The sequence below is a fragment of the Ureibacillus galli genome, from assembly GCF_014836845.1.
Lineage (GTDB): Bacteria > Bacillota > Bacilli > Bacillales_A > Planococcaceae > Ureibacillus > Ureibacillus galli.
The window spans coordinates 1-55,322 of record NZ_JACSQA010000023.1 but is presented as its reverse complement, the minus strand read 5'-3'; the positions used below and the strand labels follow the sequence as shown (position 1 = coordinate 55,322).

At 35.1% G+C, this 55,322-nt stretch carries 57 protein-coding genes, 1 riboswitch and 1 other annotated feature; of the genes, 10 read left to right on the top strand and 47 right to left on the bottom strand.

The genetic code is table 11. The features are described from left to right. Window positions 1-108: 108 nt before the first annotated feature. From H9636_RS13930 to H9636_RS13830, 21 genes are all read right to left on the bottom strand, one after another. Window positions 109-465: a DUF5071 domain-containing protein gene (locus H9636_RS13930; protein ID WP_191708180.1), complete on the bottom strand. Its 357-nt coding sequence runs from the start codon at window positions 463-465 to the stop codon at window positions 109-111. A 36-nt stretch (window positions 466-501) separates the two neighbouring features. Beyond that, entirely contained in the window at window positions 502-1,074 is a 573-nt protein-coding gene (locus tag H9636_RS13925; RefSeq protein WP_191708179.1) for an anthranilate synthase component II, read from the bottom strand. Beyond that, window positions 1,071-2,459 carry an anthranilate synthase component I gene (gene trpE, locus H9636_RS13920; RefSeq protein ID WP_191708178.1) on the bottom strand — a complete coding sequence of 463 codons (1,389 nt, stop codon included), beginning with the start codon at window positions 2,457-2,459 and terminating at the stop codon, window positions 1,071-1,073. Before trpE ends, H9636_RS13925 begins: the two co-directional genes overlap by 4 nt. 98 nt (window positions 2,460-2,557) lie before the next feature. Continuing rightward, window positions 2,558-2,783: a binding site (T-box leader), on the bottom strand. A 96-nt stretch (window positions 2,784-2,879) separates the two neighbouring features. Beyond that, window positions 2,880-3,539, bottom strand: a complete 660-nt coding sequence (phoU, locus tag H9636_RS13915) for a phosphate signaling complex protein PhoU (protein WP_191708177.1) — start codon at window positions 3,537-3,539, stop codon at window positions 2,880-2,882. A 17-nt stretch (window positions 3,540-3,556) separates the two neighbouring features. Continuing rightward, window positions 3,557-4,342, bottom strand: a complete 786-nt coding sequence (pstB, locus tag H9636_RS13910; RefSeq protein ID WP_225230235.1) for a phosphate ABC transporter ATP-binding protein PstB — start codon at window positions 4,340-4,342, stop codon at window positions 3,557-3,559. Between the two features lie 72 nt (window positions 4,343-4,414). Then, window positions 4,415-5,293, bottom strand: coding sequence for a phosphate ABC transporter permease PstA (pstA, locus tag H9636_RS13905; RefSeq protein WP_191708176.1), 879 nt, complete (start codon window positions 5,291-5,293; stop codon window positions 4,415-4,417). Window position 5,294: 1 nt separating this feature from the next. Next, entirely contained in the window at window positions 5,295-6,242 is a 948-nt protein-coding gene (gene pstC / locus H9636_RS13900; RefSeq protein ID WP_191708175.1) for a phosphate ABC transporter permease subunit PstC, read from the bottom strand. Between the two features lie 207 nt (window positions 6,243-6,449). Then, window positions 6,450-7,415 carry a PstS family phosphate ABC transporter substrate-binding protein gene (locus H9636_RS13895; protein ID WP_191708174.1) on the bottom strand — a complete coding sequence of 322 codons (966 nt, stop codon included), beginning with the start codon at window positions 7,413-7,415 and terminating at the stop codon, window positions 6,450-6,452. Between the two features lie 231 nt (window positions 7,416-7,646). After that, window positions 7,647-9,860, bottom strand: coding sequence for a penicillin-binding transpeptidase domain-containing protein (locus H9636_RS13890; RefSeq protein ID WP_404817759.1), 2,214 nt, complete (start codon window positions 9,858-9,860; stop codon window positions 7,647-7,649). A gap of 298 nt (window positions 9,861-10,158) precedes the next feature. Beyond that, window positions 10,159-11,262 carry an ABC transporter permease gene (locus H9636_RS13885; RefSeq protein WP_191708173.1) on the bottom strand — a complete coding sequence of 368 codons (1,104 nt, stop codon included), beginning with the start codon at window positions 11,260-11,262 and terminating at the stop codon, window positions 10,159-10,161. Further along, entirely contained in the window at window positions 11,259-12,515 is a 1,257-nt protein-coding gene (locus H9636_RS13880) for an ABC transporter permease (RefSeq protein WP_191708172.1), read from the bottom strand. Before H9636_RS13880 ends, H9636_RS13885 begins: the two co-directional genes overlap by 4 nt. Window positions 12,516-12,525: 10 nt before the next feature. Next, complete coding sequence (locus H9636_RS13875; RefSeq protein ID WP_191708171.1) at window positions 12,526-13,458, bottom strand: ABC transporter ATP-binding protein; 933 nt, start codon at window positions 13,456-13,458, stop codon at window positions 12,526-12,528. 127 nt (window positions 13,459-13,585) lie between these two features. Further along, window positions 13,586-14,230, bottom strand: coding sequence for a response regulator transcription factor (locus H9636_RS13870; protein ID WP_191708170.1), 645 nt, complete (start codon window positions 14,228-14,230; stop codon window positions 13,586-13,588). 4 nt (window positions 14,231-14,234) lie between these two features. Continuing rightward, window positions 14,235-15,353, bottom strand: coding sequence for a sensor histidine kinase (locus tag H9636_RS13865; protein ID WP_191708169.1), 1,119 nt, complete (start codon window positions 15,351-15,353; stop codon window positions 14,235-14,237). A 113-nt stretch (window positions 15,354-15,466) separates the two neighbouring features. Beyond that, on the bottom strand, window positions 15,467-16,510 hold the full coding sequence (locus tag H9636_RS13860; protein WP_191708168.1) for a beta-carotene 15,15'-monooxygenase: 1,044 nt from the start codon (window positions 16,508-16,510) through the stop codon (window positions 15,467-15,469). Between the two features lie 162 nt (window positions 16,511-16,672). Continuing rightward, window positions 16,673-17,776: a 5-methyltetrahydropteroyltriglutamate--homocysteine S-methyltransferase gene (locus tag H9636_RS13855; protein WP_191708167.1), complete on the bottom strand. Its 1,104-nt coding sequence runs from the start codon at window positions 17,774-17,776 to the stop codon at window positions 16,673-16,675. A 326-nt stretch (window positions 17,777-18,102) separates the two neighbouring features. Further along, window positions 18,103-19,371 (bottom strand): M48 family metallopeptidase, encoded by a 1,269-nt coding sequence (locus H9636_RS13850; RefSeq protein ID WP_191708166.1) that lies wholly within the window; start codon window positions 19,369-19,371, stop codon window positions 18,103-18,105. 156 nt (window positions 19,372-19,527) lie between these two features. Then, window positions 19,528-20,535 carry a FecCD family ABC transporter permease gene (locus H9636_RS13845; protein ID WP_191708165.1) on the bottom strand — a complete coding sequence of 336 codons (1,008 nt, stop codon included), beginning with the start codon at window positions 20,533-20,535 and terminating at the stop codon, window positions 19,528-19,530. After that, window positions 20,528-21,529: a FecCD family ABC transporter permease gene (locus tag H9636_RS13840; protein ID WP_191708164.1), complete on the bottom strand. Its 1,002-nt coding sequence runs from the start codon at window positions 21,527-21,529 to the stop codon at window positions 20,528-20,530. The genes H9636_RS13845 and H9636_RS13840 overlap by 8 nt, the downstream gene beginning before the upstream one ends. A gap of 20 nt (window positions 21,530-21,549) precedes the next feature. Continuing rightward, a complete protein-coding gene (locus tag H9636_RS13835; protein WP_191708163.1) occupies window positions 21,550-22,494 on the bottom strand; it encodes an iron-hydroxamate ABC transporter substrate-binding protein in 945 nt (314 codons plus the stop codon). 3 nt (window positions 22,495-22,497) lie between these two features. Continuing rightward, complete coding sequence (locus tag H9636_RS13830) at window positions 22,498-23,286, bottom strand: ABC transporter ATP-binding protein (RefSeq protein ID WP_191708162.1); 789 nt, start codon at window positions 23,284-23,286, stop codon at window positions 22,498-22,500. A gap of 130 nt (window positions 23,287-23,416) precedes the next feature. Between H9636_RS13830 and H9636_RS13825 the strand changes: the two genes are divergently transcribed. Then, on the top strand, window positions 23,417-24,469 hold the full coding sequence (locus tag H9636_RS13825; protein WP_191708161.1) for an NAD(P)/FAD-dependent oxidoreductase: 1,053 nt from the start codon (window positions 23,417-23,419) through the stop codon (window positions 24,467-24,469). Window positions 24,470-24,545: 76 nt separating this feature from the next. On the opposite strand, the gene H9636_RS13820 is transcribed toward H9636_RS13825, so the two are convergent. The 6 genes from H9636_RS13820 to H9636_RS13795 all read right to left on the bottom strand — a co-directional run bounded on the left by H9636_RS13820 (window position 24,546) and on the right by H9636_RS13795 (window position 28,339). After that, entirely contained in the window at window positions 24,546-24,965 is a 420-nt protein-coding gene (locus H9636_RS13820; protein WP_191708160.1) for a pyridoxamine 5'-phosphate oxidase family protein, read from the bottom strand. A 43-nt stretch (window positions 24,966-25,008) separates the two neighbouring features. Continuing rightward, window positions 25,009-25,920, bottom strand: coding sequence for a patatin-like phospholipase family protein (locus H9636_RS13815; protein WP_191708159.1), 912 nt, complete (start codon window positions 25,918-25,920; stop codon window positions 25,009-25,011). A 161-nt stretch (window positions 25,921-26,081) separates the two neighbouring features. Further along, entirely contained in the window at window positions 26,082-26,267 is a 186-nt protein-coding gene (locus H9636_RS13810; protein WP_318241028.1) for a hypothetical protein, read from the bottom strand. 89 nt (window positions 26,268-26,356) lie between these two features. After that, window positions 26,357-26,911 (bottom strand): hypothetical protein, encoded by a 555-nt coding sequence (locus tag H9636_RS13805; protein WP_191708157.1) that lies wholly within the window; start codon window positions 26,909-26,911, stop codon window positions 26,357-26,359. Window positions 26,912-27,105: 194 nt separating this feature from the next. After that, complete coding sequence (locus H9636_RS13800; RefSeq protein ID WP_191708156.1) at window positions 27,106-27,711, bottom strand: superoxide dismutase; 606 nt, start codon at window positions 27,709-27,711, stop codon at window positions 27,106-27,108. Window positions 27,712-27,856: 145 nt separating this feature from the next. Next, window positions 27,857-28,339 (bottom strand): DUF456 domain-containing protein, encoded by a 483-nt coding sequence (locus H9636_RS13795; protein WP_191708155.1) that lies wholly within the window; start codon window positions 28,337-28,339, stop codon window positions 27,857-27,859. A gap of 152 nt (window positions 28,340-28,491) precedes the next feature. Between H9636_RS13795 and H9636_RS13790 the strand changes: the two genes are divergently transcribed. The 4 genes from H9636_RS13790 to H9636_RS13775 all read left to right on the top strand — a co-directional run bounded on the left by H9636_RS13790 (window position 28,492) and on the right by H9636_RS13775 (window position 31,196). Continuing rightward, window positions 28,492-29,001 (top strand): DUF1189 family protein, encoded by a 510-nt coding sequence (locus tag H9636_RS13790; protein WP_191708154.1) that lies wholly within the window; start codon window positions 28,492-28,494, stop codon window positions 28,999-29,001. Window positions 29,002-29,052: 51 nt separating this feature from the next. Beyond that, window positions 29,053-29,391 (top strand): hypothetical protein, encoded by a 339-nt coding sequence (locus H9636_RS13785; protein ID WP_191708153.1) that lies wholly within the window; start codon window positions 29,053-29,055, stop codon window positions 29,389-29,391. A gap of 104 nt (window positions 29,392-29,495) precedes the next feature. Continuing rightward, entirely contained in the window at window positions 29,496-30,608 is a 1,113-nt protein-coding gene (gene ispG / locus H9636_RS13780) for a flavodoxin-dependent (E)-4-hydroxy-3-methylbut-2-enyl-diphosphate synthase (protein ID WP_191708152.1), read from the top strand. Between the two features lie 9 nt (window positions 30,609-30,617). Beyond that, a complete protein-coding gene (locus tag H9636_RS13775) occupies window positions 30,618-31,196 on the top strand; it encodes a hypothetical protein (protein ID WP_191708151.1) in 579 nt (192 codons plus the stop codon). 74 nt (window positions 31,197-31,270) lie between these two features. Here H9636_RS13775 and H9636_RS19290 read toward each other — a convergent pair whose 3' ends face one another. Then, a complete protein-coding gene (locus tag H9636_RS19290; protein WP_263604292.1) occupies window positions 31,271-31,399 on the bottom strand; it encodes a hypothetical protein in 129 nt (42 codons plus the stop codon). A 542-nt stretch (window positions 31,400-31,941) separates the two neighbouring features. Here H9636_RS19290 and H9636_RS13770 point away from each other — a divergent pair. Further along, complete coding sequence (locus H9636_RS13770) at window positions 31,942-34,092, top strand: EAL domain-containing protein (protein WP_191708150.1); 2,151 nt, start codon at window positions 31,942-31,944, stop codon at window positions 34,090-34,092. A gap of 86 nt (window positions 34,093-34,178) precedes the next feature. Here H9636_RS13770 and H9636_RS13765 read toward each other — a convergent pair whose 3' ends face one another. Beyond that, window positions 34,179-34,832: an alpha/beta hydrolase gene (locus tag H9636_RS13765; protein WP_191708149.1), complete on the bottom strand. Its 654-nt coding sequence runs from the start codon at window positions 34,830-34,832 to the stop codon at window positions 34,179-34,181. A 159-nt stretch (window positions 34,833-34,991) separates the two neighbouring features. On the opposite strand from H9636_RS13765, the gene H9636_RS13760 reads away from it, so the two are divergent. Continuing rightward, window positions 34,992-36,374 carry an L-cystine transporter gene (locus H9636_RS13760; RefSeq protein ID WP_191708148.1) on the top strand — a complete coding sequence of 461 codons (1,383 nt, stop codon included), beginning with the start codon at window positions 34,992-34,994 and terminating at the stop codon, window positions 36,372-36,374. Window positions 36,375-36,424: 50 nt separating this feature from the next. On the opposite strand, the gene H9636_RS13755 is transcribed toward H9636_RS13760, so the two are convergent. The 11 genes from H9636_RS13755 to H9636_RS13705 all read right to left on the bottom strand — a co-directional run bounded on the left by H9636_RS13755 (window position 36,425) and on the right by H9636_RS13705 (window position 43,971). Continuing rightward, on the bottom strand, window positions 36,425-37,105 hold the full coding sequence (locus H9636_RS13755) for a hypothetical protein (protein ID WP_191708147.1): 681 nt from the start codon (window positions 37,103-37,105) through the stop codon (window positions 36,425-36,427). Then, entirely contained in the window at window positions 37,089-37,598 is a 510-nt protein-coding gene (locus H9636_RS13750; RefSeq protein WP_191708146.1) for an ECF transporter S component, read from the bottom strand. Before H9636_RS13750 ends, H9636_RS13755 begins: the two co-directional genes overlap by 17 nt. After that, on the bottom strand, window positions 37,598-38,017 hold the full coding sequence (locus tag H9636_RS13745) for a bifunctional adenosylcobinamide kinase/adenosylcobinamide-phosphate guanylyltransferase (RefSeq protein WP_191708145.1): 420 nt from the start codon (window positions 38,015-38,017) through the stop codon (window positions 37,598-37,600). Before H9636_RS13745 ends, H9636_RS13750 begins: the two co-directional genes overlap by 1 nt. After that, window positions 37,957-38,568: a histidine phosphatase family protein gene (locus H9636_RS13740; RefSeq protein ID WP_191708144.1), complete on the bottom strand. Its 612-nt coding sequence runs from the start codon at window positions 38,566-38,568 to the stop codon at window positions 37,957-37,959. Before H9636_RS13740 ends, H9636_RS13745 begins: the two co-directional genes overlap by 61 nt. Further along, window positions 38,541-39,314, bottom strand: a complete 774-nt coding sequence (cobS, locus tag H9636_RS13735) for an adenosylcobinamide-GDP ribazoletransferase (RefSeq protein WP_191708143.1) — start codon at window positions 39,312-39,314, stop codon at window positions 38,541-38,543. Before cobS ends, H9636_RS13740 begins: the two co-directional genes overlap by 28 nt. Window positions 39,315-39,327: 13 nt before the next feature. Further along, window positions 39,328-39,897 carry a bifunctional adenosylcobinamide kinase/adenosylcobinamide-phosphate guanylyltransferase gene (locus H9636_RS13730; RefSeq protein ID WP_225230232.1) on the bottom strand — a complete coding sequence of 190 codons (570 nt, stop codon included), beginning with the start codon at window positions 39,895-39,897 and terminating at the stop codon, window positions 39,328-39,330. Window positions 39,898-40,038: 141 nt separating this feature from the next. Continuing rightward, the gene (locus H9636_RS13725) at window positions 40,039-40,992 is read right to left on the bottom strand and encodes an ABC transporter substrate-binding protein (protein ID WP_191708142.1); all 954 of its coding nucleotides are present in this window, start codon (window positions 40,990-40,992) and stop codon (window positions 40,039-40,041) included. A 2-nt stretch (window positions 40,993-40,994) separates the two neighbouring features. Then, a complete protein-coding gene (locus H9636_RS13720; protein WP_191708181.1) occupies window positions 40,995-41,543 on the bottom strand; it encodes a hypothetical protein in 549 nt (182 codons plus the stop codon). Window positions 41,544-41,692: 149 nt separating this feature from the next. After that, window positions 41,693-41,868, bottom strand: a riboswitch (cobalamin riboswitch). A 62-nt stretch (window positions 41,869-41,930) separates the two neighbouring features. Next, on the bottom strand, window positions 41,931-42,353 hold the full coding sequence (locus H9636_RS13715; protein WP_191708141.1) for a Fur family transcriptional regulator: 423 nt from the start codon (window positions 42,351-42,353) through the stop codon (window positions 41,931-41,933). Next, on the bottom strand, window positions 42,350-43,210 hold the full coding sequence (locus tag H9636_RS13710; RefSeq protein WP_191708140.1) for a metal ABC transporter permease: 861 nt from the start codon (window positions 43,208-43,210) through the stop codon (window positions 42,350-42,352). The genes H9636_RS13715 and H9636_RS13710 overlap by 4 nt, the downstream gene beginning before the upstream one ends. A gap of 14 nt (window positions 43,211-43,224) precedes the next feature. Beyond that, window positions 43,225-43,971: a metal ABC transporter ATP-binding protein gene (locus tag H9636_RS13705; RefSeq protein ID WP_191708139.1), complete on the bottom strand. Its 747-nt coding sequence runs from the start codon at window positions 43,969-43,971 to the stop codon at window positions 43,225-43,227. 147 nt (window positions 43,972-44,118) lie between these two features. On the opposite strand from H9636_RS13705, the gene H9636_RS13700 reads away from it, so the two are divergent. Then, window positions 44,119-44,361, top strand: a complete 243-nt coding sequence (locus H9636_RS13700; RefSeq protein WP_191708138.1) for an endonuclease IV — start codon at window positions 44,119-44,121, stop codon at window positions 44,359-44,361. Between the two features lie 31 nt (window positions 44,362-44,392). Here H9636_RS13700 and dacB read toward each other — a convergent pair whose 3' ends face one another. From dacB to H9636_RS13665, 7 genes are all read right to left on the bottom strand, one after another. After that, window positions 44,393-45,820: a D-alanyl-D-alanine carboxypeptidase/D-alanyl-D-alanine endopeptidase gene (dacB, locus tag H9636_RS13695; RefSeq protein ID WP_191708137.1), complete on the bottom strand. Its 1,428-nt coding sequence runs from the start codon at window positions 45,818-45,820 to the stop codon at window positions 44,393-44,395. A gap of 123 nt (window positions 45,821-45,943) precedes the next feature. Beyond that, window positions 45,944-46,831: a deoxyribonuclease IV gene (locus tag H9636_RS13690; RefSeq protein WP_191708136.1), complete on the bottom strand. Its 888-nt coding sequence runs from the start codon at window positions 46,829-46,831 to the stop codon at window positions 45,944-45,946. 16 nt (window positions 46,832-46,847) lie between these two features. Continuing rightward, on the bottom strand, window positions 46,848-48,146 hold the full coding sequence (locus H9636_RS13685; protein WP_191708135.1) for a DEAD/DEAH box helicase: 1,299 nt from the start codon (window positions 48,144-48,146) through the stop codon (window positions 46,848-46,850). A gap of 180 nt (window positions 48,147-48,326) precedes the next feature. After that, the gene (locus tag H9636_RS13680) at window positions 48,327-49,295 is read right to left on the bottom strand and encodes a 4-hydroxy-3-methylbut-2-enyl diphosphate reductase (protein ID WP_191708134.1); all 969 of its coding nucleotides are present in this window, start codon (window positions 49,293-49,295) and stop codon (window positions 48,327-48,329) included. 92 nt (window positions 49,296-49,387) lie between these two features. Beyond that, entirely contained in the window at window positions 49,388-49,921 is a 534-nt protein-coding gene (gene vrrA, locus H9636_RS13675; protein WP_191708133.1) for a VrrA/YqfQ family protein, read from the bottom strand. Between the two features lie 148 nt (window positions 49,922-50,069). Next, a complete protein-coding gene (locus tag H9636_RS13670; RefSeq protein ID WP_191708132.1) occupies window positions 50,070-50,768 on the bottom strand; it encodes a response regulator in 699 nt (232 codons plus the stop codon). 154 nt (window positions 50,769-50,922) lie between these two features. Then, window positions 50,923-52,524, bottom strand: coding sequence for an ATP-binding protein (locus H9636_RS13665; RefSeq protein WP_191708131.1), 1,602 nt, complete (start codon window positions 52,522-52,524; stop codon window positions 50,923-50,925). A gap of 92 nt (window positions 52,525-52,616) precedes the next feature. Here H9636_RS13665 and H9636_RS13660 point away from each other — a divergent pair, with 92 nt between their 5' ends. Together H9636_RS13660 and H9636_RS13655 are read left to right on the top strand one after the other, a co-directional pair. Next, window positions 52,617-53,669, top strand: a complete 1,053-nt coding sequence (locus H9636_RS13660; protein ID WP_191708130.1) for a DctP family TRAP transporter solute-binding subunit — start codon at window positions 52,617-52,619, stop codon at window positions 53,667-53,669. A gap of 288 nt (window positions 53,670-53,957) precedes the next feature. Beyond that, entirely contained in the window at window positions 53,958-55,214 is a 1,257-nt protein-coding gene (locus tag H9636_RS13655) for a dicarboxylate/amino acid:cation symporter (protein ID WP_191708129.1), read from the top strand. The last annotated feature ends 108 nt before the right edge of the window (window positions 55,215-55,322 follow it).

Below are 55,322 nucleotides of genomic sequence, written 5' to 3'. Positions count from 1 at the left end.
AGAAACTATTACTTTTATTTTAAAAGAAAAAAGACTGTAGGCAAACTCGAAATTTCGAGTTTGTCTACAGTCTGAAGCACACAAAATATTTTTGTGTGCAAAAAAGATTTATATAAAACCATCTAATACATTTTGAGCTACTTCATGCAATTTCCTTTTTCGCTCTTCATCTGTTGGGAACTGGGCCATTTTTTGTAATTGCTCTTCTAAAGCAATTTTTACAAAAAAGGGCAGTTTACAAATAACATTTTCCAACATCCATTTTTTCAGATCCAATTCTATTTTTTCACTTTCAAACAATTCGAAAATAAAGGGTGTGATCTCGGTAGGATATTGAAGCAATGTTTCAGCTAATCCTTCGTTTCTCTCTATCTTTCTTTCTTTTAACCATTTGAAAACGGAAGGTAATGTACTTCTTTTCTCTTCATCTGATAATGTCATCCATTGTTCTAAATTTCCTTCCAATTCTACCCCTCCATATTAACGCAGTTCGTTGTGTATTCATTGAATAAGATGTAAAAACGACTCTATTAAGTGGGTACCTTTTTCCGTACCGATTGATTCTGGGTGGAATTGAAGTCCAAACACGGGATATTGTTTATGTTGAATGGCCATAATTTCTCCATCATCCTCCGAAGTAGCGACAATTTCTAACTCTTGATGTAAAGTTGTTCGGTCAATAATAAGAGAATGGTAACGCATCACCGAAATATCCCCAACCATTTTTTCAAACAATCCTTTTTCCTCATAATTTATAGAAGAAAGTTTTCCATGCATAATATTCCTTGCCCGTACTATAGTTCCACCGAAAGCTTCCCCGATAGATTGGTGTCCTAAACAAATGCCTAGTATCGGAAACTCTTTATATAATTCCTTGACAACGGTCACAGTAATACCTGCTTCCTTTGGCGTTCCTGGACCTGGAGATAAAACGATTGCTTCCGGTTTTAATTGACGAATGGATTCAATGGAAATCGCATCATTGCGAACGACTTCCACGTTTTTTCCGAGGCTAGCGATTTGTTGGTATAGATTATAAGTAAATGAATCATAATTATCGATTAGTAAAATCATTTAGACACCTCCAAAAGTGCCTTCGCTTTATTTAACGTTTCCTCGTATTCCAATTCGGGTATCGAATCATAAACAATGCCAGCACCAGCTTGAACCATTGCTTGATTGTCTTTCACAACCATTGTACGAATCGCCAATGCTAAATCCATATTACCGTTTACTGAAATATAACCGATTGCTCCAGCATAAACACCACGCTTAAACGGTTCTAAATCATTAATAATTTGCATCGCACGAATTTTCGGTGCACCTGAAACCGTTCCGGCAGGTAAACAGGAAATTAATACGTCTAACACATGTAGATTTTCACGTAATTCACCCGTTACTTCCGAAACGATATGAATGACATGTTTATAACGTTCCGTTGCCATATACTTCATTACTTCAACAGATCCAACTTTACTTACACGACCAATATCATTTCGACCTAAATCTACAAGCATTCGATGTTCTGCTATTTCTTTCTCATCCGTCAACAGGAGTTGTTCAATCCGGCGGTCTTCTTCCTCTGTTTTCCCCCTCGGTTTTGTTCCCGCAATAGGGTTTGTCGTTACTTTACCGTCACGGACCTTTACTAAGCTTTCCGGTGATGTACCAAGAATGATATAGTCATCGAACTCCATATAAAACATATATGGTGACGGATTGGAAGTACGTAATTTTCGATATAAAGAAAACGGGTTTCCTTTAAAGTTGGAAGAAAACCGTTGGGATAATACAACTTGGAAAATATCTCCCCGTTCAATATGTTCCTTCGCTTTTTGTACCATTTGAACAAATTGTTCCTTCTCCATTGTCGGTTTAAATTGAATCGAGTAGGATGTTTCTTCATTAAAAGGAATACTTTGCTTTATATCTTGCTCAAGTTGTTGAATCACCTTTTTCATTTCTACTTCTGAACGACCTGTATGAAACAGATCAATGGCTGCGATAAACACTTTTTGTAATAAATGATCAAACACGATAAACGTATCATAAAAATAAACATGAACGTCGGGCATATTTAATTCATCTTCCAACGGCTCCCCAATGTTTTCGTAATAAAAGGCAGTGTCATACCCGAAATATCCAATCGCCCCACCAAAAAAGGAAAATGGATATTGTCGATTTTGGATTGGCATTATTTCTCTTAATTTTTCAAACACCGAGCCTTCTCCTACTTGCACGTTACTACCCTTCATTTCATAACAAAAACTTTCTTGATTTCCATTTAATTGGGCAATCGGGTTTACGGCGATAAAGGAATAACGTCCGCTTTCTTCATGTTTAGCGGATGATTCAAATAGCACTTTCCTATTTCCCGTTAAACTTTCGAAAATCGAAATGGGGGTCATCATATCCCCTTGTAATTCTTGCATCATAAACTTTTTGACATCAACAGTCATCTCAACTCGCTCCTTCTCTTCTATACTCATCTCATCTATGCACATACGTATAACTAGTCATTTAAACAGTTATACAATATAAAAAGGCCCTTCCATCACAAAAGGACGGAAGAGCCGTGGTGCCACCTTCATTGACTAACAATGTTTCAAAACATTCACTAGTCCACTTAACTGTTTTTAACGTCACATCACGCTAGTACCTACTACACGTTTCAGTACTAGAAGCTAGAAAGCCCATTCATATTATGTGATGCACTAGCTTCCACCAACCGCCAGCTCTCTTTGCCACTCCATAATATTACTATTTTTCATCATCGCTTCACTATTTAGTTAAAACTATTTTATTATAAATTTTCCATCTATTCAAACAATTTTTAGAAAAAAAGTTGGAGCTTCATTATTATGAAGCCCCAACTAATTTTAATGGTTTAAATCAAAGCGTTGACCTTTTTTCAAATAAAGCAAGTATTCCGCAATATTCGTTGCATGGTCTGCGCATCGTTCGACAAAGCGGCAAATAAACGATAAATACGTAATTTGAGAAATATTTTCTGGGACAACGGAGCTTAACTGCATCAAATGTTTGATCATATCTCCATACATCTCATCAATTTCATCGTCGTACTCAGCTATTTCTTTTGCTTTTGACATGTTTTCTTCCACGAAAGCTTCCACGACTTGTCGAAGCATTTCCGTAGATTTATAACACATGTCTTCAAGCAATTCGACCGAGGTAATAAATCGTTCGTTTCCTATGCGGATTGCTTCTTTCGCGATGTTTACCGCATGATCTCCAACACGTTCCATATCGGAAGCTGCTTTTAACAATACGATTAAACGTCGCAAGTCTGTCGCAACCGGCTGTTGTCGAGTCATTAATTTAATCACTCGATCATTAATCGCTTCTTCCATACGATTAATTTCAACATCTTGAATAATCACTTGTTGTGCTTGCTCAAGATTTTTTTGGAATAACGCTTCAAAAGAATTTTCTAACGTTTCGATACTGCGGTTACATAGCTCAATAAAATCATTTTGTATCGCTTGAATTTCATGATCAAAGCGTTCTCTAGCTGACATCCTCTATCAATCCCTTCTTATCCGAAACGACCTGAAATATAATCTTCTGTACGTTTATCACGAGGAGTAGAAAAGATTTTATCTGTTTGATCAAACTCGACAACTTCTCCGTTTAAAAAGAAAGCCGTTTTATCAGAAATACGAGCTGCTTGTTGCATGTTATGCGTAACGATAATAATTGAGTAGTTATCTTTTAATTCTTGGACAAGTTCTTCTACTTTTAAAGTTGAAATTGGGTCAAGAGCAGATGTTGGTTCATCCATTAAAATGACATCTGGTTCAATTGCTAAACAGCGTGCAATACAAATACGTTGTTGCTGACCACCGGATAGCCCGTATGCATTTTGGTTTAAACGATCTTTTACTTCATCCCAAATTGCAGCACCACGTAAAGATTTCTCAACAATTTCATCAAGAATCTTTTTATTTTTAATACCGTGAATACGTGGACCATAAGCGATATTATCATAAATCGATTTCGGGAATGGATTTGGTTTTTGGAAAACCATTCCTACCTTCGTACGTAGTTCTTCCACTTCATAGGAAGGATCTAAAATATTACGACCACGATAATTAATTTCACCGTTTGTTTTAACGATTGGAACAAGCTCTACCATTCGGTTTAATGCTTTAATATAAGTCGACTTCCCACAACCAGATGGTCCAATGATGGCAGTTACTTCGTTTTCTTTAATATCTAAATTAATATCCTTTAATGCATGGTGATCCCCATACCAAAGGTTGAACCCTTTCGTTTGAACAACAGTATTTTTTTCTACTGTTTGAATATGTTCACTAGTCATCGGCGACGGAGTTTTAATAGTAGCTTTCGCTTTTTCGTTTTTAATCATAAGCTCTACCAAGTTTACACATCCTTAATAACGTTTTTGGAATTTATTTCGAATCATAATCGCTATCGAATTCATTAAAATTAGGAATATCATTAACACAATAATCCCTGCGGCCGCAACAAACTGAAATTCTTCTTGCGGACGTTTTGCCCAATCATAAATTTGCAACGGTAATGTTGTAAATTGACTTAACAAACCATCAGGTAAGAATTGTAGAATAACCGGAATCCCTAGAACAACAAGGGGTGCCGTTTCTCCAACAGCTCGCGATAAGGCTAAAATGCTTCCTGTTAATATCCCTGGAACTGCTGCTGGCAATACGACACGGGTAATTGTTTGCCATTTTGTTGCACCCATACCATAAGAAGCTTCTCTTTGTTCTTTCGGTACCGCACGAATCGCTTCTTGAGCAGCTACAATGATGACAGGTAAAATTAATAAGCTCATTGTAAAACCTGCAGCTAAAATACTTTTTCCTAATAGAAACATTCGAACGAAGATTGTTAAACCAAGTAAACCGAATACGATCGACGGTACACCAGCTAAGTTCGAAATATTCATTTGAATAAAACTTGTAAATTTATTTTTCTTTGCATATTCTTCCAAGTAAATCGCTGTTCCTACACCTAAAATGATGGACACAGGTGCAATAACAAGCATTAAATAAACAGAACCAATTAATGCGGCTTTAATCCCCGCCTTTTCTGGGAAACGGGAACCGAAGTTATTAAAGAAATCCCAGTTTAAATAGCCAGCACCTTGCGTAATAATACGTGCAAGTAGAATGACTAATGTAAGCAATGCCAACCCAGTTGCAATGAGGAAGATGGACTTCCAAACTTTATTCATTTTCAAACGTGATTTCATCCGCTTCATTACGTCAGTATTATCGATGTATTTCATATTAATACTCCTCCCTGAAGCGTTTTGAAATAAATTGCGCGAGTAAATTCATCAGTAGTGTAAAGACGAATAACGTAAATCCAACAGCGTAAATTGAGTAATAAATTGTTGTACCGTAACCAGCATCCCCCGATGATACTTGAACGATGTAAGCTGTCATCGTTTGAATCGAACCTGTTACATTCATATCAAATGTCGGTGTGGCTCCACCAGCAAGGGAAACGATCATAGTTTCACCAATTGCACGGGATACAGCTAATACAACCGATGCAATAATACCTGATAAAGCAGCAGGTAATACAACTTTTAATGATACTTCTAGTTTCGTAGCACCTAATGCTAGTGCTCCTTCTCGAATTGAATTAGGTACCGAACTCATCGCATCTTCAGATAAAGAGGCAATCATCGGTAAGATCATAATACCTACCACAATCCCCGGGCTAAGGGCATTGAATATTTTCAGCGACGGTATCAATTCTTGAAGTATTGGTGTTACAAACGTTAATGCGAAAAATCCATAGACAATTGTAGGAACACCAGCTAAAACTTCTAAAATTGGTTTAATAATTCGACGGGTCTTATCCGATGCATATTCACTTAAATAAATGGCAACTGCAATACCTAATGGAACAGCGACACATGCTGCGATCACCGAAACTTTTAATGTTCCTAATATTAAAGGTAATACCCCATATAATGGTTCACTACCTGAGAACGGCAGCCATTCAGTACCGAATAAGTAGTCGGTAATTGATACTCTCTGAAAAAATTCAAACGTTTCAAAAATAAGTGTCATGACGATTCCAATGGTCGTTAAAACTGAAATTAATGCAGTAATGACTAATATAATCGGCATACATTTTTCGATAAACTTTTTCCCTTTTTTGTTTCGAGATTGGGCAATCATATCTTGTATTGAATGCTTTTTCTCTAATCCTTGAGAAGCCATAATGCAAACTCCCTTCAATATACGTAAAAAAGATTTTTTGGCGGTACTTTTAAAGTTCTATAATTCAATCTGAAAGTTCATTTTTAAATAGACAAACCGAAGCTACATCGAAGGGTTTACCTCATAATCTAAACATGGAAAGAGAAAAGTGTGAGATGCCATGCTTACTAGTGGTATGGCCCCCACACTTTTTTCATTCATTTTTTATTATTTTAAACCTTCTAAAGCCTTTAAACCTTCGTCATACTTTTCATCTGGTAATTTTACATAGCCTACTGCTTCAGCCATTTCACCAGCATTTTCTAAAGTATATTTCATGAAATCATAGAAAGCTTCGTTTTCTTTTAATGCACTATTTTTTGCATAGACGAATAATGGACGTGAAAGTGGAGTATATTCCCCAGATTCGATTGTTTCATTAGTTGGTGCAACACCGTCAACTGTTACTGCAGTTAATTTATCTTTGTTTTCTAAGTAGTAAGCATAACCGAAGAATCCGATTGCATTTTTGTCAGAAGCAACACCTTGAACTAATACGTTATCATCTTCTGATAATGTCGCTGCATTTTCTAAGTCAGCACCATCTAAAATCACTTCATCGAAGTAATCGTACGTACCTGAGTCCGTACCAGGTGAGTAGAATACGATTTCTTCATCTGGCCAAGATGGATCAATGTCAGACCATTTTTTTGTTGTACCATCTTCAATCCAAAGTTTCTTTAACTGATCTACTGTTAATTCAGCAGCCCAATCGTTTTCTGGGTTAACGACAACTGTTAAACCGTCAAAAGCAACTTGAAATTCTGTATAGTCAATTCCAGCTTTTTCTAATTCAGCTTTTTCTTCATCTTTAATAGGACGTGATGCGTTAGAGAAGTCAGTTTCTCCAGCGATAAATTTCTCAAAGCCACCGCCAGTACCAGATACACCTACAGATACTTGTACATCTGGTTGAACTCCAGCGTACTCTTCCACAAGGGCTTCCGTAATTGGTGAAACTGTTGATGATCCATCACCTGAAACAGTACCTGTTAATTGAGCATCACCTGATTCTGCCGTTTCAGTTGCGTCGTTTGCATTTGTTGCATCTTCATCTGTTTCCGAACCACAAGCTCCTAAAAGTAATGCTGAGCCAAGTGCGGCTGTCATCGTTAAGTACTTCCACTTTTTCATCTCTTATTTCCTCCATCAATTTCATAGTAAGTTTGTCTTACAAGTAAAACTATAATACTAGTTTGTTGATGTCATATAAATGAATTGTAAAGAGATTGTAAATCGTTATGTTAAATTGTAAATGTCACTTCTTTTTTCTATTCCTTAAAACCGCTTTAATAAAAACGATTCTATTTTTTTATGATTAAAATAAAAAACCCCGTAGAATATGTATTCTACGAGGTTGTTCGATTATTCGTTTACAGTTTGCTCTTTTGTATCTTCATCAATTTTTTCACCAGTTGTTGCCGGTAAAATTTCTTGTTTCACTGAACTTGAAGATAACCCTTCTTCTGCATATTTATCTTTCAGTTCAAAATAAACGTCTAAAATTTCTCTAGCAATTTGGCTACCCGTTGGCAATGAAATATTATAGTTCGTCGTTGCCCAAGGAATTAATACTGCATAAGCTACTTCCGGATTTTCATATGGTGCAAAGCCAACATGGGCAAGAGTAATTGCATCTGTACCGTACTTTTCACGTAAAGGTCCAAAATAAACTACCTCAGCTGTCCCTGTTTTCCCTGCTGCTGTATACGGTGTGTCAGAGAAATAAGATCGGGCAGAACCATTTTTCCCTACATAAACTTTGCGGAGACCTTCTTTCACATGATTGATTTCTTCTGGTGTATTAGAAATCCGATTTAAAATTTTCGGTGATACTTCCTCAACAACAGGTCCTAACACTTCCCCATCTGCTGAAGGTTGTCGCACCTCTTTTAACATCCGCGGTTGAATACGGTATCCACCGTTTGCAACAGTTGAAATATATTGCACCATTTGCATTGGCGTATACGTATCAAATTGTCCAATCGCCAAGTTCAAAATTTTACCATTGTCATCCAGTTCACCTTGGAAACCTGCAAATTCGTTCGGTAAGTCAATACCCGTGTTGACCCCTAAACCAAATTGGGCATAGCCGTTACGCATTGTTTGCAGTGTATCATCTTGAATTCTAAAGCCCATGTTGTAACGATATCTTGTACCAGCAATCATCATCGCCACTTGGAACATGTAGGAGTTGGAAGAACGTTCTAATGCTGTAATATCATTCAGACGGATCTTCCCATTTCTGTTGAAAATCGAACTTTTCGGCTCAGTACCTGCAATTTTAATCGGTTGGTCAATTAAATAAGTATCAGGTTCTATAACTCCTTCCGAATAACCCATTAAAAGGGTTGCGGCTTTGACTGTAGAGCCGACCTCATAAGCCGTTGTAAAAGTACCGTAGGAGTAATCAACGATATAATTTTTTCCGGTTTTGCTATCCTTTTCGATTTTCTTCCCGACAACCGATAATAATTCGCCCGTATTCGGATTCATCATGACGAAAAATGCACGGTCTAAAAGCTCTGAATGACTTTTGGCTTTTAATTCAAGCAGTTTTTCTTCCACAATGCGTTCCGCTTCTGCTTGTAGTTCAATATCAATCGTTGTGACAAGATCGTTCCCCGGTTCCCCTTCGTACGTCGTCACCGTATCGATAACTTCCCCTTGTTTATTCGTAATATTTTTCACTACTGACTTTTGACCTTGAAGTAATTCTTCATAATAGGATTCGAAATAACTTTCCCCTACACGGTCGTTTCGAGAATAGTCTCTTGCTAAATAATAATCCAGCTTCGATTTTGGAATCCCTTTACTTGGAACCGTCGTTCTCCCTAAAATCGCAAGGGATGATAATTTCACACGTTTCCAATCCGTTGTCGTATTGACACCTGGTAAATCAGATAAGCGCTCTGATACGCGGGCAAATTCTTCATCCGATACATTTTCACTTTTAATAATTTGTGGAGATAAACTATAACCTGAAGCCATTTCACGATAAATCGCTAAAACTTCTAAATCGAATTGGGTTAATTGTGCCAATTCTTCTTCAGTAATGCGTTCACGAACTAAACGATCCAGTTCAGCTTGTTTTTCAGATTTTTCCAAATCTTCATTCGCATTAATTTTATCTTGTTCTTCTTTTGTTACTTTCCCATAAGCGGCATCTTTATTTTTCATAATCCAAAAATCTTGCTTATCCCGCAAAGTAACCCGATCTATTGGCTGCTCGATTAACATCGCGAGTTGTTCGGCAATGGCTAACATCTCTTCCGTCTTTGTCGATGGCAATTTCGTATATGTAATGGCATTTTCCGGTTCGTTATCGACTAAAACTCTTCCATAACGGTCATATATTCTACCACGCGGTACACTTGTATTAACTGCCACTTCCTCAGTTCTTTCTAATGCTGTCACATAATCTTCACCTTTGACAATTTGTAAATAGCCAAGTCGGAATATTAACGCGGAAAATAATATGAAAATAGAAAAGAAAAGGACATTCATACGAAAGGACAAACTAGCACGATGTTTTGCCTTCACACTAGATCCCCGTTGCGTTTTCAGTTTTCTTCGCAATACAATCCCCCTCTCTTAATACTAATTAATAATTAATCCATACTCTCTAGTATAGCATTTGAATCTTTTATAAAAAAGCTATGAAATGAAGATTCTCCATGTTTTGTGACGGAAAAAATTGAAAATGGTTCCATTTAAAATGTTTTTTGTTAGGAGTGAATTAAAGGGTGCTCAAAAAAGAGAGATGGTCAATTTCGAATCCGAACTATATATTTCATTTCATTTATTGTTCCTCATTGTCATACTTTTCAATTCATAAAAAAAGATGAGAATATCATCATATTCCCATCCTTTCCGATTACAATTGTTCTTTTTTCTCCATCACATTGATTCCAATCCCCATGAATACGATGGTCATGAATAATAAGACACCGAGTGGTAGCACTAAATCATTCATCGAACTACTATGAATCGTCACACCATTTAATAATTCCAGCCCATAAGTAATCGGAGAAACATAAGATAACGCTAAAATTGCCTCCGACGTCACAATCTCTAATGGCCAATAAGCTCCACCTAGCATCGCTAATGGAACGGCTAAAACCGAAATGTATGCATTAAATCGTCCACTTGTACCTGCCACTGATGCGATGAAGAAGGTTAAGGCAACAATACATAATAAATAAGGAATGACGACTAGCAGTGTTTTACCAAATCCACCATAAAAATCAACACCACCGAAGTAAAAGATCGATAAAATTAAAACGACTTGCAAATACCCTATAAGAAAACAATACAGGACATTCGCCAAATAAACTTCCGTCTTTCGTATAGCTGAAATCGTTAATCGATCCCAAATGAAATTTCTTCTTTCCATCACGATATGGGATACACCATTTGCTACTGTATAAATGACCATAAATAAAGTAAATCCGAATAAACTATGCAGTTTTGGATTCCATATAAAATCCTCATCATTGGAAAAGTTTAAATATTGAATTTGAAAACTCGGTTGCTCATTAGCGTTCTGGATGATTTCCTCGACGTTAATAGTTGGATTTTCATCATATGCATCCACTATCGCCTGTTGTTGAGTTAACTCCCCATAAATCGTATTTAATTGATTTTTTAATAAGGCTGAATCTAAATAATTAGGCGAAATGATTAATTCAAATTTTTGTTCCATTAAATGAACTGCTACGTCTGCATTTCCGTCCCTTACCATATCAATTGCTTCTTGTTCATCGTAGAGGGAAAAATCTAGTTCAGGTATTTTTTTTAGCTCCAATAGAAACGTTTCGGTTTGTTCCTTATTTAAATCTGAATAAACAGCAATTGGTATTTTCGATTGTTGACCGAGACCTAAAATATAAGCAAAGGTACAAATAATTATCGTAATAATTATAAACCCTACTGGTTTCCGGAATAACAATAAAAATTTCGTTTTTAAAATGTCTATCATACAATTCCACCTCGTTTCGGGAACAGAACTACCGCTAGCACTGTAAATAAAACAGCTAAAATCGCCAAATGAATGATGTTCGGCATAATTTCCATCAACGTGGCGTTTTGGTAAATTTTCAAATACCCATTTAATGCTGCACCATTCGGGGTCCACATCCCCAGTTCCGCTAACCACGGAGATAAACTACTAATATTAAAGTAACTTCCCCCTACAAGGGCAAAAACAGAGACAAAAGCATTGGAAAATACGTTCGAAGCTTCCCCAGAATTGGTTCGATAGTTAATCGAAGATAACAATGCTGCCAATCCACCTACAACGATGGAAAGAAGTAACGTCATGACGACAAACAATTCCCATTGGGTAAAGGAAATATGAAAAACAAAATGGGCAAAGGTAAATAATAAACCGACTTGCACAATCGCGAGAATAATTGTAGCCGTCATAATACTTAATAAATAAGTAAGAGGATGGATACGGGCCAACAAAACACGATCGAAAATATGAAAATACTTTTCTACAAAAGCCTGACTTGCTAAAGTGCTCGCAATATATAAAATGAACATCACCGTCATACTAAACGTATAATACGTACTCGAAGTAATTTCTGTTTGTGAATCAACAGTCCGCGTATCAGAAGCAATCTCCATTTTAGGCAGTGCATCCATATTCATCGGTACCCCGTTTTGTGCCAACGAAGAAACTAATGAATATTGCTGTTGATAATAATCTAAAATGGACTGAACAATCGTAGAGGTAATTTTCTCACTCTCATTTAAATAGACATTGAAAGTCGGTTTTTCACCTTGTAAGTAAATCGACGATAGAAAGTTGAAAGTAAAATCCTTTGGGACTTCAAGAATAGCAGAATATTCCCCACTTTCTTTTGCATCCTCCAACTTTTCAGGCTGTAATTCAGTTAAATGGATAAATTGCTTCATCTCTTCGTTCCCTTCGATTTGTTGAAGGAGGATCGAAATAGGTAACAATTGCTGTAGGTTTTTCTCCATATCGCTCGTTATATTCATTGACCCCTTTGCTTCATGAAGAAATTGATCTAATTGTTGAATTTCATCATCTTGTTGAACGATGGCTAACTCAACTTTTGATACTTCATTTTCTCCTTCCCATAATGCCCCAAGTGCAAAACTTAAAATCGTTATTAGAACAATCGGCATGAATAGAAGGATTAACATTTCAGATGGACTTCGAAGTAAAATTGTAATTTGCTTTCGAATGAGTGATAAAAACATAAGTATCCTCCTAATTCCTTAATGCCCGACCAGTTAAATGTAAAAAAACATCCTCTAAGCTTGGCTCTTCTACTTGGAAGCTCTTTAAGCGTACCCCACTATTTTTACTAAGAGTCATTAATGTAGGTAAGAAATTTACATCTTTTGCAACGGTAAAGGATATTTCTTTTTCATTTACATTGACATTTGATAACATCGGCTCTTGTAATAAAGCGTGCACGAATTCTTTGGATGGTTGCTCCAATTTAATGAGAATCGTATTTTCGGAGGAAAGAATCGATTTAATTTCATCCTTCGTGCCAGAAGCGATAATCTTCCCTTTATCCATAATGTATATCCGCTTTGCGATATATTCGACTTCTTCCATATAGTGACTCGTGTATATAATCGCCGTATGAAATTCTTCATTTAATCGTTTAACCGTTTCTAATATATGATTTCTTGATTGGGGATCAATTCCGACGGTTGGTTCATCCATAATTAAATATTTCGGTTCATGAAGTAGCGCAACGCCAATATTTAAACGACGTTTCATCCCACCTGAATAATGTTTTACTTTTTTCTTTGATTCGTTTTGAAGACCGATTTGCTCCAAAACAATTTCAATTCGTTCCTCTAATTTTTTCTTCGGCATTTTATGAATGTTTCCGAAAAATTTTAAGTTTTCCCGTGCTGTTAACTCACCATACAGCGCAATTTCTTGCGGAACGACTCCTAAAATTTTTCGCAATGATACTGGATTTTTAATAATGCTCTTTTGATTAAGAAAAACATCCCCTTCAGTTGGCGGTATTAATGTAGATAACATGGTAATAGTCGTGGATTTGCCTGCTCCATTCGGACCTAATAATCCAACAATTTCTCCAGGCTCTATATAAAAATTCACTTGATCAACAGCATTTACTTTTTTAAACTTTTTCGTCAAATTGACAACTTCAATCATCGTTTCCCCATCCTTTCTATCCATACAATACCAATTTTCAACCATACTTATAAGTAGCGGTCGTCATAACTCCATATGACTTCAGTCACTTTTCCAAAAGAAAAAGCGGTCGAAACGATTCGCCGCTTTAAACAATTCCCTTTTTCAATGCATAGATGGCTAGTTGAGTTCGATCACGTAAATCGAGCTCTTGTAATATATGGGTGATATGATTTTTCACCGTACCTATAGATAAAAATAAACGATTAGCGATTTCTTTATTTGTCTTACCTTCTCCTATAAGTTTTACGATTTCTAACTCCCGTTCCGTTAAAGGAATGTTTTGAGTAGGTCCATTGGAAGAAACCGTTTGTTTAAGTAACTTCGGCATTAACTTTGCTGCAACATCTTCTTGTAATACTAACCCACCCTCCATCACACTTTGAATGGAAGAAAGTAATTTTGCTGGTTCGGAAGATTTTAACAAAAAGCCGTTTGCCCCATCCTTTAATGTTTCATAGGCATACTCTTCATCATCAAAAGTTGTTAAAATAATGATTTTCATATGAGGATACTGATCTTTTATTTTTTTCGTTGCTTCAATGCCATTCATTTCGGGCATTCGAATATCCATTAAAACAAGATCTACTTGTTTTTTCCCCACAATTTCTAATGCTTCGAGTCCATTACTCGCTTCCCCAACAATTTCATACTTTTCATCCTGTTCAATAATCATTTTCAAGCCGTTTCGGACAATGGTCTGATCTTCAACTAATAAAATTTTAATTGTCAAACTACTAAACTCCTTCTTCTAACTTTTCTTCATGATTAGAAAATTTTAATGGAAAAGATCCACTTACGATAAATTGTTCATTCGTTCGGACCATCCTTAATTCCCCGCCAATTTCCTTTAATCTTTCTTCCATATTGATTAACCCAAACCCTTTTATAAACGGCAGTTCAGAAATAAACTTATTTTTCACTTCAAATTGGATATGTTGTAAAGAATTGACCTTTAAAATAACTTCTACTTCCTTCGAGCGACTATGTTTCATTGCATTCGTTAAACATTCTTGTAAAACTCTATACAGTACAACACTTTGTTGATTCGAGATCGGTAAGGAAAGAACGCCTTTTTCAAGAGTAAAACGAATATAAATTCGACTTTCCATCTCCAGTTTACGAATTAATTGAATAACCGATTGGATACCTGAGGTTTCAAAGGATTTTAATTGCCGAACTGCAAATCGGGTTTCTTCCAAACTATCCCTTGCAAGTTGTTTTGCTTCTTGTATACTGTCTGTACTACTTTGTATCGACATCATTTCAAGTTGCATTAGTAAAGAAGTCAGCTTGTGGCCTACTGAATCGTGGATATCCCTCGCGATTTTCGTACGCTCTTCCGCTCGAACAAACTGTTCTTGTTCGACAGACATTCTTTTTAACTGTCGATATTGGGAAAGAAGTTGTTCAAAAACTTTTTCCTTATGATCAACTTGCGTCACAAAATAATTAAGAATAATACAACATAATCCGATCATCATCATTAATAACATGTCATATATAGGTAGATAATTTAGTAAAGTGAGCGTTACAATGGCAACAATACAGAAACTAAAGAATAGATATAAGGTTTTATCTTTCAATTGTAAAGTTGCTTCCATCAATATAAAGGCAAAAAGTGGTAATAAATAAGCAAGTGGTATCGATACAAAAGGACATAATACGATGAACAAAAGAATAGCGAGATAATTGTATAACGGTTGTTTCGTTAGCGGTAAAAGAAAATAGAAACAAAGAATACCGCTAATGATAAAAAAAGTATACGTAACGGAACTATTCGTACTGATTGTATGTATAAGCACTGAGCCGATTGTTACTGCGAGACAACCTATGCGAAATATTAATACTTTCATTATGATTCACCTTTTTTTCTGAGATTTCCCCATCTTCTACTTCCATTATATAGTGGGCTTACGCGATTTTATATGTGAAAATTAAAAAGGGGAGCAACGAAGCCCCCTCCCATTCAGTCTCTATATTTGTTTAAAGCACCATGAAAGGCATGGAAATCATCTAGTTTAATCGCAACTCTATCATAAGTTTTTTTAATCCCCATTATTAAAACGGCTTCCTTTGGTTTTTTCAATTTTAGAATAACGTCTGGGTACACTTCCATAAAATCACGCGGAATAAAATCAATCGTATCTTTCGTTAATTTTTGCTGCAATTCTTCTGGATCTGTAATGATTTCCTCAATTTCATCCCATCGAATTTCCATTCGTTTCATTAATCCAAGGGAAATATAAAATTGATTTTCATCTATATAAAGTGGATTTAATCTGATTGCTTGAATATCGGCTACAATCAAAATAACCGAATAAATATTGAGCACAAGTAGTAAAATCGATAACAACATTGATTTATCATGTAACCACCAATGGATGCCTAAAGTTTCGATAACAATGGCATGAATCAGCATAATTTGAAATGCAATATAGCTTGAATTTTTATGGATCGTTAATGTGTTCTTGCTATTTTGTGGTTTATTTCGGTAGCTCGCAAAAGCGAAATAAAACATTAACATTTCGGAACAAATTATTTGTATAATCGGATGTTTTTTTACGTGGGAATCAACGGCTTTCGGAAAGGCGAATAAGATTGGAAGTGTACTTTCTTTTGTTGAGGCAATAATTTTAGGCAAAAACCGAAATAACGTAACAATTAGAAGGAGTTCAATTATTACAAAAGCAATTTCAATGGCAAAACCTAACCAAGTTACAGCAACAAAGGGCTTTAAATAATTCATTGGAATTAAAAATCTTGCGAATATTAGTCCACTTGCCATTAAAAGAATCAATAATTTAATACTCTTTTGTTTTTTCCATACGAAAATCAAGATTGGAGATACAATGACTAAATCAAATAATGATCCTAATACGGCCCCTGAATAATCAAATTGTTCTAATATACTGAATCCAAAATCTGTACGATACAAAGCCATGTTACTTCCAAGGACAAGTAAAAGGAACAACAACCAAACATGCTGTTTCGATTTTTGAACGAACACCATCCCAATCCCTCCTTAACCTTTTGTACATTCCCCTTACTACTAGTATAAAAGAACTTGTTTGTAATAAAATTTACAATTTTAGCAACTTTTAACTTCCATTTCTATTTTAATGAAATGAAAAAAACTTGAACCTACATAAAGTAGATTCAAGTATTTGTTTGATTATCCCCAAACTTCTTCAGCGATTTCTTTAATTAGTGTCAGTTTTTGCCACTGGTTCTCTTCTTCTAAAATATTACCGTCCTCTGTTGAAGAGAAGCCACATTGGGGACTTAAACATAGTTGATCCAATGAAACATATTTTGCCGCTTCTTGAATACGCGCTTTAATTACTTCCTTATCTTCTAGTTCTCCAAATTTAGATGTCACTAATCCTAAAACAATTTTTAAATCTTTACGATGGACATATTTTAAAGGTTCAAAACTACCAGAACGATCATCGTCAAACTCTAAAAATAAGCCATCCACGTTTAAGCCACCAAAAATGACTTCTGCAGCATAATCATATCCACCGCTAGAAAAGAATGTGGATTTATAATTCCCACGGCAAATGTGCATTGTAATCGTCATATCAGCTGGTTTATGTTTCACCGTTTCATTAATGACATATTGCAATGTGTTCATAAACTGTTGTGGATCCTTTCCTTCAGCAACTAATTCAGCTCGTTTTTCTTCTGAGAAAAGACTAGCCCATGAAGTATCATCCAGTTGCAAGTAGCGGCATCCCGCATCATAAAAAGCTTGAATCGCTTTTTGATAGGCTTTAATTGTATCTTCAATAAGATCCTGTTCATCTGCATAAATGTCAACATTCTTATCCGCGCGAGCATGCAACATATTCGGACTTGGAATAGTAAACTTCACGACAGAATTTCCTGCGTTGTCACGAATAAATTTGAAATGATCTAAAAATGGATGTTGGCCAAAATCAATTTTCCCAATGACACGAACCCCTTCTTTACGAGTTTCTAGATTATGAAAATTTAAACCATGTTCTTTTTCGTAATATTCCATTCCTTCAAGACTACCTAAAAAATCAAAATGCCACCAACTACGGCGAAATTCACCATCCGAAATAGCTAACACTCCTATTTCCTTTTGCTTCTGAATGAGACGAATAATTTCTTCATCTTCCACTAATTTTAATTCATGGTATGTAATTTCTTTATTTTGAAATTTGGAACGCGCTTCTTTTAACGCTTTAGGTCTTAAAAAACTACCGACATGATCATGTCGAAATGGTGCTTGAATTTGCGTTACTGTCATTTTTATCTACTCCTTTATAAAAAATTGACTTACTACACGTTAAATCAAAGTAAGTCAATCGTCTTTATTGTAATGTTAATACTATAACATAGAACTACTCATAAATGACGAACAATTCCGAAAATAAAATCATTGATTTATGACAATAATTGCTCATTTTTATATCGAAAAATCCTTTAGCACGCATTTCTCCAAAGACTTTTGTCACTTTTTTTATGCTATCATCACAATTTTTTAATAAAGTTTTTCATCCATTCACTTATGTCCAACGACAACAACATAAAAAGCTAGCATTGTACACAATGCTAGCGCCTTTTTGTATCTAATTAGTCCGTTGATTCCTTAGAAGCAAATTTTGCAACGGTATTAATCCGCTCCAACATAGGCGGATGGGTATATCGGAACAGTTTCACTAAGAGTGGTGGGTTTACTTCACTCAAACCTGCCTTCGCAAGATTTTGGAATGTACTTACGGCTGCCTCAGGATCATCTGTTAGTTCCATTGCATATTCATCTGCCCTCGTTTCTTGATAACGGGAAATATAATTGGAAACCGGATTAGATAGGAATAACAAAATGGAAATTAACAAAAGCATTAGCGGTAATGAATGAATGTCTTTCATATTTTCAATTTTTAATACAGTTCCAAATTTACGTATTAGCCATGGCATGATTTTAGAAATGAGCCATAAGCCAATGAAAATCGAAACAATGTAGGAAGCCATACCGACATATATATGCTTTTCAACATAGTGGCCCATTTCATGTGCCATGATAAATAATATTTCTTCATCTGTTAAACTGTTCAATGTTGTATCCCATAAAACAATTCTCGAATTATCCCCTATCCCCGTCACATAGGCATTTAATGAGTTCGTTTTTTCGGACATGTTAACCTCAAAGACATGTTCGGATGGGATGTCCGCTTTATCAGCAAGGGCTAATATTTTTTCTTCCAACTCTTTATCTTGTAACGGGTAGAAATCATTATAAAGTGGATCAATAACGACCGGTTGAATATACATCATAAAGATGGCAAATGGAATTGTTAAAAGCCATGCGTAAAGCCACCATCTTTTAGCACTTGTTCTTATTAACCAATACAATACTAATACAACGATCAAAGTTGTCCCAAAATTGATCCAAAAATCAAGTACATAATCCCTCATCCAAGATGGAAAAGTTTGTGTGCTAATGCCGTAATCTTTACTTAACCAATATCGATATAAATCGATTGGGTAAAAGACAACTGTCGTAAAAAAGTATAATAAAAACAAATAAGCACCATTTTGAATCACTTTCCACTTTCCAACATCTGCCCATTTTTCAAAAACCTTCGAAAGTCCCATGAACAAAATTAACATATACGTTAGCCATTCAAAAGGAGTAACTACAAAAAAGAGGAAGTTTCGAATTTTCGAATATTCATCACTTAAGTATAGTTCACGTTCGTTCATAAACGTTTGGGGATCTGCAACGGTCCCCTTAATCGCATCTGGTATACCCCCTGAACTAATATGAAATATGTAAAAATACATCGCTAAGGCGTAAACTGCATACAAAATGATTGCTGCAATTCCCCATTTTTTTGCCAAACTTTTCACCTCAATTCTTCTTCTTACTTTAGTGTAAGTAAAATTGGACAAGATAGAACTAATTTTTTAAACTTTTCCATTTATTTTTCCATAAATTACTGAAGTTCCATACAGTATAAAAAAAGAAGTTGTCCTTTTTAGAACAACTTCTCACAATTATTTATTCCGAATGAGTAAAAAAATAAAATACGGAGCTCCAATAAACGCAACGATTAGTCCAGCAGGTATTGTAGCGGATGTCAGAAGTATTCTTCCAATTGTATCCGCGATAACTAACAATGTAGCACCAATTAAAAGAGCAATCGGTAAAAAATATTGATGTCTTGGACCAATCAATTTCTTCGCAATATGGGGAGCCATTAATCCGATAAAGCTAATCGCCCCAGTAACTGCAACAGCCGAACCAGCAAGGGCAACAGCAAGGAATAATAAAAGGATTCGTTCTTTGTTTAAATTTACACCTAATCCAATGGCAGTTGATTCCTTCATCGCTAAAATATTTAAAACATTGACTTTATAAAATAGGAGTGGCAAACAAAGAATAAACCACGGTAACAGTGCCCAAAGATAAGGCCAATCAGTACCCCAAATATTCCCTACAAGCCATTTTGATATAAATTGTACATCAGCTCTTTCAGCTGTAGACATAAGTAGCACCATAAGTCCTGAAAGGGCAGTTGCAAATCCTACACCAACTAGTACAAGTTTGAAAGGTTGAACTCCTTGCCCTTTTTCAAAACTAAATAAATAAATGCAACTTACCGTTAAAAGCGCACCTAAAAAGGCCGCAGCTGGTAACATAAAGACATACTGTTGAAGGTTGGTATTCGCAAATAAATAAAATACAGTTACCCCTACTCCAGCACCCGCATTTACCCCGATTACTCCAGGATCGGCCAAATCATTTCGAGTAACACTTTGGAATATTGTACCAGCTGCTGCTAATGCAAGACCACCTAATGCTAAAATAATAACACGGGGTAATCTAACTGAAAATAAAACAAATTCTTCTTTAAAAGAGCCCTGCCCTAAAATCGTAGGAACAATTCTTGTGATTGATAATGAGGAAGCTCCCATTGAAATACCACATACAATCGCTACTACAAATAAAAGGCAGAAAAGGATAAACCAGATTCGAAATTTCTTTGTATGAGTATTAGCCATTTACCCGTCCTCCTTTTCGTACTAAAACTAAGAAGAACGGTAAACCGATTAGCGCAATAAGTGATACAGTTGGTGTTTCAAATGGTGCGTTAATAACCCGACTAACGAAATCGGCCAATGTCATAAAAGCTCCGCCAACGATGATACTCATCGGGATAATTAATCGGTAATCATGCCCTACAACCGCTCTAACAATATGAGGAATAATTAATCCGACAAAAGCTAAGTTACCGATTAATGCAACAGCCCCTCCCGCTAATATCACAACAACGACCATCATAATTGTCTTGATGAGGATTGTATTCTGTCCTAAACCAACCGCTACCTCTTCATTTAAACTTAAAATCGTTAATTGTCTACTAATGAGAATGGCAAACAGAAGGCCGAAAACAATAAATGGGACAATGATTAATGACGTCCATGTTGTGCCAACTAATCCTCCGGCAGTCCACATCGATACATCTTTTGAAATATCAAATAGTATACCTACTCCATCTGCTATCGCTTGTAAAAAGGCGGTAACGGCAGCTCCGGCTAAAACTAGTTTCATAGGAGAAAGCCCGCCTCTTGTAGACATACCAATACCATACACAATCACCATCCCGATAGCAGCTCCGATGAAACAGGTAAACATAATCATCAAATTAGATGCACCGGGTATAAACGCAAGGGTAATTGCTAGCATCATATTTGCGCCAGACGTTAAGCCTAACAGTCCTGGATCAGCAATCGGGTTTCGCGTCATACCTTGCATAATTGCACCTGCAACGGCAAGGGCGCTACCTACAAAAAAGGCAGCGATTGCTCGAGGAAACCTTATTTCTCTAAGCTCTGAATAATATTGTCCCCCTTCTTTCGCAACCATTGCATTCCATACATCTTGTAAAGTTGTATGAGCGGCACCGTTCGTTATAGCTAAAAAAGCAATAACGAACAAGATACAGACCGCTATAAAAAGTTTAACGAAAAAAGATATTTTATAGGATGATTTCATCACAATACTTCTCTCTTTAATTATTTATTTCCTAGAAAAGATTCTTCAAAGAAGGATAACTGGTAGTCCAATGAAGAGGCATCATTAAAGTAAAATCTTTGACCATCTGCTACAAAAGTGTGGCCATTTTTTACAGCGTCAATTTCGTTGTACCAATCTGAGTCAACAAAGCTCGTATCTTGACCTTCAGAAACTAAACTCATAATAATGTAATCCCCAGCATAATCCCCTAACACTTCTTGGGAAATGGCAAAATAACCTGGTTCTAAAGCAACATCTTTCACCTTTTGTGGCATGTTTAAGCCCATTGCTTGGTATAAAATCTCTGTACCACGGCCCCAATTATCGCCAAATAAATAAAATTGTTTTTCATAGTTTTCTACAACGGTAACAGTAGCATCTTCGCCAATTTTTTCTTTAATTTTTTTACCTACATCAGCAGCGCGTGTTTTAAAATCTTCGACCCAAGCAGTAGCCTCGGCTTCTTTATTTACCGCTTTACCAACTTCAATATGTTGTTGAAGGTAATCATATTCTCCATAAGTAAATAATACTGTTGGTGCAATTTCTTTTAATTTATCTGCATTATTAATATTATCTAAGCCAATAATTAAATCTGGATCTAATTCAATAATTTTTTCTAAATCTTCGTTTGAAACGACCGGAACATCCTTTAGTTGTTCTTTAAAATTAGGGTTATTTGCTGACCATGAATCAACCCCTACAATATTTACACCTAATTTAATCAGATCTCCTGCATAAGAGGATAGCACAACAACACGTTCTGGATTGGCTGGTACTTCAATTGGTCCTTTACTTGATTCATATGTAATTGTATCTGAAGACGTTTCTGTTTGTTTTGTGTCTTCTGATGATTTTTCGGCATTCTTTCCTTCTCCGTTACTGCTACAAGCAGCTAAAGCTAATACTAAAACTGCAATTAATGTTAACATCCATTTTTTCATTTTCTATTCTCCTTTTATTAAATCGTAAGTTAAGCACATTGGTTTGTTTGTACGAGGATCTTTTCCTATTACCGCATCAATGTTAAACACTTCTTTTAAAACTTCTGTTGTTATAACTTCCTCCGGCTCACCTGCGCGAATAAGATGCCCGTGGGAAAGGGCTAGTATATAATCAGAAAATCTTGCGGCTTGATTCAAGTCATGAAGCACCATAACAATTGTTCTACCTTCTTGAACATTCAGCATATGTAACAGTTCGAGTACTTCCAATTGATGAGCCATATCAAGATATGTCGTTGGTTCATCTAAAAAAATAATATCGGTTTCTTGAGCGAGCGCCATTGCAATCCATACCCTTTGGCGTTGACCTCCAGATAAGGCATCTACAGCTTTATGTCGAAAATCCTTTGTCCCTGTTACTTCTAAAGCCCAATCAATCATTTCTTTATCTTTTGCCGATAAATTGCCGAACCCTTTTTGATATGGGAATCTTCCGTAGGACACTAGTTCCTCTACAAGTAAACCTTGAGCACTTTCAGGACTTTGAGGTAAAATAGCAAGTTGAGTTGCTAATTCCTTTGTTTTCATTTTGCGAATGTTTTTGCCGTCTAGAACAACTTGGCCGCTTTCATGATTGATAATTCGTGTAATCGCTTTTAGTAAAGTTGACTTACCACAACCGTTTGCACCTATTATCGTCGTAATTTTCCCATCAGGAATCGCCATACTTATATCATGGACAATCGTTTGTTCGTCATACCCTACACGAATATCCTCCACTTGCAAGCGCACTTTTCCTCACTCCTCTAAATCGTGATATTGATAATCATTTTCAACTACGATATAATCATATTTACAGAACTATCAATTGTCAAACAAAATTTTTATTTTTTTTATATACCCTTCGAATGGAGCGAGAAGTATGAATGAAATTTTCGATGTAACGATCATCGGTGGCGGCCCTGCAGGATTGTATTCAACTTTTTATAGTGGATTGAGAAGTATGAAAACAAAATTAATTGAATCGCAAGCCCAATTAGGTGGAAAAGTTTTACTATATCCAGAAAAAATGATTTGGGATGTTGGGGGTCAACCTCCGATAATGGGAGCCCAATTTGTCAATCAATTAATTGAACAAGCAAAAACGTTTCAACCAACTATATTAACAAACACAAAGGTTGACTTAATTGATAAAAACGATAATAACCTTTTTGTTATTACAACAAATGATGGGCAAAAACATTACTCTAAATCAATTATTATGGCCAATGGTGGTGGGATTATCCATCCTCAAAAGTTAAACATTGAAGGTGCGGAGAAGTTTGAAATGACCAATTTGCACTACACTGTTCCATCCTTTAAATTATTTCAACATAAGCGTGTATTAATTTCCGGTGGTGGAAATGGTGCCATTGATTGGGCAGTAGAAATGGTAGATATTGCTGATGAAATCATCCTCGTTTATCGAAAAGATCAATTAACTGCCCATGAAGCACAAGTAGACCTTTTAAAGTCAAATCCAAAAGTAACGATATTACTTAATACAACGATAGAGAAGTTAATTGCTAATACAGAAAAGACAGAAGTTAGTCAAGTCGTATTGAAAAAACACGATACAGTGGAAGAATTGCATCAACATATTGATCACATCATCGTAAGTCACGGATACAATCGGGATGCTTCTTTAAATTTTTCCACTGAAACGGCTTTAAAATTAAAAGATGATTATTATTATGAAGGAACTGCAACAGGTAAAACTTCGCAGGAAGGGATTTTTGCTGCAGGAGATATTTTATCCTATGAAGGGAAAGTTCATTTATTAGTCGGAACATTCCAAGATGCTGTCAATGCTGTCAATAGTGCAAAAACCTATATCGATCCGTTAGCCAATCAATTTGAAATGGTATCTTCCCATAACGAAAAGTTTCAAGAAAAAAATCGACAAATCATCCAAGAAATGCTCGTTGAAAATTAATACATTCAAATAAAATAAAGCGGTTGCTCACACATACGAGAGCAACCGCTTTATCAATAAACAAAATTTTTAACATTTAGATTGAAAGAATGACAGGGTCTTTCCCTTTCGTATTCATTAGTTTGATTTGAGAGGGTGTGATTTTTAAAATGGTCATATTCGGATCATCCGGACCACTAAACCATGATTTTAACATTCGGTTCCAAACCTTTTCCCGCATCGATTCATCGGATGAAATCTCGACTTTTCCTTCGATTTCTAAATATTCATCCCCTAACCCTTTCCCATCATATCCAATTAAAATATGTGTAAAGGGATTTTTTGATAATTCATCTACTTTATGGGTATCTTTACTAGTCACCGTATATAAAGTAAAAGAATCATTAAAAAATGTCATATATCGGGAATGCGGTTTGTCTCCTTCAATTGTAGCCATCGTTCCAACCATATTATCATCCAATATTTTTGCTGCAATTTCTTCTGGAGTCTTTGCCATATTGTTATCTCCTTTTAGCATACTTATCATTAGTATACCTACTTTATACTCCGATTATCCTAGATTCTTTCAACGTTTCCCCTTGCCATGTTTCTAAAAACTTTAAGGTTCGTTTCCTACCAATGTCAATTAATGCTTGTTTTGTTTCATGATCTATATCAAATTGTGTGGCACTATAATTCTCCACTGGAATAAATATAATATTCTTTTCATCTTTCCTTGAAATATAACGTTCATCATGGGCATTTTTCATCGTCTTAAAGAGTGCTTCAAATAAATGAAAGCCATTTTCGATTTCTTGTGGTTCCATTGCTTCACTAGGATTACTAAGCTTCAATCCAATTAATGGCCTTTCCTTGTTCCCATTATCAAAAATCCATAGGGGGAAATTGCTTAGGACTCCACCGTCAACAAATATGCATTCCCCTTTGTTATCCTTTAATTTAATTGGTTCAAAGAAAAAGGGGATACCACAACTCATTCGTAACGCCTTTGATACAGGGAAGGTTTTCCAATTAATACCGTAGGAGGCTAAATCATCTGGTATAACAATCATTCGTCCATTTGTTAAATCAGATGTTACTAATTTTAAAGAGCCACGTGGTAAATCATTAAAAGTAATAATGCCTTTAGCGGCTAATTTTTTATAGAACCACTTTTCTAATGCTTTTCCTTTATACAGTCCCATTCGAAAATATAGATTCAGCCATTTTAAAAAAGGAAGAGTACGAGTAAGTTTGGGAGGATCGAGAAGACCTTTTAAATCAAGATCATCTAAAACTTCTTCTATTTCGTTTGCTTGGTAACCCGCAGCAATAAAACAAGCTAAAATTGCACCAGCACTCGTTCCAGCCACCCGTTTGAAGCGATAATTTTGTTCCTCTAAAACTTGTAACGCTCCGACATAAGCAAATCCTTTAATTCCACCACCTGAGAACACCCCATCAATAAGCATAACTCTCCCCCTTTATTCATTCTTTATACATTATAAGAATGGAAAGGAAGATTTAGAACTGTATGAAATCGGGAGTTCCTTTAAAAGGTTACTTTACTCGGTAGATAAAAAAGTATTTGGTATAAAGGTAGTTCCCTTTAAAAACCAAATACTTTTTCCTTTTACTTATTTAATCTTGATGGATTTTGTTTATTATTTCGTTCATTATTCTTTTTATTTTGTTGTTGTTGCTTCTTTGCATGGTCATTCTCTCCAATGACATCAAAATCATCGGGACTTAAATCAAAACCATGCCCATACTCTTCTCGATCTAACGTATTTTTTTTCTTATTTGTCAATCTTCTCACCTCCATCAAGCATAATTTGTGTTTGTTACTCTTTAATTATGCTTAGCAGCTAAAAAAGCATGGAGTGTCATACTCCATGCTAACAAACATTAGTGATGCTCATGATGTTCTGGTTCCGGTTCTACTTCATTCGTTGATTTAGGTAGCAAATCGTACATTGTAGTAAAGGCAAGTAATATTACAACGAATAAAGAAGTAAGCATTACTTTTCTCGGAAATCCTTTAAAGAAATGTTGAACATTGTCTTTATTCCATAATCCTGCTGCTATGATGCAACTAATCAGATATAAAGCTGTGAAAAATAAAATACTAATCATTTCATTATTAGTAGTCATTAAACTTAACATGGTGCCCATCATCGATCCCATAAAAAGCGCACTTAAACATTCTAAAAATATTTTTGTTGCCAGTTGATAAGTCATAATACTTATGAGTAAAAAGCTTACTAATAATGCAATGATTGTTGAATAGACGATATCTGGTATCCAAAGGGCAACAAGAATACCGATTAGTGTGCTTTTTGTCATTGCCACAAACATCGATAGACAACTTGTCAAATGACTTTCTTTAAGTTGTCCTCGAAAAACGGAGCTTAATAATAAAGTAAACAAAACGATGCTGAAAAAACTTACAAAGGCAATCAACTATTCACTCCATTCATACTCCTCTAAAACCTTAACATTTCAATCAACAAAAACCCAAAACAATTCACTTTAATGTATTCCAGTAGAAATTAAAATATACACGTGAAAAATACAACTAAAAAGCCGCTAATTTCTCATTTCGAAATTAGCGGCCATAGTTACTTATTAATTATAAATCGTTATTCAACCTATTTTTATTTCGCTGCTGCGAATTTTTCAGCTACTACATCCCAGTTTACAACATTCCAGAATGCTGAAACATAGTCAGGACGACGGTTTTGGTAGTTTAAGTAGTACGCATGCTCCCAAACGTCTAATCCTAAGATTGGTGTTTTACCTTCCATTACTGGAGAGTCTTGGTTTGGAGTTGAAGTGATTGCTAATTCGCCACCATCAACAACTAACCATGCCCAACCTGAACCAAAACGGCCAGCTGCAGCTTTTGCAAATTCATCTTTGAAAGCATCTAAGCTACCGAATTTCGCATCAATTGCTGATGCCAATTCGCCAGTTGGTGTTGAAGATCCACCAGGAGTTAGGATTTCCCAGAATAATGAGTGGTTTGCATGTCCACCGCCATTATTACGTACGGCTGTTTGTTTGTCAGCTGGAAGTGCATCGATATTTGAGATTAAGTCTAAAAGATCTTTACTAGCAAATTCAGTACCTTCAACTGCTGCGTTTAAGTTTGTTACGTATGTGTTATGGTGTTTAGTATGGTGAATTTCCATCGTTTTTGCATCGATATGTGGTTCTAATGCATCGTATGCGTAAGATAATTTTGGTAATTCAAAAGCCATTGTGAATTTCCTCCCTCAAAATAAGTAATGTTGATTACATTTCTAGGTTATCAAAATTGTGTAAACCATTCAATCATTTAACACTGAAGAATTACACATTTCAGCCTTTAGACGGAAATAATGGATTCTTTTAACTTCCACTTTTCTATAAAATGAAGATTATAAAAATAACAATCATAATTATTTGTATGATCCCCTTTGTCACGACCGAAGTTAAAAAACCGACAAGGGACCCTACTCCAGCTCTCATCGCTTGTTTTATATCCGTTTTTGTTACGAGTAGCTCACCGATTACCGCTCCTAAAAATGGTCCAACTAAAATTCCAACGACTGGAATAATGAAAGGACCTACTAGTAAGCCAATCGTACTTCCCCACATCCCCGCCTTTGTACCACCAAATTTTTTAACGCCTATTAAATTCGAAATGGAATCTGCAGCAAATAGTAGGACAACAAATAATATTTGTATTGCCCAAAATAACCAACCGAAATCTGCAAAAGAGTAAAATAACCCATATACAATAAAGCCTAATAGTATAAATAGTACAGATGGAATAATGGGGTAAATTAAACCGACAAATGCAATAATGAAACAGGCTATAATTAATATCCAAGCAACAATATCCAAAAAAACATCTCCTATCCAATTACTTAACAACTTATACGTTAGAAGAAAGGAAAAGTTTCGCCCTATATTAACGAAACTTTTCATTAAATTTCTAAATGGTTACTTTATCGATTGTTTCAATTCATGGTAAACTCTCATATGGAGGAGAAAATATGGTTAAACACTCACAATTATTCATTGATAGTCTTATACATCCAAAAAAGTTAGCAGCTTATAGATTATTAACCATCGGTAAAACGATTCAATATGTTTTTCTATTAATAGCTGTTCTTTCTATCTTTTCATTTATTCAATTTTTAACAGGCGTTTCTGAAAGTATATATAATATAGAAGGATTAACGGAATATGTAGAAGATATTCAATGGTTACTATATCCTTTCGCTTTTATATTGCAGACAGTGATGACAACGATTCTATTATTTGTAAAAATTAGTATTTATGCCTTCGTTGGTGTTATGTTGCTAAAAATAATGAACCGTCGAGGAGAATATCGTCATATGTGGCGAACTGCTGCTTTCGCTATTACGTGGTCTACCCTATTGACGATTCTATTTTCAATCATTCATCTATCCAATTCATTGTCTACTTTAATAGAAGCAATCATTACGATTTTTATATTAACTTTATCTTCAACAAAATATCCGAAAATACCTAAAAAATAATAGGCATGAATCCCTCGTCTCTTCATATAGTGAGAGAAAGGAGGGATTTTTTTGAGATTTCTAATCTTTACGGTTGTCTTTTTTCTAGTTGCAACTGTTATTAAAATAGATTTAACGGAAGGCACTGTCCCATTAGCCGCATTCGATAAAAAAGAAGAACAAGCTTGTGAAGAACAAATTCATATTAAAAGTATTTCCGTTGTAACAATTGAAGGCGATACAGTTCAAAGTTTACTAGCATCCTACCCTTCGGAAGTTGAAATCTCACTTCCTGAGAAAATGGCACAATTTTATAAACTAAATCCCCATTTACAAAAACAAGCCATTGTTCCTGGAGAACTTATTAAAATACCAATCTATGATAAAATAGAGAATGACTGCAGAAAATAAAAAAGTAGCGTTTCTTCCTTGTCGTACCTTCACTACACTGATAAAATAATGTATGTGTGGTACGAGTGCATTAAGATACGTACCTCTAAAAGGAGAGAATCTTCATGAGTGAACTTATTCACCGTTCAAAAACACGTCCGGTACGTGTAGGTAATTTAACGATTGGTGGTAGTAATGAACTATTCATCCAAAGTATGTGTACAACAAAAACACATGACGTAGAAGCAACTGTTGCTGAAATTTTACGTTTAGAAGAAGCGGGTTGTCAGATCGTTCGTGTCGCAGTACCAGATGAGCGTGCTGCAAATGCGATTGCTGATATAAAAAAACGTATTCATATTCCGTTAGTGGCGGATATTCATTTTAATTATAAGTTAGCTTTAATGGCTATTGAAAATGGGATTGATAAAGTACGTATTAACCCTGGTAACATTGGTCGTCGTGAAAAAGTAGAAGCCGTAGTAAATGCAGCAAAAGCAAAAGGTATTCCAATTCGAATTGGTGTAAATGCTGGTTCATTAGAACGTCATATTCTTGAGAAATACGGATACCCTACTGCCGATGGAATGGTAGAATCTGCCCTACATCATATTAAAATTTTAGAAGACTTAGATTTCCATGATATTATCGTGTCAATGAAAGCTTCTGATGTAAACTTAGCAATTGAAGCTTACGAAAAAGCTGCTCAAGCTTTTGATTATCCACTGCATCTAGGTATTACTGAATCAGGAACTTTATTCGCAGGTACAGTAAAATCTGCTGCTGGACTTGGTGCCATTTTATCAAAAGGCATTGGGAATACTTTACGTATTTCTTTATCTGCCGATCCAGTAGAAGAAGTTAAAGTAGCCCGCGAATTACTAAAATCATTCGGCCTTGCTTCAAATATGGCAACGTTAATCTCTTGTCCAACATGTGGTCGTATTGAAATCGATCTTATTTCGATTGCAAATGAAGTAGAAGAATACATTTCGAAATTAAATGTTCCTATAAAAGTAGCTGTCCTTGGGTGTGCAGTAAATGGTCCTGGTGAAGCCCGTGAAGCTGATATCGGAATTGCTGGTGCCCGTGGAGAAGGATTGCTATTTATGAAAGGTAAAACAGTTCGTAAAGTACCTGAAGAAACAATGGTAGAAGAACTGAAAAAAGAAATTGATAAATTAGCAGCTGAAATGGCTGAAGAACGAGCAAAAAAAGAAGCCGAATCATTAAGCTAGGAGGTTTCTATGACGTTCAAACAAAAACCACGTTTTGGAATTGATATTGATGGTACCGTTACAACGCCTGATACATTGATTCCCCATATTAATAAGCAGTATAAAACGAATATCGTATTAGATGACGTGATTGAATATGATTTTTTAAGTGCATTTCCTCACCCAGTAGACCGAAACGAATTTGCTAAATGGTTTAAGGAAAATGAAGCTTATATGTATTCCGTTAGTGCGATCGCAAAAGATGCCCAAGCTATTTTAACGAATTGGCACAATCAATATGAACTTTATTACATTTCAGCGCGCCATACAGATGTTTACGATATAACTCATAAGTGGTTTATAGAAAACAATGTTCCCTTTCATCATATTGAGTTAATCGGGAGTCACGATAAACTGAAGGTGGCAAAAAAGCATAATGTAGATGTATTTTTTGAGGATAAGCATGATAACGCAGTAATGATTGCTGAAGAATTAAATATACCCGTACTATTATTCGATACACCTTACAATCGAAAACCGGTTCCAACTAATGTTATTAGAATAACAAATTGGACTGAAGCAAATAATTGGATTCAAAAACATTTTTAAAATAAGTTGTCCCAAAAGTTTCGATAAAGAATCTTTTGGGACTTTTATTTTCCTTGAGTTTGTTTAGTTGTCATTTATACTTCCAGTATTCCCCTCTCCCATCGATCAACGAATGTTTCAAAAGAAATACCAAAACGATTATAAATATCATGATAAACAAAATAAATACCTAATCTTTCCAGTATATCATCGTCGATTTTCATTCTACCTTCCCTTCCACTTTATGATTCATTCTACGGCCTGTCTACCTAAAACAAGAAAACTTAAAACTGAAAAGGATACTATCGGACTTAAATTGAAAATTAGAACGAAATATGGACGATTTAAATTCAGCTATTGAAAATATAGAAACTGTTGAAATTATTTTTACTTTCCTTTTTTAATAAGCAAATGTTAGAAAACATATATTAGCTTTTGTAAGACAACATTACTCAAATCAACCCTTTTTCTTCAATGGTGCTCTTTTATAATAAACTGATTGATTTGATTCCATTTTACGCGATATACAGAAAGAATATGATAAAATTATAAATATACAAATTTACGATATATGGAAATTATTATAAAATACTACAAATTATTTTCTATTCCCGTTAATGATAACGGAAAAGAGGAAAAATCCGAATAAATTAGACAATTTAACTTAATAAATATAATTTTTCAAACTATTAAAAAATAATTCTGCCCTAGTACCAATAAATTTGATATACTTTTTTTATACATTTTTCACATCGGGGGAAAGCTCATGTACAATACGATAATGCCTCTTTCAAAGGATGAATTATTACCATTTCTTTGCAGTATTAGTGAGCAGTATCTAACAGGTATAGCAATCATCGATTTAGAAAAGAATGATTTTCCCTTTGTCTATGTTAATAGTGCATTTTCAACATTGACTGGTTATCATCAGGAAGAATTAATCGGTAAAAATATTCGCTCACTTACAGGTAAAAAAACAAATTCGAGAAATGAAAAAAAACTGTTTGATCTCTTTTCTAAAACTGATCCGTTTGATCAAAATATCATCCATTATCATAAAGACGGCACGGCATTCTGGAATCACCTTTCATACCAACCGATTAAAGATTCGGAAGGGACTATTTCTTATGCTATGATTCATTGCAAAGATACTACGGAACAAATGTTAAGTAGAATGCTATCTAAACTGGAACATGAAGTTTATATAGAATTGGAAGAAAACGGTGAGCTTAAGGATATCCTTCAACTAATTACTGAAAAAGTAGAGCGTTTTTATATTCAAGATATTTATTGTGCAATTCATGTACTTCAACAAGAACATCAATTGGATGCTATTGCTAGTGGTACTCTCCCTTTATCGATTATTCAATCCATCCAACATGTCAAAATGAATCAAGGAATGGACTTTAACCAGAATACAATTATTAAAGATTATTTAACGATTCAAAATGCTGAAACAAAAAAACTATTAACGAAATATAATATTTCAACTTGTTGGTCAAAGCCTATTTATAATCATGAGAAAAAGCTACTAGGATATTTTTCTATATACATAAAAAATAATTCAAAATTAAGAGAAATCGATATTGATTTTTTAAATAAACTAACACCTATCATTGCCCTTTCTATGAAATATGTAGAACAAAAGCAAGATTTAAAACGTCTTGCTTATTATGATATAAGTACTGGAATACCTAATTTTAACTATTTCTATACAAGTCTAGTCGATTGGTTACAGGAATCTTATGTAGGTTCTATTTTGTTAATTCAGCCGAGTGAATATTCCAATATCGTTGATTCCTATGGAAGAAAATTTGGAGATGAATTAATTCGACAAATTACTTGCCGTCTAAAATCAATGGAAGGTATAAATAAAGATATTATATACGGGAGATTTTCAAGCTCTTCCTTCATCTTAGGGATAAAACAAACGAATCAACATTTAAATGAAATCATTTCTGACTTATTACAAGTAACTTCGGCTCCCTTTACGATTGCAGGAAGAGAGATATTTATCACACTAAGAATTGGTGTTTCTTATTTCGATGAATCCTTATCAGTCGATGAAAGTATTCGACGCGCTGATATAGCTTTAACAAATGCAAATTATCAAAATGTGGTAGTGTCCTACTTTGAAGCAGAAACGGATGAAAAAATTCAAAGGGAATTAGACATCTTAAATCAATTGCGATATGGCTTAAAAAATGAAGAATTTACAGTTCATTTGCAACCAAAAATTAATTTAGAAACTTCCGAAATAGAAGGTTTCGAAGCTTTAGCAAGATGGTATTCTCCAGTACTAGGCCAAGTTTCGCCAGTGGAATTTATTCGAATTGCAGAACAAAATGGAAAGATTAATGAAGTCGATAATATTATTTTGAAAAAAGTATTACATTTTCAATATGAAAGACTATCAAAAGGGCAAAAAATTGTACCAATCGCTGTTAATATATCACCAGTGCACTTTTATAGTGATACTTTTGTAAATGACTTTATTTCTTTAGTAAATAAATATAATATAAGCCCCAATTTAATTCGGGTAGAAGTAACAGAAAGTGTTGAACTCTTTGATTACAAAAAGGCAAAGGAAATCCTTTTAGAGTTAAAAAAATTAGGTTATGAAAGTGCCATTGATGACTTTGGTGTAGGTTTTTCCTCCTTAAGTTATTTGCAGCAACTTCCTTTTTCTGAAATTAAAATTGATCGAAGTTTTATCAATGATATTAATGATGCTGACATGCATGCAGTTGTCAAAACGATTGTTCAACTTGCTTCCAATTTAAGAATGCATGTCGTGGCAGAAGGTATCGAAACATCCGAGCAGTATGATATATTACAAAAAATGGGCTGTACTACAGGGCAAGGGTTTTATTTCCATAAGCCGATGCCCCTTGAAGAAGCAGAAAAACTACTTTAACTAATGCTTTAAAACAAAAAATCTGCCGAATTTCTAGAATTCAGCAGATTTTTTGTTTTTTCGGATTATGAAATTCCGGTTCTTTTTTAATTTAAAGGGTTATTTAAATCTTGAGCAATAAACTGAACTAAATCACGTAAATTTTCTGGTGTTACACCGTGGCCATCTGGGTATGTTTTATAAGTAACATCCACCCCCTGGCTTTGGAAATATTTTTTACTATTTTCCCCCCACTGAATTGGATATACATAGTCATATTCCCCATGGGAGATAAAGATTTTTGTATCCTCTAGCGACGCTTTATTGTATTCAGTCATCACAAAGTCTGGTAAAAAGCCGCTTAATGCAACCGTTCCGCGTATCATTTTCCCAAGTATAAGTGCTAGTGTTTCTGCAACGACAGCACCTTGGTTAAATCCAACTAAATAAACTTTTTCGATATTCAGCTCATACTCTTCAATTGCCTCTAAAATAAAATTTTGTGTGTAAGCAATCATTTTATCGAAAACTTCTCGGGTTGGTTTCCCCTCTTCTTCAAATGTATAAAAAGCATATCCTGGCGAATGAGTAATTGGTCCTCTTAAACTAAAAATATGGCATTGCTCATTTAATTCCCCTACTAACTGTATTAAATCTTCCTCATTACTCCCTAATCCATGAAATAAAAAAATAGCGGGTTGTCGGTTCTCACCGTTATTCATCATTGGTGCTATATGCTTAAAAGTATATGGCGAATTCATTTTTTTCAAATCCTTTCTGCAAACATCCGTTCATCCAACATTGTATCAAAAATCGAATAAAAATGTTTTATTTTAAAAGCTTATCCAGGGTTGCGCATAAAATTTTTTAAGTTCCTCAATATAAACATACATAGAATCGTTTTATAGGAGGTGGTCGCGATGGCTTTTATTATTTTTATTCATGTTGCTATATTTATCGTACTATTATCTTTCTTATATATTTTAACTAAAAAGCATGTTAAGTTTTCCACTCGGGTATTTGCCGGATTAGGTTTAGGGATCCTTTTTGGTCTTGCCCTGCAAGTTATTTTTGGGGCGACATCGGATGTCATTACTGGAACCGTTGCTTGGTTTAACATTGTAGGTACCGGCTATGTTAAGCTCCTTCAAATGATTGCGATGCCGCTCGTTTTCATCTCGATATTATCCGCCTTTTCTAAATTAAAACTTGGAAGTAATCTTGGAAAAATAGCAGGTCTTATTTTATTATTTTTAATTGGAACAACGGCCATTGCCGCAACAGTTGGTATATTTTCGGCAACTTTATTTGATTTAGATGCGTCCCAATTAGTCCATGGTGAAGAGGAAAAGGAAAGAGGCGCTTCTTTAGAGGAAAAAGTGTCGGAAGTCTCTTCATTACCCGATCAAATCGTTGAATTAATACCAGCCAATCCATTTTTAGATTTAACTGGTGCACGCTCCACTTCCACTATCGCAGTCGTCATTTTTGCCGCTTTTTTAGGATTCTCCTATTTAAGAATCGTACGTAAAGAACGGGAAACCTCCAAAACGATTAAAAGAGCAATTGATGCTATCTATTCTTTAGTAATGGGTGTTGTGACGATTGTTTTACGTTTAACTCCTTACGGGATACTAGCCATCATGGCTAGAACAGTTGCAACAAGTGACTTCGGAGCTATATATAATCTAGGGAAATTTGTTATTGCCTCTTATATTGCATTAGCAACTGTTTTTATCATTCACTTAATCATACTTTTATTATCCGGTTTAAGTCCTATTATTTATATAAAAAAAGCTATGGAAACTTTATTATTCGCCTTTACTTCCAGATCTAGTGCAGGGACATTACCATTAAACTTGAAAACTCAAGTGGAACGTTTTGGTGTACCTGAAGGGATTGCAAACTTCGCTAGCTCCTTTGGATTATCGATCGGACAAAACGGTTGTGCAGGGGTATATCCTGCTATGCTTGCTATGATGATTGCGCCTACTGTAGGCATTAACCCTTTTGATTTTCGATTTATAATTACAGTTATCGTTGTTGTAGCGATAAGTTCATTCGGAGTAGCCGGTGTTGGTGGAGGCGCTACGTTTGCTGCTATTATAGTTCTTTCCGCCCTTGATTTACCCGTTGCCCTTGCTGGCGTTTTAATTTCCGTTGAACCGTTAATTGATATGGGACGTACAGCTTTAAATGTAAGTGGTTCCATGGTCGCTGGGATTACGACTTCAAGAATTACAGGAGAAATAAATAAAGAAGTTTATAATCATCTGAAAATGAAAGAATTAGGTGAATCTTAAAAGACTTCCCTTCAGCGTACTTGAAGGGAAGTTTTTTCGAGGAAAAAACGTTACGTTATTATGATTTTTTCAAAAGGCGTCGATAAGTAATCTTGCAAATACTTTTCATCATTTTCTTTTACCGCAACAATAACAGATGTTGATGGACCGCTTGTTTTATCTAAAGAAAGGGAACAAGTTACCTGTCGTCCTGGAAAAATCCTTTCTAACTCAACTCGCAGTCCCTTGGATCCAACAGGCCAAACTTGTTTTACGATTCCCCTTTTTAATAAATTGTAAATTTCCTTTAGTTTCGCCACATGCTTCTCTTCATCGATTACTTCTTGTCCAACTAACGGTTTTCCAATTACATGCCATTTGTAACTTTCTTTATTAGAAATTAACTGAAATTGGAGCTTTCCAATCATCATTAAACTTAGACCCGATTGTAACGATTGAAAATTGGATTCTGTTGAGCCCTTAATAGGGGGAATGGATTCTTTAATTTCATCAAACGCTCTTTTAATTCCTTTAACGTAATCACTCCAAGCTGAATCACTCGTAAAATTCGCCAAGAATATATGGGACGGATGGGCTCCCGCACACCATTGTTCTAATAATGCGACACGAGTTGTGTAATAAGCCGTCATCTCATTTGTCGCATAGACCGCATCTAGTTGTTTTTCTCCAATACAGCCAGAATTGTCTACCGTTACGACAGTATTTTCGTCAATTTTACTTGCATTTCTCATACATATGTACCCTTCTTCTTGTTAGTACTTTATTTAAAATATGCATTGTAATCCAAGTAATCATCCCATTTAATAATGTTGCGATTATTAGGCTAGGTAATACACCTATAAAAAAGGAAGGTGAAATCAAGAAATAAAAAGGAAGAGCAGATAAAATTCCATTCGCTCCAATCAAGAACACCCACTTCAATATTTTAAAATGATGTCGATGCAAAAGATTAAAAACTAAAACAATGACAAACATTTCTACTGCAATGAGAATATGTAGAGGTCCAAAAGGAAATCCCGATGTAAACGCTGTGGCAAAATGACCAATAGCACCCGCAAATCCCGAATATAATGGGGGTAAAAAAACAACACTAATAAAGGCAGGTGCCGAATCTAAAGCCGCAGTCGTAATAAAACCTGGTACTTTTATAAAACTTCCAATCGCACATAGCGCTCCGATTAACGCTGTTAATACAACAAGAGTTAAAGGATGTTTTTTCCCCATTACCAATCCTCTCCTTTCAATAACTGTGGAATGCCATACCAGATTCGAATCACACTTTCACTTTCAGCAAATAATTTCTGATACAATCTTCCACATGTATCACGTAATTTTCTCTCCTCTTTTTGAAGTGGAACGATTCCCCTCCCCATATCAGTACAAATACAAATGACATTTGTTTCTTTCTCTAATTTCAGTAATTTATCATAGATGTGAGTAGCAATTTGTTCTTCTTCTAATTCAATGTACTGGGGAATAATCTTTTCAAAATTTCCGATGACCACCGCTTCATTTTTCGTATAGGAACGCCCGCTTGGGATTTCCCCTTCAAAGAAATCATAATTGTCCAGGGCACTGCTTTTTAACTTTTCGATGACAAATTTTCTTTTTCCATTATAGGCACCACCGATAACGATTCGCATCTTCTCCCCTCCTCTACATCTTTTATATGAACCCAACTTAATGAGTAAATCGTTCTATGGGAAACAGCAATTTGTTGAAAGCTCTCCATTTTTGGCGAAAATAAAGATAAAATAGCTCGAATCACCCCTCCGTGGACGATAAAAGTATATTGGCCATTTTTTGAAACGATTTGTTGGAAACCTTGAAGAATTCTTTTGTTGAAATCTAAATAATGTTCCCCGTTTGGTGGTGTAACGGACACTGGATCTTCTATCCATTTTTGGTAGATTGGGTTATCTTTTAATTGCTCATAGGTTTTCATTTCAAAGTCGCCAAAATGAATTTCCCTTAAATTTTTATCGGAATAATAATTGGCATTCGGAAAGTAAAGATGAGCCGTCTCTTTACAACGTCTTAAATCACTGCCATACACTTCATTCGCTTGGATTGGGATATTAAAATGTTGCTCTTTCGATATGATAGATTCATCCGTCCAACCAACATACTTCCTTTTCATATTTCCATCTGTTTTTTCATGGCGGATTAAATGGACAATAACACGATTCCCCATAAAATCACCTCCATCGCCTCATAAATCGCACCTAATAGATCACCCGTCATACCACCGAAGTTCTTTATCGTCCAATTACGGTAAATGAAAACAAAAATAATCATAGCTATAAACAATATCAGTCCAACAACATTTAAAAAATAATAAGTCACTACGAAAAATAATACTGTATAGATAATAAGGGCTGTCCAAATTTTTTTATCGTTTACTTGTGATTTAAAATAAACAGCTAACCCTTTTTCTTTTCCATTGGGAGTTGTTAAAAAATATAATAATAGAGCTATTCTACTTAAAAAAGGAATCATTAGGAAAAACAAAAATAAATTGTTTTTATTTTGATCAATCACTTCATATAAAAAACCAACTTTTAAAAGTATTAAAATGAATAAACTAATGACTCCAAAAGCTCCTACACGAGAATCATCTAAAATCGCAAGTCTTCTTTCTTGATCTTGGTAGGAAAAATAGGCATCACTCATATCGATCCAACCGTCTAAATGAAGCCCTCCTGTCATAATGATTCCTGCCACTACAAGGATAATCGCCATGAACAAAGGGGAAAATTGGAAAAATTCATCATTCATCACTTTCAAAAATAAAAGGGAAGCTCCCATTAAACTACCTAATATCGGCATTAAGTAAAACATCGCAGATACTGATTTTTCATTCATTGACAATTGTTTTCGAATAGGAACAGAGGAAAAAAATTGAAAAGATAATAGTAATCCAATAAAGTTATTTTTCATAGTCAGCCTCCCCCTATTTCCAACGTTTACTTAAACTATAGTCCATTTCGTACGCTTCGTCACAATTTGCAACCATCCATTGGTGTAACTCTCCTAAAAGGGAGCGGTATCGATTCACTTCAGAAAATTTAGATGGAGGTTCATCCATTAATTCATTTGATACAAGTAATAGAAAACAATCCTTTTCTTCTTTCCACTTAAATAACTGGTTTTTTAATGTTTGTATAAATCGATTTATTTCATTTTCTCGAATCTCTTCATTGAATGACTCCGTTTTATACAGAACGTTATTCAACCAAGTAGTCAGACAGTCCCATAAAACGACAGGGCTCTCTTCAAATAAATCGTCTTTAAATATTAGTTCATCTTCAATTTCAATTGTCTCCCATTTAACGGATGAGTTTAACCGATCCTGTTGATGTCGTGTTATCCGTTCCGCCATTTCCTCATCAATCGCAACCCCAGAGGCGATGTATATAAGACGCTTCTTGCCATATGTAAGAAAAAGTTGTTTTGCATATTTTTCTGCAAAAGCACTTTTCCCGCTACGAACCCCACCCGTAATAAAAATAATTTTTCCCATAAATCGCTCCTTAATATAATTAACAAAACTAATAAGTTCTCTTTCCCTTAATAACCATAACAAATAAAATAAAAAAAATCTGCTATCTTTCTACGGCAAAACGTCGTAGTCATCAAGCAGATTTATTTTATTAAATTAATATTATTTAAATAATTCTGGGTAAATTGTTGAAGCAATCATTTCTACCGCTTCACCGATACGAGGTCCTGGACGATCCATAATATCTGCATTTAATAAATACACTTCTTTATTTTGAACTGCTGAAATTGTGGACCATCCTTTTCTAGCTAAAATTTCACCTTTTGGATCTTCGATATAGTTTACAGTCGAAACGATTGCTTCTGGATTTCTTGTAATTAAATCCTCTTCCGTCACTGCAAACCATCCTTGTTGATCAGCATAAATATTTTCTACACCAGCTGCTTCAATCATTTCTTGTTGGAATGTACCAGAACCGATAGACCAAATGTCTGGAGCTGGGGAAATTTCAAAATAAACTTTTTTCTTTTGTTCGATTGATTTTGTTTTTTCTTGAACAGCTGCAATTTGAGATTGAATATCTTCTACAACTTGTTTTCCTTCTTCTTCAACACCCATTACATCAGCCATCTGTTCGATATCACCATATACATCGTTAATGGAAGTTGCTGACTGAATAACAAATACTTTAAGCCCTGCGCTTTCCAATTGGTCAATTTGTGCTTCTTCTCCAGTTGTATAAGCAAATACAACATCTGGATTTAATTCAATAATACGTTCCGTATTTACAGTCATTGAATCTGTTACACGTTCAATTTTTAAAGCTTCTTCCGGATATGTATCATATTCCGATGCTCCAATAATTTGGTCACCTACACCAAGTTCAAATAAAATTTCTGTATTACTTGGTTGTAGAGAAACAATTTTTTCTGGTACTTCTTCGAAAGTTACTTCTTGTCCACGGTCATCTACTACTGTATAAGGACCACTTTCTTCTGTACCGCTTGCTTCAGAATCTGTTTTATTATTTGTTGATTTTTCGTCACCATCAGAACAACCAACTAATAACAATGAGATGGCAAGTGGTGCCATCCACTTCTTGTTGAAAAATTTCATCGTCACACTTCCTCTTTTTTTCTTTTTTTATTAGGATAGGCTTTACTTATAAATGGGACTTCTTCTATACCATGCATTTTATTTGTATAAACAGCCATGACAAAAAATACATTGGCTAGTAGCCCTAAATAATCAAATAGTATTTCCGGTACTTCCCTCTCCTCACTTACTTTATGAAGAGCCCGGTAAGATTTTTTCGCTTCGCTACGACAAATATGTAAAAATGTTGCAGCTAGACAACCTTGGGGCAATAAAAATTGCTTTATTTCTTCCCCGACTTGTTCGACATAAAAATCATATCGACTACTTAACCAGCTTAAGTCTTCTTCTGTTACCGATAACTTCCCACGAACAGATCCGTTTACGTGATAGGCCACCGGATGGATTTTGTGCAAATCATCTAAAACAACTCGGCAATTCTCCTCTTCTTGCAACAAAGGCAATACTACTCCTATTTTTGTTGTAAGCGAATCAGTTCGAATTTCGAAGTCAACTAGACAACTTTTCTCCCTCATAAATGGATAGCAGCTGTAACGGATATCTTTTCGAATATGAACACCCCTTTCTTAGTGATAACATCCCTTCGGATAGGAAAGCATGGCAATAAAAAAAGCCAACCGAGAACGGATGGCATAAGTTACAAGATTGAACAAAAAATTATAAAATAATGCCGCACATTCTCTTTAGTTCCGAAGAGGTTTGTTACGATCAGAAAAAGATAGGTCTCCTGGCTCGTGTTTCTCGTTTTAAGAGCCTTCCCATCGTATAAGACAGTGGCATATTCTTGAAACAAACACATACAGTTGCGGACACAGCTTCGGCTTCCCACCGAATTCCCTATTAAGCATATATCGCATCTTTTTCCTGCAAACGTTATTCACTTAATTGCAATGTATCATATTTTCCCAAATAATTGAACAGTTATTTTTCAAACCATGTTAAACGGTTTCATGAACACAATTTTGGCATTTGCCGTAGATTTCAAATTTATGGGATTCGATTGCACAATCCGGTAATTTTTCTTGTATCATTTCCATCGGACAAACAGAAATTTCCTTCACTTTTCCGCATTCCATACAAATGAAATGATGATGATGGTGTTCCGATTCACAGTGCATTCGGAAATTTCTTTCACCATTTAACTCAGTTTCTTCTAATATACCAAGATCCACAAAAGTAGATAAATTACGGTAAATCGTATCAAAACTCATTCCGGGGAAATCCTTTTTTAATACTGTAAGGAGATCTCGCGCAGTTAAATACTTATCCGTATCCTCAAACATATTCAAAATTAGCTCACGTTTATCAGTTTTTTTATAACCGTTATCTTTTAAAATTTCCCATGCTCTCGTAATATTCATTTAACTGCTCCCCTTCCGTGCTTTAAATGTAGAGTAATCTTTTTTGTTATTATAACAATTAATAAGATAAATATAGAAGTAACAACAATGGTTCCTCCAGGTGCTAGATTTAAATAAAAAGCACTCACTAATCCGATAATGACAGCAGCTTCCCCAAAAAGAATGGCATAAATAATTGTTTGTTTAAATCCCCGCGCAATTCGCATACTTGCCGCAACAGGTAGCGTTATCAATGAAGAAACTAATAATATACCAACAATTCGCATACTCGCTGCAATCACTAATGCTACAACAATCATAAACAAAAAGTGAATCCATTTTGCTGGTAGCCCACTCGCATTGGCATATTCTTCATCGAAAGCTAAGACGAACATTTCTTTGAAAAAAGCAAAGATAAATAAAAAAACAACGATTGCAATACCGATCACAACCCATAAATCTTGTCTCGATACGGCAGAAACGGAACCGAATAAATAACTCATTAAATCCGTATTAAATCCACTTGCTAATGAAATAAAGATGGCACTAAGACCAATCCCCCCTGACATAATAATCGGGATGGCAAGCTCTTCATAATGTTTATAAAGTCTACGCAAACGTTCAATTAAAATGGATCCACTAACCGATGCAATAATCCCGAAATAAATTGGATTTAATAATGCAAAGGCTGTAAAGGTTTGACTTAAATATAAGCTTCCTGCAATTCCCGCCAACGTCACATGGGACAATGCATCTGCAATTAGGGACATTCTTCTAACAACAATAAAAACACCTAATAATGGTGCAATCACTCCAATAATTAGCCCTGAGAAAAAGGCATTTTGTAAAAATTCATAGTTTAAAATCGCTTCAATCATTTGCCTTCTCCTCTTTAATGAATCTTTCGAACCGCATGCCCATACCAATTATCCAATTGATCTTGTGAAATCGTATCAAAATCTTCTTTATATCCGTGGAAATGGATTGTTTGATTTACACAAGCTACATGGCTAATCCGATTGGAAACGGTATCAACATCGTGGGTAACTAAAATAATTGTTTTATTTTGTTCCTCGTTTAATGTTGCTAACATATCATAAAATGATTGAACATTTTCATGATCAATTCCGACAGTCGGTTCATCTAATATTAAAATTTTCGGATTTGAAATCAATGCCCTAGCAATAAATACTCGTTGTTGTTGACCGCCAGAAAGTTGACCGATATTACGGGAGCGGAACTCTTCCATTCCAACGGATTTTAATGCTTCCAGCACTTTTAAATCAACATCCTTTGGCATTCGTTTTAATAACCCTACTTTTTTTGTTAATCCACTTTTCACAACTTCTTCTACTGTTGCTGGGAAGCCTGAGTTAAATGCATTGGATTTTTGAGAAACATAGCCAATCCATTCCTTATGACGGAAGGAATCGATGGATTGCCCAAACAATTGAACCTCACCTGACATTGGTTTCAATAAACCTAGCAATAATTTTAATAGAGTGGATTTACCTGAACCGTTCGGACCCAGTATCGCAAGAAATGCTCCTTCATCCACTTTAAACGATATGTTTTTTAATACTTGTGTATATTCATATTGAAAGGACACGTTTTTCATTTCAATTAATGTTTGGCTCATTTTTTCTCTTCTTTCTAATTCATAATCATTACGATTTACAATTTGTTAGTATAGTCTATTCATTCCTAAATGTAAAGGGACCAACCTTAAAAAGAACTGAAAATCATCCCTTTATTGACTTCATCAATACTAGAAAGGATGTCACGTTTGAAACAAGTTGAATTTATTGAACAGTTTTTAACGAAATCGGATAAGGAAATTGTAAAATTCGCTAGACAATACGATGTTGATTTAACGTTGGAAGAAGTACAACGTTTAAGACCTCTTTCGCAAAAAGCTTCCGTTACATGGCTTATTACAGGTATTCCCAATTCCTTTTTAAAGGAAGTTGAAAGTATTATTGGTAAGAAAAAGTTAAAAAAACTTCTAAAATATCTTGAAAACTATTAAAGAAGAGAGGTTTCCAAAAAGGGAACCTCTCTTAATATTCTGTGATGATTTTTTTTACGACTTCATCAATTGCAGTAAGCTTTATTGACGTTTGATTTTGAGTCATAATGGCAAAAGCATATTTTGTTCCACTATTGGCTTCTACATATCCAGCTAACGTATAGACACCCGTAATATGGCCGGTTTTAGCAATGACTCGATTTTCATAAATACGTTCATTAAATCGATTCTTTAAGGACCCTCCGATCATTCGATCAGTTTGTCCACCAATTGGTAAACTATTATAAAAAACGTTAAACTGGGGTTCCATTTGAATATTCGTCAACAAATGGGTTAATTCGTTAGCAGTTACCCGATTCGCATGGGACATGCCTGAACCGTCTTCTAAAGTCCATTGTTCCATATTGAGTCCTAATAATGCACCATATTGTTGTAGCGCATTGAGTCCCTCAACAAGATGCCCCTCCCCATTTACTTCTCTCCCCATTGTTTTCACTAAAATATCAGCAATACTATTATTACTTAATTTTAAAAAGGGCACCATTAATGATTTTAATGGCAAAGAGTGTTTAACAAAAATCGTTTGTGCATCCTTTGGAACTTTATTGCGCTTTATTTCGGTTTTGTCCGAAAAGATAATACCGGATTCCTCTAACGTTGTTTTGAAAACTTGCAATGTATTAATAGTCGGATCATAAAAAGTGACCCAATCTTTAATAGTTGTATTCACCGGAATATTACCGCTAATGACAATTTTATTTGTTCCATATTGCCGTTCAATTTCAATCGTATTCCTTTGATTTTGTTGAACCGTTACCGCTTCGTTTTGAATAACCATTCCACTAACCTTTGGATCAGCTACAACGTTTGGAGAACTTCCGACTTTCGTCGGGGTAACATGAACAATCATCGTACCTGCATCGTAATCATTATCTGGTGACAGTGTGATGGCACTCGTTCTCGCGGCAAAGTAATAGCTTTCATCTTCCTTCGAAATACCCGGAGTTAACTGTTCACCAACAAATAATGAATCATCACCATAAAGATTTCCATTAATTTGTTCAATTCCGTGATGTTTTAATATACTAGCAAAGGTAATAAAATCTTTCTTTTGTAGTGTAGGATCACCCTCCCCTTTCATATAAACATCTCCATTGAACACATTTCCTTCAAGTTCACCATGTATGGAAAACTTCGTGCGAAATCGATAGTCAGAACCAAGCATGTTGAGGGCTGCAGCTGCTGTTAGCAATTTTAATGTAGAGGCTGGTTTCATCGCTACATCTCCATTGTTGTTATAAAGTAATTCGCCATTATTTAAAGCCCTTAATGAAACACTTATATTTTCATTCCCTAATTGGTTCTGTACCGTATTGTCTAAACTATATGCTTTTACAAATTGAACATGATTTAAAAGTAAGAAACACATCATAATTGAAATTAATAATTTCTTTTTCATTCATTCCTCCCATTTAGCTACAATAGAATTTTAACTTTTATTAGTTTATTCATTTACCCCACCTTCTAAGCTAAAGAATAAAAAAAGTAGATAACTTTCTATAAAAAGTCATCTACTTTAAAATTAAATTTGTAATGCTTCTATTTCTTCTGGTTTATAATTGCCCGATCTTAACATTGCGATCTCAAATAAATATGGAGCCTTTTTATTTTTAGAATCTGTTCCTACCCAAGGTGTTTCTAATATTTTTGGAATATCTTTGAATTTTTCATGGTGAACGATACGATGAAGGGCTTCAAAGCCAATATGTCCAAAACCGATATTTTCATGACGGTCTTTTGCCGCTCCACATACATTTTTACTGTCATTTACATGGACAACTTTTATTCGATCAATTCCAATTAATCGATCAAATTGTTCTAAAACACCATCAAAGTTGTTTATGATATCATAGCCGGCATCATGAGTATGACATGTATCAAAACATACAGATAGACGATCGTTATTTTTTACTCCATCAAAAATTTGAGCTAATTCTTCAAACGTTCTACCGATTTCCGAACCTTTGCCTGCCATCGTTTCTAATGCAATTTGCACAGGATAATCCGTTGCTAATACTTCATTTAACCCTTCAATAATTTTAGCAATACCCGCTTCAACACCGGCTCCCACATGGGCACCTGGGTGTAATACGATTTGAGTAGCACCAATTGCAGCAGTACGCTCAATTTCCTTTTGCAAAAAATCGACTCCTAATGCAAAAGTTTCAGGTTTTGTTGTATTCGCAATATTGATAATATATGGTGCATGAACGACAATATTGGAAAGACCATTTTCTTTCATATGTGCTAGTCCTGCTTCTATATTTAATTCTTCAATTGGTTTACGTCGAGTGTTTTGAGGCGCCCCAGTATAAATCATAAAGGTTGATGCACCATAAGATGCCGCTTCTTTACTTGAAGCTAAAAGCATCTCTTTCCCACTCATTGAAACGTGCGAACCTATCAACATTCTCAAATTCCTCCTATTACTTCATGCGATTGCGCTTTTTACGCTCTTTCTTTTTAATTTTCTCCATTTCCCAACGCATATTCCGTTTATAGCCAGGTTTAACTTTTTTCGGTTTGCGAACACGAGCTTTTGCTATAACGTCTATTTCGTTCTCATGCTTCACACGATTTTTTCGAGCATGGCGTTCTTTTAATTCAATCCATTCCCCATTTTTCACATCTTTTTGAACGAATGGGATACCCATTTTTTCAACTCGTACTATTGCATCTTCATCTTCAGGTTCAAATAACGTAATAGCAGTACCTTTATTACCTGCCCGTGCTGTTCGACCAACTCGGTGAATAAAGAATTCAAGATCTTCTGGAATTTCGTAGTTGATGACATGGGAGATTCCTTGGATATCAATACCCCGCGCTGCTAAATCAGTCGCTACAATATATTGAAATTCTAAATCACGAATTTGTTTCATCATTTTTTTACGATCCCGTGGACTTAAATCGCCATGAATTTGACCAGCACGAATCCCTTGTTCTGCTAAATAGCCAGCAACAGATTCAGCATTTTTTCTCGTATTACAAAAAATCACAGCTAAAAACGGATTAATCGCTTCAATTACTTCCATTAAACGGCGGTTTTTTGATTTTGAGCGAACTGGTACGAGAATAAAATCAATTCCTTCTGCTGCAGGTTTTTTATCATTCATTTGAATATGAACTGGTGATTCCATATATTTCTTTAAGAATGGCTGTAATTTAGCTGGAATCGTTGCTGAAAATACGAACATTTCTAGATTTTCAGGCATATGAGTTGCAAATCCATCAATATCTTCAATGAATCCCATATCAAAGGCAAGGTCGGCTTCGTCCACTACTAATATTGGCGCAGTATGAACTAGTAACGCACCTTCCTTTACTAAATCACGAATTCTTCCTGGTGTACCGACAACAATATGAGGCTGGGTTTTTAACTTATCAATTGTACGTTGTTTATCTGTACCACCAATAATTAATTTTGCTTGAATATCCGTTTCTTCAATTAACTGATTCAATGCATCAAAAATTTGTTGGGCAAGTTCCCTCGTTGGTGAAGTGATAACCGCTTGCACCTCTTGTTTTTCTTCATTTATTCGTTGCACAATCGGCAATAGGAAACTGTGGGTTTTACCTGTTCCCGTATGAGCTTGTCCAATTGCACTTTTCCCTTTCAAAATAAGAGGTATCATCTCTTTTTGAATAGGAGTTGGTTCTTCAAAGCCAAGTTTTGCAATTGCTTCTCTTAAAAATGGCTTAAAATCATAATCTGAGTACTTCGACATTTTTCGTACCTCCTAACATGTTTCATATTGTACCATTTTGGAAATGTAAAGCACAACAAAACAACTGTTAATCCCAACAATATCAAGGCTTTTTGAATATTTAATATATTCATAGCCCACGAATCTTTTAAAAAATAAAAAAAACCAGGATATTCATCCTGATTTTTTAAAGAATTGTTATTAGTAAGGCATTATTTTGTCGACTGGTTTTGGTTCTTTAATTTTCGGTAAAATTTTATTTAACGTAACGGTTCTTTTTATTTCATGGGTTGAAGGATCTTTAGGATCATATTTCTCCAAGAAAGTAATCACTTCTTTTACGATCGGAGTTGGCGTTGATGCACCAGCTGTAACTGCCACAGTTTCAATCCCCTCTAACCACTCAAGCTTTAGTTCTGATAAATCTGCAATTCGATAGGATGGCGTATTGGCGATTTCTTCAGAAACTTGCGTTAAACGATTCGAGTTATTAGATTTTGGATCTCCTACTACGATTAACAAATCCGCTGCACCTGCTTGCTCAGCAACTGCTTCTTGACGAACTTGAGTAGCTAGACAAATTTCCTCATGCACTTGTATGTGGGGATATTTTTGTTTTAAATAATCCATCGCTGCTTTTACGTCCCATTGACTCATTGTCGTTTGATTTGTCACAAGCAGTTTATCGTTATCTAATTGTAAACGATCGATATCTTCAGTCGTTTGAACTAAATGAACATGGTCTGGAGCTACCCCAATAGCCCCTTCTGGTTCAGGATGTCCTTTTTTCCCGATATAAATAATATCGTAACCTTCAGCTGATTTTTCACGAATTAAATCGTGGGTTACTGTTACGTCAGGACAAGTTGCATCAATCGAAACTAACCCTTTTTTTCTAGCAATCTCACGAATTTCTGGAGAAACACCATGGGCCGTAAAGATGACCGTACCCGTTTCAACTTGTTCGATAATTTCTTTTCGGTTTTCCCCATCTAATGTGATAATACCTTCTTCTTTAAATGCATCTGTAACGTGTTTATTGTGCACAATCATTCCTAATATATAAATAGGTCTCGGTAATGTTTTATCTAATGAGGCATTACGGGCAATAACCATCGCATCAACAACCCCGTAACAGTAGCCTCTTGGATTTATTTTAATGACTTGCATTGTGTCACTCCTTTTGTTGGTACATAGTTTTATTATAACGGAGCAACACGTTTAATACAAAACTTCCAACTAATCTTTTCTATTTTTAAGTATTAAAAATCATATGGCGGTTGATAAATGAGAGGTTTCGATGGTCGCGTTGTAAGTTTTTCAGGACTTCCTTTTTTAGAACGGGATGACGTTGAGATAGAATCAAAGGAATCCCTTCTACTACTTTGTTTTCCTTTTTTATCTTGCTTCTGCTCGGTCTCATTGGAACTCGGCATACTTTGGAAACCTTTATATAATTTCCATAAAGCGGGCAAATTTCGAATCATTGGTGTCGCTTGTTGAATTAATGGTTGAAAAGACTGGGCAGTAGCCAAAAATTTATTTGCTGTATCCATAAACGATTCTAATTTCGGTGTAGACGTTTGCGGAGCAATACCTGGGATAGATCCCGGTCCAAGTCCGGGGCCAGGCATCGGCCCAGATTGCGGCATCATTCCCGGTTGGAAACCCGGAGGTATTTGCTGACCAAAGTTTGGCATTGGCCCACGTCCAGGGCCAGGCATCGGTCCAGGTCCAGGGAATTGATTAAAGGGACGACCTTGTGGCACTTGTGGATAGAAACTTTGAGGACGCATTGTAATCTCCTTTCTAGCATCTTTTGACGTTAATTGTTCTAAAGGTATCATATGCAAATAGGCTTTTAAATGTACAATTTCAATAGATTAAACAAAAGAAAAAGTGTATTTCGCACTTTTAACGAAATACACTTCTAAGTAAGTAATTTTAAATAAAATAATGATTAATCGGTCTACCTACTCCACCGTAGTGAACATCTACTTTAATGAAATTTTGTTTCTCAAGAAAATCTAAATATCTTCTAGCAGTAACACGGGCAACCCCAATGCCTGAAGCTACTTCGTCCGCTGAGACGCCCTCTTTGGAATCCTTAACGTATTTGATTACTTTGTTTAAAGTAGAACGGTTAAACCCTTTTGGAAGCTCTGATAAAATTGAAATTTCATTTTCAACAGACTCTTCCATTTCCCGATAAGGACGAATCATCTCATCTAATTCTTTTTGGGTTAAATCTTGTACTTCTTCGGACTTTGCTTTGAATTTAAAGTAATTTAAAAGCGTCTGTTGTATTCGTTCAAAGGTAAAAGGCTTCATTATATAATCATATACACCTAAGTGTAAAATTTGTTGTATAGTTTGCATATCATTTGCCGCGGTTACCGTAATAACATCTACTGGTATATTAGCACTTCGAATTTTACGTAATGTGATAAGCCCATCTTGTTCAGGCATAAAAATATCCATTATAACTAAATCGGGTTTTAATTGTTCAATTTTTTTATAGCCTTCAACACCATTATTGCACATCTCAACCACTTTAAAGCCTTCTACTCGTTCAATAAATTGTCGATTAACTTCTCTGACCATCGGATCGTCTTCTACGAGTAAAACTTTTATTAAGTTCAAACATGATTCCCCCTAAACTAGCCCATTTTCTATTTTTCCGCGTTGTTCCCCACTTATCAATTTTACATTTATTAGGTGAAAAACATGTTCTTTTATTATTATCACCTAGTTATCTCTTGTCAAATTGAACTATTATTACGCTAATTTAAATTCCCTATTCTATTTCAAATGTAATTACAAAAGTTGTTCCCTTTCTTGGTTCGCTTGTTACATCAATTGTACCATTGCCTTTATCCACAATTTCCTTCACTAAATATAAACCAATTCCACGATTCTCTTTATCCTTCGTGGAAAATCCACTTTCAAAAATGCGATCTTTAACTTCTTCTGTCATACCAATCCCATTATCGCTTACTAAAATCGCAAGCATGCCATCATGGTCATCAATCGAAATATGAATCTCTTTATTTTCTTTTTCTATAGCCACTAACGAATCAAAAGCATTTTCAATTAAATTTCCAAATAATACGACAAAATCATGATGATCTAATTTCTCTGGAAATTGAGTAAACTTACTTTCCTTATCAATATTAACTGTAATCCCGAGTTCCCTACCTCGACTAATTTTACTTAATAATAATCCTGAAATATTTTCATTATAAATTCGTTCATTTAAAAATTTCGTTACATTATCGTGTTCATCCTTTACTTGGGACAAATAAGCTAACGCTTGTTGATAGTGTCCTAGGTGAAGTAACCCAGCAATTGTATGTAGTTTATTTTTATACTCATGGGTTTGGACACGTAATGCCTGTACAAAGGCTTTAACACCTGTTAGTTCTTCCGCAAGCTGTTTGAAAGCTGTTAAATCTTTAAATACAGCTACCGCTCCAACTGTTTCTTCATTTACAAGAATCGGAATCCGATTGCTGATTATACTATGTTCATTCACATAAATTTCTTGATCATAAACCGGCTTCCCTGAAAAAACGATTTCAGGTAATCGTGTATCTGGTAACACATCATATATATTTTGGCCTAAATATTGGAAAGGGTCTCCTTCCACTCCTAATATTTCACATGCCTTCTTATTAAATATTGTAATATTTAACTCTTTATCAACAGCAATGATACCTTCATGCATCGCATTGAATGTTTCGGTTCTTTCTACATACATTTTTGATATTTCATGAGGCTCCAAACCAAACATTTGCTTCTTAATATGACGTCCAAGGGTATGGGCTCCCCAAACACTAAATAAAATTGATAAAGATAATGTCACAATAAATTCCGATTGATAATCAGCGACGATTTGAAGATAAGATGGAAGTAAATAACCGACTAACACAACTCCAATTTGAATATTCAGTTCATTCATAATGGGTACAAAGGCGCGGATCATCGTTCCTTCTTCTCCATTTGCCTTTGATAAATAATAGTGTTCTGCAAAGGCAGGATCCATATCGGTCGATTGACTAACTTGTCCTATTTCCTCTTTAGAAGGATGGGAATACTTAATCCGATTCATGTCCATCACAACAATGTAATCCGCTTTGTTGATATAACGTATTTCACCAATGATTTCATTTATCTTTTTTGATGATTGTTCAAAATCTTCACTTTGTAATAATGTTTTAATTTCTGGTAAGTTCGCTACCGTTCGACTTACAAGCATTGCCTCTTGACCGATATCTTCTTCTTTTTCTTGAAATAAACTTCCAATAACAAAAGTACCTGCTATTAAAAAGGAGAAGGCTATAATGAAAAACGTCAAAAACATAATTTTTTTATTCATCGATAATTTCCGTTTTTTCATCCATTAACCTCCTATAATTTTCGCTGTCCTATTCGCATCCAATAAGTTTATAATGATTTTATATTTATTTTACAATAATCGTGGTGAAGAGAATGAAATACTTTCTAACTGGATCTTTAATTACCATCATTATATTAATCGTACTATTTGGGTATCGTCAAAATATTTTTTCGCCGACAGCATTACCCTATGATGATGAACAAGAGGGTTTAAAGGATCAAATAACGATTCATTTTAGTCATGTTGTGGCAGAAAATACACCTAAAGGAATAGCAGCAGAAAAATTTGCCCAACTTGTCGAGGAAAAAAGTGATGGACATCTCCTCGTTCAAGTTTATCCAAACAGTATGTTATATAGTGATGACAATGAACTGGACGCACTTTTAAAAAATGATGTACAAATGATTGCTCCAACCATTTCGAAAATGACGGATATGTTACCAAATTGGCAAGTTCTAGATTTACCTTTCCTTATTGAGAATAATGAGCAATTAAAAGATGTTTTAAACGGAAACGTCAGTCAATCTCTACTACAGGAGCTTGAAACCGTTCATATTAAAGGCTTAACGTTTTGGAGCAATGGTTTTAAACAAATTGCTTCGACATCACCGATTTTAGAAGTTGAACAATTTAATGGAAAACGGATTCGTATGATGCCAAGTAACATATTAAGAAAGCAATTTCATCTTCTTCAAGCAGAGCCTATTGCTACACCTTTTGGCAATGTTTATCGTGACTTGCAAAATCATTTAGTAGATGCCCAAGAAAATACGATTTCTAATATTTATTCTAAGCAATTCCATACAATGGAAAACCATATTACCCTCTCCAATCATGGAATTCTAGCTTATGCCGTTCTGATGAATGAACAATTTTGGAATGAGTTAGATGAAAAATATCAACAAATTATTATTGAATCTCTTGAAGAAATGCAAAATTGGCAGTTTGAACAAGCTCAAAAATTTAATGAACAAAATTTACAGGATCTCCAATCGGATCCGAACGTTACTATCTATGAATTAGATGAAGCAAACAAACAACAATGGAAAGAAAAACTCCACCCAATATATGAACACTATAAAAATACGATTAATGATCAATATTTAGATGATTTATTAGATGAACTAAATCACTCTTTCCCATAATTTCAATGAACAAAATGAACAAAATGGAACTACCTTTTACAAAAAGGTAGTTTTTTTATTCACTCCACCATTGTACTATAACAAAATGAAAGTAATTTGAATCAGTAGTATAACAGTGAATTAATTGATTTATAGGCATTTGTGATAGTTTTCACATTTAATTGAACGAAATGAACGATATAACCATTAAAAACTAAACAGCTTTTTCAGAAAACTATCAGTTATGATAGTTTCAATGAAAGCGATAACATTTTATTTACAATAAATTTACAAGGAGGAAAGAAGGAAATGAAATTACTTAAAAATTTAACGTTTCAAGTAATCGTTGCGATTATTTTAGGTATTATCGTTGGAGCGATTTGGCCAGAGTTTGGTGCTGGTTTAAAAGTATTAGCGGATTTATTTATTAAATTAATTAAAATGTTAATTGCTCCAATCATCTTCTTAACCGTTGTCATCGGTATTGGTGGCATGGGAGATATGAAAAAGGTTGGTAAAATCGGTGGTAAAGCATTAATTTACTTCGAAATCGTTTCTACTATTGCCTTAGCAATCGGTATTGGAGTTGCATTATTAGTAAACGCTGGTGATGGACTTGATACATCCCATGCAAGTGATCAAGATATTTCAAAATATACGACAGCTGCGGAAGAAACTGAGCATGGTATTGGTGCCTTCATTTCTAGTATTATTCCAGAAAACTTTGTAGGAGCTCTTGCAAACGGTGAATTATTACCAACACTATTTGCCGCTGTATTATTCGGTATGGCTGCTGCTGCATTAGGTGAAAAATCAAGACCAGTTATTCAAATTTTCGAGCAAGTATCTGAAATCTTCTTTAAAATTGTTGGTATGGTAATGAAGTTCTCTCCTATTGGAGCTTTCGGTGCGATGGCATATACAATTGGGAACTTCGGTTTAGAATCTCTAGGAAACTTAGGTTTATTGATGGCCGCTGTTTACATTACAATGGCGCTGTTCCTCATTATTATTCTAGGTTCCATTGCAAAATTTTATGGATTTAATATTTTTAAATTTATTGCTTACATTAAAGATGAAATTTTCTTAGTTATTGGTACGTCATCATCTGAATCCGCTTTACCTTCTATGATGCGTAAATTAGAAAACTATGGTTGTTCAAAACAAGTAGTTGGTTTAGTTGTACCAACTGGTTATTCATTCAATCTTGATGGTACAGCGATTTACTTATCAATGGCTGCGCTATTTATCGCCCAAGCTTATAATGTTGAATTAACATGGATTCAAGTGTTAACACTTCTTGGTATTTTAATGATTACATCGAAAGGGGCTGCAGGTGTAACAGGATCTGGTTTCATTACATTAGCAGCAACATTAGCTGCCTTCCCAATGATTCCAGTTGAAGGTATTGCCCTATTAATCGGTGTAGACCGCTTTATGTCAGAAGCTCGTGCCGTAACGAACTTAATTGGTAACGGTGTCGCAACAGTAGTAGTATCTAAGTCAGAAAAAGAATTCGATGAAAAAGTAAATGCACACATCACTCAATCAAAAGTGCATGCATAATAAAAAAAGTAACTTCTCTGCTGAGAAGTTACTTCAGACTGTAGACAAACTCGAAATTTCGAGTTTGCCTACAGTCTTTTTTCTTTTAAAATAAAAGTAATAGTTTCT

Bases quoted from the DNA above. Each gene is read 5' to 3' on its own strand.
- H9636_RS13825 (WP_191708161.1), top strand. From the start codon at position 23,417: ATGAATGAAATTTTCGATGTAACGATCATCGGTGGCGGCCCTGCAGGA.
- H9636_RS13925 (WP_191708179.1), bottom strand. From the start codon at position 1,074: ATGATTTTACTAATCGATAATTATGATTCATTTACTTATAATCTATAC.
- H9636_RS13715 (WP_191708141.1), bottom strand. From the start codon at position 42,353: ATGAATATTACGAGAGCATGGGAAATTTTAAAAGATAACGGTTATAAA.
- H9636_RS13760 (WP_191708148.1), top strand. From the start codon at position 34,992: ATGGCTTTTATTATTTTTATTCATGTTGCTATATTTATCGTACTATTA.
- vrrA (WP_191708133.1), bottom strand. From the start codon at position 49,921: ATGCGTCCTCAAAGTTTCTATCCACAAGTGCCACAAGGTCGTCCCTTT.
- H9636_RS13750 (WP_191708146.1), bottom strand. From the start codon at position 37,598: ATGGGGAAAAAACATCCTTTAACTCTTGTTGTATTAACAGCGTTAATC.
- cobS (WP_191708143.1), bottom strand. From the start codon at position 39,314: ATGAAAAATAACTTTATTGGATTACTATTATCTTTTCAATTTTTTTCC.
- H9636_RS13770 (WP_191708150.1), top strand. From the start codon at position 31,942: ATGTACAATACGATAATGCCTCTTTCAAAGGATGAATTATTACCATTT.
- H9636_RS13765 (WP_191708149.1), bottom strand. From the start codon at position 34,832: ATGAATTCGCCATATACTTTTAAGCATATAGCACCAATGATGAATAAC.
- H9636_RS13820 (WP_191708160.1), bottom strand. From the start codon at position 24,965: ATGGCAAAGACTCCAGAAGAAATTGCAGCAAAAATATTGGATGATAAT.
- H9636_RS13705 (WP_191708139.1), bottom strand. From the start codon at position 43,971: ATGAGCCAAACATTAATTGAAATGAAAAACGTGTCCTTTCAATATGAA.
- pstA (WP_191708176.1), bottom strand. From the start codon at position 5,293: ATGAAATACATCGATAATACTGACGTAATGAAGCGGATGAAATCACGT.
- H9636_RS13710 (WP_191708140.1), bottom strand. From the start codon at position 43,210: ATGATTGAAGCGATTTTAAACTATGAATTTTTACAAAATGCCTTTTTC.
- H9636_RS13755 (WP_191708147.1), bottom strand. From the start codon at position 37,105: ATGAGAAATGCAAGTAAAATTGACGAAAATACTGTCGTAACGGTAGAC.
- H9636_RS13790 (WP_191708154.1), top strand. From the start codon at position 28,492: ATGGTTAAACACTCACAATTATTCATTGATAGTCTTATACATCCAAAA.
- H9636_RS13745 (WP_191708145.1), bottom strand. From the start codon at position 38,017: ATGCGAATCGTTATCGGTGGTGCCTATAATGGAAAAAGAAAATTTGTC.
- H9636_RS13655 (WP_191708129.1), top strand. From the start codon at position 53,958: ATGAAATTACTTAAAAATTTAACGTTTCAAGTAATCGTTGCGATTATT.
- ispG (WP_191708152.1), top strand. From the start codon at position 29,496: ATGAGTGAACTTATTCACCGTTCAAAAACACGTCCGGTACGTGTAGGT.
- H9636_RS13665 (WP_191708131.1), bottom strand. From the start codon at position 52,524: ATGAAAAAACGGAAATTATCGATGAATAAAAAAATTATGTTTTTGACG.
- H9636_RS13690 (WP_191708136.1), bottom strand. From the start codon at position 46,831: ATGTTGATAGGTTCGCACGTTTCAATGAGTGGGAAAGAGATGCTTTTA.
- H9636_RS13885 (WP_191708173.1), bottom strand. From the start codon at position 11,262: ATGATAGACATTTTAAAAACGAAATTTTTATTGTTATTCCGGAAACCA.
- H9636_RS13800 (WP_191708156.1), bottom strand. From the start codon at position 27,711: ATGGCTTTTGAATTACCAAAATTATCTTACGCATACGATGCATTAGAA.
- H9636_RS13835 (WP_191708163.1), bottom strand. From the start codon at position 22,494: ATGAAAAAATGGATGTTAACATTAATTGCAGTTTTAGTATTAGCTTTA.
- H9636_RS13865 (WP_191708169.1), bottom strand. From the start codon at position 15,353: ATGAAAGTATTAATATTTCGCATAGGTTGTCTCGCAGTAACAATCGGC.
- H9636_RS13845 (WP_191708165.1), bottom strand. From the start codon at position 20,535: ATGGCTAATACTCATACAAAGAAATTTCGAATCTGGTTTATCCTTTTC.
- H9636_RS13740 (WP_191708144.1), bottom strand. From the start codon at position 38,568: ATGGGGAATCGTGTTATTGTCCATTTAATCCGCCATGAAAAAACAGAT.
- H9636_RS13855 (WP_191708167.1), bottom strand. From the start codon at position 17,776: ATGACAGTAACGCAAATTCAAGCACCATTTCGACATGATCATGTCGGT.
- H9636_RS13775 (WP_191708151.1), top strand. From the start codon at position 30,618: ATGACGTTCAAACAAAAACCACGTTTTGGAATTGATATTGATGGTACC.
- H9636_RS13685 (WP_191708135.1), bottom strand. From the start codon at position 48,146: ATGTCGAAGTACTCAGATTATGATTTTAAGCCATTTTTAAGAGAAGCA.
- phoU (WP_191708177.1), bottom strand. From the start codon at position 3,539: ATGTCAGCTAGAGAACGCTTTGATCATGAAATTCAAGCGATACAAAAT.
- H9636_RS13840 (WP_191708164.1), bottom strand. From the start codon at position 21,529: ATGAAATCATCCTATAAAATATCTTTTTTCGTTAAACTTTTTATAGCG.
- H9636_RS19290 (WP_263604292.1), bottom strand. From the start codon at position 31,399: ATGAAAATCGACGATGATATACTGGAAAGATTAGGTATTTATTTTGTT.
- H9636_RS13880 (WP_191708172.1), bottom strand. From the start codon at position 12,515: ATGTTTTTATCACTCATTCGAAAGCAAATTACAATTTTACTTCGAAGT.
- H9636_RS13895 (WP_191708174.1), bottom strand. From the start codon at position 7,415: ATGAAAAAGTGGAAGTACTTAACGATGACAGCCGCACTTGGCTCAGCA.
- H9636_RS13680 (WP_191708134.1), bottom strand. From the start codon at position 49,295: ATGCAAGTCATTAAAATAAATCCAAGAGGCTACTGTTACGGGGTTGTT.
- pstC (WP_191708175.1), bottom strand. From the start codon at position 6,242: ATGGCTTCTCAAGGATTAGAGAAAAAGCATTCAATACAAGATATGATT.
- dacB (WP_191708137.1), bottom strand. From the start codon at position 45,820: ATGAAAAAGAAATTATTAATTTCAATTATGATGTGTTTCTTACTTTTA.
- H9636_RS13725 (WP_191708142.1), bottom strand. From the start codon at position 40,992: ATGAAATTTTTCAACAAGAAGTGGATGGCACCACTTGCCATCTCATTG.
- H9636_RS13860 (WP_191708168.1), bottom strand. From the start codon at position 16,510: ATGGTGTTCGTTCAAAAATCGAAACAGCATGTTTGGTTGTTGTTCCTT.
- pstB (WP_225230235.1), bottom strand. From the start codon at position 4,342: ATGACTAGTGAACATATTCAAACAGTAGAAAAAAATACTGTTGTTCAA.
- trpE (WP_191708178.1), bottom strand. From the start codon at position 2,459: ATGACTGTTGATGTCAAAAAGTTTATGATGCAAGAATTACAAGGGGAT.
- H9636_RS13660 (WP_191708130.1), top strand. From the start codon at position 52,617: ATGAAATACTTTCTAACTGGATCTTTAATTACCATCATTATATTAATC.
- H9636_RS13815 (WP_191708159.1), bottom strand. From the start codon at position 25,920: ATGCTTATTGATGGGGTGTTCTCAGGTGGTGGAATTAAAGGATTTGCT.
- H9636_RS13875 (WP_191708171.1), bottom strand. From the start codon at position 13,458: ATGATTGAAGTTGTCAATTTGACGAAAAAGTTTAAAAAAGTAAATGCT.
- H9636_RS13730 (WP_225230232.1), bottom strand. From the start codon at position 39,897: ATGGGAAAAATTATTTTTATTACGGGTGGGGTTCGTAGCGGGAAAAGT.